The organism is Lysinibacillus sp. 54212 (genome assembly GCF_036662795.1).
Taxonomy (GTDB): Bacteria; Bacillota; Bacilli; order Bacillales_A; family Planococcaceae; genus Lysinibacillus_B.
On record NZ_JBAFWZ010000008.1, the window covers coordinates 1 to 57,671 of the forward strand.

General features: G+C 36.6%; 54 protein-coding genes (1 of these 54 running past the window's edge). 1 reads left to right on the top strand and 53 read right to left on the bottom strand.

The window, feature by feature from the left end:
* Positions 1-288 precede the first annotated feature (288 nt).
* The 7 genes from V4T18_RS07150 to cotE all read right to left on the bottom strand — a co-directional run bounded on the left by V4T18_RS07150 (position 289) and on the right by cotE (position 8,007).
* Positions 289-591 (bottom strand): rhodanese-like domain-containing protein, encoded by a 303-nt coding sequence (locus V4T18_RS07150; RefSeq protein WP_332648145.1) that lies wholly within the window; start codon positions 589-591, stop codon positions 289-291.
* Between the two features lie 98 nt (positions 592-689).
* The gene (hfq, locus tag V4T18_RS07155; RefSeq protein WP_332648148.1) at positions 690-923 is read right to left on the bottom strand and encodes an RNA chaperone Hfq; all 234 of its coding nucleotides are present in this window, start codon (positions 921-923) and stop codon (positions 690-692) included.
* Between the two features lie 84 nt (positions 924-1,007).
* The gene (miaA, locus tag V4T18_RS07160; RefSeq protein WP_332648150.1) at positions 1,008-1,907 is read right to left on the bottom strand and encodes a tRNA (adenosine(37)-N6)-dimethylallyltransferase MiaA; all 900 of its coding nucleotides are present in this window, start codon (positions 1,905-1,907) and stop codon (positions 1,008-1,010) included.
* Positions 1,891-2,817: an alpha/beta hydrolase gene (locus tag V4T18_RS07165; RefSeq protein ID WP_332648153.1), complete on the bottom strand. Its 927-nt coding sequence runs from the start codon at positions 2,815-2,817 to the stop codon at positions 1,891-1,893. The genes miaA and V4T18_RS07165 overlap by 17 nt, the downstream gene beginning before the upstream one ends.
* 20 nt (positions 2,818-2,837) lie before the next feature.
* Positions 2,838-4,706 (bottom strand): DNA mismatch repair endonuclease MutL, encoded by a 1,869-nt coding sequence (mutL, locus tag V4T18_RS07170; protein ID WP_332648155.1) that lies wholly within the window; start codon positions 4,704-4,706, stop codon positions 2,838-2,840.
* 15 nt (positions 4,707-4,721) lie between these two features.
* The gene (mutS, locus tag V4T18_RS07175) at positions 4,722-7,313 is read right to left on the bottom strand and encodes a DNA mismatch repair protein MutS (protein ID WP_332648157.1); all 2,592 of its coding nucleotides are present in this window, start codon (positions 7,311-7,313) and stop codon (positions 4,722-4,724) included.
* A gap of 127 nt (positions 7,314-7,440) precedes the next feature.
* Positions 7,441-8,007 carry an outer spore coat protein CotE gene (gene cotE / locus V4T18_RS07180; protein ID WP_332648159.1) on the bottom strand — a complete coding sequence of 189 codons (567 nt, stop codon included), beginning with the start codon at positions 8,005-8,007 and terminating at the stop codon, positions 7,441-7,443.
* A 443-nt stretch (positions 8,008-8,450) separates the two neighbouring features.
* On the opposite strand from cotE, the gene V4T18_RS07185 reads away from it, so the two are divergent.
* A complete protein-coding gene (locus V4T18_RS07185; RefSeq protein WP_332648162.1) occupies positions 8,451-9,080 on the top strand; it encodes a hypothetical protein in 630 nt (209 codons plus the stop codon).
* 203 nt (positions 9,081-9,283) lie between these two features.
* Here the strand turns inward: V4T18_RS07185 and V4T18_RS07190 are convergent, their stop codons facing one another.
* From V4T18_RS07190 to yfmH, 46 genes are all read right to left on the bottom strand, one after another.
* On the bottom strand, positions 9,284-9,451 hold the full coding sequence (locus V4T18_RS07190) for a hypothetical protein (protein WP_332648165.1): 168 nt from the start codon (positions 9,449-9,451) through the stop codon (positions 9,284-9,286).
* A 128-nt stretch (positions 9,452-9,579) separates the two neighbouring features.
* Positions 9,580-9,705, bottom strand: a complete 126-nt coding sequence (locus V4T18_RS07195) for a hypothetical protein (protein WP_332646081.1) — start codon at positions 9,703-9,705, stop codon at positions 9,580-9,582.
* A gap of 532 nt (positions 9,706-10,237) precedes the next feature.
* Complete coding sequence (locus tag V4T18_RS07200; RefSeq protein WP_332648166.1) at positions 10,238-10,672, bottom strand: RicAFT regulatory complex protein RicA family protein; 435 nt, start codon at positions 10,670-10,672, stop codon at positions 10,238-10,240.
* On the bottom strand, positions 10,672-12,207 hold the full coding sequence (miaB, locus tag V4T18_RS07205) for a tRNA (N6-isopentenyl adenosine(37)-C2)-methylthiotransferase MiaB (RefSeq protein ID WP_332648168.1): 1,536 nt from the start codon (positions 12,205-12,207) through the stop codon (positions 10,672-10,674). Before miaB ends, V4T18_RS07200 begins: the two co-directional genes overlap by 1 nt.
* Before the next feature lie 72 nt (positions 12,208-12,279).
* A complete protein-coding gene (locus V4T18_RS07210; RefSeq protein ID WP_332648171.1) occupies positions 12,280-12,624 on the bottom strand; it encodes a hypothetical protein in 345 nt (114 codons plus the stop codon).
* The gene (locus tag V4T18_RS07215) at positions 12,593-12,754 is read right to left on the bottom strand and encodes a hypothetical protein (RefSeq protein ID WP_332648173.1); all 162 of its coding nucleotides are present in this window, start codon (positions 12,752-12,754) and stop codon (positions 12,593-12,595) included. Before V4T18_RS07215 ends, V4T18_RS07210 begins: the two co-directional genes overlap by 32 nt.
* Entirely contained in the window at positions 12,735-13,682 is a 948-nt protein-coding gene (locus V4T18_RS07220; RefSeq protein ID WP_332648174.1) for a nuclease-related domain-containing protein, read from the bottom strand. Before V4T18_RS07220 ends, V4T18_RS07215 begins: the two co-directional genes overlap by 20 nt.
* Before the next feature lie 133 nt (positions 13,683-13,815).
* Positions 13,816-15,267, bottom strand: a complete 1,452-nt coding sequence (locus V4T18_RS07225; protein WP_332648176.1) for a methyl-accepting chemotaxis protein — start codon at positions 15,265-15,267, stop codon at positions 13,816-13,818.
* Between the two features lie 220 nt (positions 15,268-15,487).
* A complete protein-coding gene (locus V4T18_RS07230; RefSeq protein WP_332648178.1) occupies positions 15,488-16,354 on the bottom strand; it encodes a 2-oxoacid:ferredoxin oxidoreductase subunit beta in 867 nt (288 codons plus the stop codon).
* Positions 16,354-18,084 (bottom strand): 2-oxoacid:acceptor oxidoreductase subunit alpha, encoded by a 1,731-nt coding sequence (locus V4T18_RS07235; RefSeq protein WP_332648181.1) that lies wholly within the window; start codon positions 18,082-18,084, stop codon positions 16,354-16,356. The genes V4T18_RS07230 and V4T18_RS07235 overlap by 1 nt, the downstream gene beginning before the upstream one ends.
* Positions 18,085-18,279: 195 nt before the next feature.
* Positions 18,280-18,546 carry a stage V sporulation protein S gene (locus V4T18_RS07240; RefSeq protein WP_332648183.1) on the bottom strand — a complete coding sequence of 89 codons (267 nt, stop codon included), beginning with the start codon at positions 18,544-18,546 and terminating at the stop codon, positions 18,280-18,282.
* A gap of 181 nt (positions 18,547-18,727) precedes the next feature.
* Positions 18,728-19,525, bottom strand: coding sequence for a TIGR00282 family metallophosphoesterase (locus V4T18_RS07245; RefSeq protein WP_332648186.1), 798 nt, complete (start codon positions 19,523-19,525; stop codon positions 18,728-18,730).
* Positions 19,526-19,710: 185 nt separating this feature from the next.
* A complete protein-coding gene (gene galE, locus V4T18_RS07250; protein WP_332648188.1) occupies positions 19,711-20,715 on the bottom strand; it encodes a UDP-glucose 4-epimerase GalE in 1,005 nt (334 codons plus the stop codon).
* Between the two features lie 30 nt (positions 20,716-20,745).
* Positions 20,746-21,417, bottom strand: coding sequence for a CpsD/CapB family tyrosine-protein kinase (locus tag V4T18_RS07255; RefSeq protein WP_332648456.1), 672 nt, complete (start codon positions 21,415-21,417; stop codon positions 20,746-20,748).
* Between the two features lie 46 nt (positions 21,418-21,463).
* Positions 21,464-22,189, bottom strand: coding sequence for a YveK family protein (locus V4T18_RS07260; protein ID WP_332648190.1), 726 nt, complete (start codon positions 22,187-22,189; stop codon positions 21,464-21,466).
* Positions 22,190-22,773: 584 nt separating this feature from the next.
* Positions 22,774-24,027: an ATP-grasp domain-containing protein gene (locus V4T18_RS07265; protein WP_332648192.1), complete on the bottom strand. Its 1,254-nt coding sequence runs from the start codon at positions 24,025-24,027 to the stop codon at positions 22,774-22,776.
* 78 nt (positions 24,028-24,105) lie between these two features.
* Positions 24,106-25,065: a dTDP-glucose 4,6-dehydratase gene (gene rfbB / locus V4T18_RS07270; protein ID WP_332648194.1), complete on the bottom strand. Its 960-nt coding sequence runs from the start codon at positions 25,063-25,065 to the stop codon at positions 24,106-24,108.
* Positions 25,066-25,081: 16 nt separating this feature from the next.
* Positions 25,082-25,975, bottom strand: coding sequence for a glucose-1-phosphate thymidylyltransferase RfbA (gene rfbA, locus V4T18_RS07275; RefSeq protein WP_332648197.1), 894 nt, complete (start codon positions 25,973-25,975; stop codon positions 25,082-25,084).
* 24 nt (positions 25,976-25,999) lie between these two features.
* Complete coding sequence (locus tag V4T18_RS07280) at positions 26,000-26,707, bottom strand: WbqC family protein (RefSeq protein ID WP_332648199.1); 708 nt, start codon at positions 26,705-26,707, stop codon at positions 26,000-26,002.
* Positions 26,704-27,846 (bottom strand): DegT/DnrJ/EryC1/StrS family aminotransferase, encoded by a 1,143-nt coding sequence (locus V4T18_RS07285; RefSeq protein ID WP_332648201.1) that lies wholly within the window; start codon positions 27,844-27,846, stop codon positions 26,704-26,706. Before V4T18_RS07285 ends, V4T18_RS07280 begins: the two co-directional genes overlap by 4 nt.
* 31 nt (positions 27,847-27,877) lie before the next feature.
* Positions 27,878-29,095: an ATP-grasp domain-containing protein gene (locus V4T18_RS07290; protein WP_332648203.1), complete on the bottom strand. Its 1,218-nt coding sequence runs from the start codon at positions 29,093-29,095 to the stop codon at positions 27,878-27,880.
* Positions 29,096-29,142: 47 nt separating this feature from the next.
* Positions 29,143-30,351 (bottom strand): ATP-grasp domain-containing protein, encoded by a 1,209-nt coding sequence (locus V4T18_RS07295; RefSeq protein WP_332648204.1) that lies wholly within the window; start codon positions 30,349-30,351, stop codon positions 29,143-29,145.
* A gap of 59 nt (positions 30,352-30,410) precedes the next feature.
* Positions 30,411-31,889 (bottom strand): lipopolysaccharide biosynthesis protein, encoded by a 1,479-nt coding sequence (locus tag V4T18_RS07300; protein WP_332648206.1) that lies wholly within the window; start codon positions 31,887-31,889, stop codon positions 30,411-30,413.
* Entirely contained in the window at positions 31,874-32,848 is a 975-nt protein-coding gene (locus V4T18_RS07305) for a glycosyltransferase family 2 protein (RefSeq protein ID WP_332648208.1), read from the bottom strand. Before V4T18_RS07305 ends, V4T18_RS07300 begins: the two co-directional genes overlap by 16 nt.
* A 150-nt stretch (positions 32,849-32,998) precedes the next feature.
* A complete protein-coding gene (locus V4T18_RS07310) occupies positions 32,999-34,216 on the bottom strand; it encodes a glycosyltransferase (RefSeq protein WP_332648209.1) in 1,218 nt (405 codons plus the stop codon).
* The gene (locus V4T18_RS07315) at positions 34,179-35,345 is read right to left on the bottom strand and encodes an O-antigen ligase family protein (RefSeq protein ID WP_332648211.1); all 1,167 of its coding nucleotides are present in this window, start codon (positions 35,343-35,345) and stop codon (positions 34,179-34,181) included. Before V4T18_RS07315 ends, V4T18_RS07310 begins: the two co-directional genes overlap by 38 nt.
* Positions 35,346-35,550: 205 nt before the next feature.
* Positions 35,551-36,678 (bottom strand): glycosyltransferase family 4 protein, encoded by a 1,128-nt coding sequence (locus V4T18_RS07320; RefSeq protein ID WP_332648212.1) that lies wholly within the window; start codon positions 36,676-36,678, stop codon positions 35,551-35,553.
* Between the two features lie 3 nt (positions 36,679-36,681).
* The gene (gene wecB, locus V4T18_RS07325; protein WP_332648214.1) at positions 36,682-37,809 is read right to left on the bottom strand and encodes a non-hydrolyzing UDP-N-acetylglucosamine 2-epimerase; all 1,128 of its coding nucleotides are present in this window, start codon (positions 37,807-37,809) and stop codon (positions 36,682-36,684) included.
* Between the two features lie 3 nt (positions 37,810-37,812).
* Positions 37,813-38,922 (bottom strand): capsular polysaccharide biosynthesis protein CapF, encoded by a 1,110-nt coding sequence (locus V4T18_RS07330; RefSeq protein ID WP_332648216.1) that lies wholly within the window; start codon positions 38,920-38,922, stop codon positions 37,813-37,815.
* A gap of 15 nt (positions 38,923-38,937) precedes the next feature.
* Positions 38,938-39,975, bottom strand: coding sequence for a polysaccharide biosynthesis protein (locus V4T18_RS07335; RefSeq protein WP_332648217.1), 1,038 nt, complete (start codon positions 39,973-39,975; stop codon positions 38,938-38,940).
* An 18-nt stretch (positions 39,976-39,993) separates the two neighbouring features.
* Complete coding sequence (locus V4T18_RS07340; protein ID WP_332648219.1) at positions 39,994-41,196, bottom strand: glycosyltransferase family 4 protein; 1,203 nt, start codon at positions 41,194-41,196, stop codon at positions 39,994-39,996.
* A 9-nt stretch (positions 41,197-41,205) separates the two neighbouring features.
* Entirely contained in the window at positions 41,206-42,216 is a 1,011-nt protein-coding gene (locus V4T18_RS07345) for an ATP-grasp domain-containing protein (RefSeq protein ID WP_332648221.1), read from the bottom strand.
* A gap of 84 nt (positions 42,217-42,300) precedes the next feature.
* On the bottom strand, positions 42,301-42,894 hold the full coding sequence (locus V4T18_RS07350) for a sugar transferase (protein ID WP_332648223.1): 594 nt from the start codon (positions 42,892-42,894) through the stop codon (positions 42,301-42,303).
* Between the two features lie 3 nt (positions 42,895-42,897).
* Positions 42,898-43,977 (bottom strand): DegT/DnrJ/EryC1/StrS family aminotransferase, encoded by a 1,080-nt coding sequence (locus V4T18_RS07355; protein WP_332648457.1) that lies wholly within the window; start codon positions 43,975-43,977, stop codon positions 42,898-42,900.
* 102 nt (positions 43,978-44,079) lie between these two features.
* Entirely contained in the window at positions 44,080-45,918 is a 1,839-nt protein-coding gene (locus tag V4T18_RS07360) for a polysaccharide biosynthesis protein (RefSeq protein ID WP_332648225.1), read from the bottom strand.
* 509 nt (positions 45,919-46,427) lie between these two features.
* Complete coding sequence (locus V4T18_RS07365) at positions 46,428-47,333, bottom strand: LCP family glycopolymer transferase (protein WP_332648227.1); 906 nt, start codon at positions 47,331-47,333, stop codon at positions 46,428-46,430.
* 72 nt (positions 47,334-47,405) lie between these two features.
* On the bottom strand, positions 47,406-48,188 hold the full coding sequence (locus V4T18_RS07370; protein WP_332648229.1) for a tyrosine-protein phosphatase: 783 nt from the start codon (positions 48,186-48,188) through the stop codon (positions 47,406-47,408).
* A 288-nt stretch (positions 48,189-48,476) separates the two neighbouring features.
* On the bottom strand, positions 48,477-50,030 hold the full coding sequence (rny, locus tag V4T18_RS07375) for a ribonuclease Y (RefSeq protein WP_332648459.1): 1,554 nt from the start codon (positions 50,028-50,030) through the stop codon (positions 48,477-48,479).
* A gap of 333 nt (positions 50,031-50,363) precedes the next feature.
* Entirely contained in the window at positions 50,364-51,428 is a 1,065-nt protein-coding gene (recA, locus tag V4T18_RS07380) for a recombinase RecA (protein WP_332648230.1), read from the bottom strand.
* Positions 51,429-51,600: 172 nt separating this feature from the next.
* On the bottom strand, positions 51,601-52,857 hold the full coding sequence (locus V4T18_RS07385; protein ID WP_332648232.1) for a competence/damage-inducible protein A: 1,257 nt from the start codon (positions 52,855-52,857) through the stop codon (positions 51,601-51,603).
* Between the two features lie 13 nt (positions 52,858-52,870).
* The gene (pgsA, locus tag V4T18_RS07390; RefSeq protein ID WP_332648236.1) at positions 52,871-53,449 is read right to left on the bottom strand and encodes a CDP-diacylglycerol--glycerol-3-phosphate 3-phosphatidyltransferase; all 579 of its coding nucleotides are present in this window, start codon (positions 53,447-53,449) and stop codon (positions 52,871-52,873) included.
* A 46-nt stretch (positions 53,450-53,495) separates the two neighbouring features.
* A complete protein-coding gene (locus V4T18_RS07395) occupies positions 53,496-54,392 on the bottom strand; it encodes a helix-turn-helix domain-containing protein (RefSeq protein WP_332648238.1) in 897 nt (298 codons plus the stop codon).
* A gap of 69 nt (positions 54,393-54,461) precedes the next feature.
* Positions 54,462-55,250, bottom strand: coding sequence for a DUF3388 domain-containing protein (locus V4T18_RS07400; protein ID WP_332648241.1), 789 nt, complete (start codon positions 55,248-55,250; stop codon positions 54,462-54,464).
* 281 nt (positions 55,251-55,531) lie between these two features.
* Positions 55,532-55,789, bottom strand: a complete 258-nt coding sequence (locus V4T18_RS07405; protein ID WP_332648244.1) for a DUF3243 domain-containing protein — start codon at positions 55,787-55,789, stop codon at positions 55,532-55,534.
* Between the two features lie 43 nt (positions 55,790-55,832).
* The gene (gene ymfI, locus V4T18_RS07410; RefSeq protein WP_332648247.1) at positions 55,833-56,561 is read right to left on the bottom strand and encodes an elongation factor P 5-aminopentanone reductase; all 729 of its coding nucleotides are present in this window, start codon (positions 56,559-56,561) and stop codon (positions 55,833-55,835) included.
* A protein-coding gene (yfmH, locus tag V4T18_RS07415; RefSeq protein WP_332648250.1) for an EF-P 5-aminopentanol modification-associated protein YfmH crosses the window boundary here: on the bottom strand, positions 56,558-57,671 show its 3' portion. The gene runs 182 nt beyond the window's last position; the window shows 1,114 of its 1,296 coding nt (coding positions 183-1,296); its start codon lies off the right edge, out of view — the gene reads right to left on this strand; its stop codon occupies positions 56,558-56,560. Before yfmH ends, ymfI begins: the two co-directional genes overlap by 4 nt.

Sequence of the window (57,671 nt, forward strand, 5' to 3'; positions counted from 1 at the left end):
TTTCGACCGAGGGGACGGGGCGACCTCGAGGGGCTGGGCGCTGAAGCTAGACACACTCGAAAAGCGCAAGCGCCCCGTTTAGCCCCGACAAGCGCTGGAGCTAGACAATACTCACCAAAAAAATTTATACTTTCTTCTATAGAAAAGCGCATTCTCGCCCGTTTGCATGGGACCTCGAGCGGCATGAATGCCTACACGCTCTTTAAACATTAGAAAACTTCTAGATCTAAATAAAAAAAATGCAATTCGAATAGGAATCGAATTGCATTTTTTCTAACTTATATTGGTTTATTTAAATTCTAACTCACCATCGTACGCCATCATGCCGCCTTCAAGGTTCGTTACATCGAATCCTTGTGCTTCAAGGAATTCACATGCATTCGCACTACGTACGCCACCTTTACAAACAACGATATAGGCTTTCGATTTGTCAAGCTCATCTACGTTTTCTGGAATTGAACCAAGTGGAATATGAATTGCACCTGGAATCATGCCGTGCTCAACCTCGAAATCCTCACGTACATCAATGATATTTAAATCCTCATTGGCATCGAATAAATTTAATAATTCATCAGTCGTCATTGTTTTCACGATAATTAGCCTCCAATATTTCAACATTCTTAATTATTATAAGTGAAATATTTAGACGATGCTAGCTTTGAAAACAAGAGTGATAAATAAATGAAAAATTACGCTTCTTCTCCCTCAGAGCCAATTGATATTGCTTTTGCAGGAACAAATGTCGAGATTGCATGCTTATAGATAAGATGCTGCTTCCCGTCCGATTCTAATAACACTGTAAAATTATCGTATGATCTTACTAGGCCCTTGAGCTGGAAACCATTTAAAAGGAAAACCGTTACGAATACACTATTTTTTCGTAGATGATTTAAAAATGTATCTTGTAAATTGATCGATTTCATGACAGCGCCTCCTTCTCTATCTTATTTCTACAATTCCTAATATTCTCCATTAATATAAAAAGTTCCTGCTAATTTATTGAAACTCTAGAAAAATTCTTTTATTTTCTCAATATCATTACCGATCCATTGCACGTCCATTTTATTTCGGAAGTACGTAAGCTGGCGTTTTGCATAGCGACGAGAATTTTGTTTAATACGCTCAATCGCCTCTTCTAGCGATATTAAGCCGTCAAAATAGCTATAAAGCTCCTTATAGCCAATCGCTTTTATCGACTGAGCATCCTTTAGTCCTTCATCATATAGCGCCTTCACTTCATGCAGCAAGCCCTGTTCCATCATAAGGTCGACACGTAAATTAATTCGTTCATACAATTTCTCTCGGTCAGTATCGAGCCCAATAATTAAGTGGTTATACAGCGGAATATCCCCTCTTTGATGAGCCTCCTCCGATTTAGATGTGCCACTCCATTCAATTATTTCTAGCGCTCTTATAACACGTCTTGTATTGTTTGGATGAATCGTTTTTGCCGTTTCAGGGTCTAAATGAGCGAGCTTAGCATGCATTGCCTCCGGACCGATCCTCTCAAGCTCCTTGTAATAAGCGGTACGTGCCTCCTCATTGACATCCTCTTCTGTAAACCTGAAGTCATATAAGACCGATTGCACATAAAGGCCTGTACCTCCAACAATGATCGGCATTTTTCCGCGCGCTCGGATTTCTTCAATTTTTGCCCGAACGAGGAGCTGATATTCTGCAACCGAGAAGCTTTCGTGCGGCTCTTTAATATCTAGCAAATGATGGGGTACACCCTCCATCTCCTGCTCTGTAATTTTAGCTGTTCCAATATCAAGCCGCTTATACACTTGCATAGAATCGCCGTTTATTATTTCTCCGTTTAGCATTTTGGCCAGGCGAATACTTAGGGCTGTTTTCCCTGATGCTGTCGGACCAATTATTGCTACTACATCAATTTTCTGTTTCATCGTTTAACCACCGTAGGATTACTTCATATACATATTCTTTATTTTGTTCATTTAATATTTCATGTCGCATATCTTCGCAAATATGCACAACGACCTTTTCCATACCCGCTTCAACAAACTGCTCTCCCACAGTCATAACACCTTTTCCGAAATCACCAACCGGATCTCTACTACCGCTAATTAGAAGCACTGGTAGATCCGCTCTTATGCGAGAAATTTCGTCCTTCCGATTAATAAGTAATAAACCACCCGTTAAATCGACATAAAACTGATTTGTCGCCACAAAGCCACAATGTGGATCATCCATATACGTTTGAACTTGCTTTTCATCTCGACTTAACCAATCATACGCTGTTTTAGCATCGATTACCGATTTATTGAAGCTACCAAAGCTTAGTTCATTCAAAATCTCACTTGGCTTAGTTGTACCGCGTGACTTCGCTAATAATCTTGCAACACGATTCCCTACTACATGTAGCGGGGTAGCTGTGCCTGTTCCGCATAGTATAGCTGCCTTTATCGTGCTACTAAATAACTGCATATAGCGGCGGGCAATAAATGAGCCCATACTATGGCCAAATAGTATTACTTGAGGAAGTGCACGATCCCTTCGAATGAGCTCAGTTACTTCAAAAACATCACGAACGACTCTGTCAAAGCCATTTTCATCCTCAAAATAGCCTTGCCTACCGCCGTTTTCTGCTGTTTTACCATGTCCACGATGGTCGTGTGTCGAAACGAAATAACCTTGGTCTACTAATACGCTTGCAAAATCTGCGTATCTCCCTGAATGCTCTGCCATACCATGTAAAATATGAATATGTCCCTTTATTTCCTGTTGTGGTTCATAGGTTGTCATAAAAACTTCCTTGCCATCACTCATTTTGACAAATTGTTCTAGCTTATTCATCCTATCACCTCTTATTAGTATTACATTACACGTTTAAACATTTTTTCAACCTCATACGTAGAAAAGTGAACAAGCACAGGTCTACCATGCGGGCAAGTGAATGGATTTTCAGCGTTCCGTAAATCGTGCAGCAGCTGCTCCATTTGCACCTTCGTTAAAAAATAATTGGCTTTTATAGATTTTTTACAGCTCATCATGATAGCTGCTTCCTCACGCAGCTTTTTTATATCCGTTTTCTTAGTAGCAAGCACCTGTTCAATAAGCTCTTCGATTATTTCTTGCGGGGCCTCCTGAGGGAACCACGTAGGATATTCTCGTACGATAAACGAGCCATGACCAAATTCTTCTAAAAATACACCCACCTGCTGCAGAGCTCTCTCATGTTCCTTTAAAACTAGTGCCTCGTCAGCAGAATAATGGAAGGTTAGTGGCAATAGCAATGCCTGCCGTTCATTCCCATCGACATCTCCTACCTTATCACGGAAATATTCATATTTAATTCGCTCCTGGGCAGCGTGCTGATCAATTAAATAAAAGCCGTCCTCCATTTGTGCCACAATATACGTTCCGTGAATTTGCCCAACAATTTCAAGCTGGGGAAAAGGCTCTTTTTTCTCTTCCACTTCCTGCAGGGGTTGCTGAGGAGGCTCATGACTTATCGGATTTTGCCCAAACGACTCGAGACTCTGCTGTTCCTGCATAGGTGCCTGTTCCTCGAAAGTTGGCTCCGTTCTCTCCGCTTCAAAATAAGTGCTTTCTTTTACTACAGCCTTTTCTTCATTTAATCGAGAAACGAGTTCCGACATTTTATTTGTATCAAGTGTTGGCGGCTGCTTCCACATATTCATTTGCTCGGAAGGTAGCTTTTCTGGCTTTTCTCGTTTTTCAATTTGAGGCGCACGAATAACTCCGCGAATTGTCTCTCGAATCGTCTCTCCAACGAGTGTAAGTAACTCTGGCTCCTTGCTTAGTCGAACCTGATGCTTCGCTGGATGTACATTGACATCTGTTAATTGTGGATCGGCTTCAATATAAAGTACCACGATAGGAAAACGTTCAATCGGTAAATACGTATGGTACGCATCGACAATTGCCTTTTGAACAAGATAGTGCTTCACCCAACGACCGTTCACAAATAACGACATATAATTTTTCGACGCACGAGTCACCTCAGGCAGCGTTGCAAAGCCATGAACCCTATAATCATTCGACTGCCCTTCAAAAGGAATCATTTTTTTTGCATTGTGTACGCCGTAAATGGCCGCTAGCACCTGCTGGACGTTGCCTCGCCCATTTGTATGCAGCAGGGTTTGTCCATTATGCACAAGCTTAAATGATATAGCAGGATACCCTAGAGCTAGTCGATTAATAAGATCAATACTATGCCCAAGCTCTGTTTGAATCGTTTTTAAATATTTTAATCGTGCAGGGGTATTAAAAAACAGCTGTGCCACCGTAATATCTGTTCCTTTACGAAAGGCAGTCGGCTTTTGTTCCTTTATATGTCCACCATCTAAAAATAACTCGACTCCACTTTGGGAGCCATCTGACGTACGAAGAGTTACTTTAGAAACAGAAGCAATAGATGCTAGTGCCTCACCTCGGAAGCCTAGCGATCGAATACGAAACAAGTCCTGCTCCTTTTCAATTTTAGAGGTAGCATGGCGAGCAAATGATTTTAAGGCATCCTCCTCATCCATTCCACTGCCGTTATCGACAACTTGAATACAGGTTAGCCCTGCCTCCTCAAGAAAAACTTCTATCGTTGTACTGCCGGCATCAATAGCATTTTCAACAAGCTCCTTTACAACCGAGGATGGGCGTTCCACTACTTCACCAGCTGCTATTTTATTCGAAAGCCACTCATCCATAATATGAATTTTGCCCATATACCAAGCACCTCCTTACTTACCATTGACTAATTTTTGCTGTAACTCATACAGCATGTTCATTGCCTGCATCGGCGTTGTTCCCATTACATTACATTTTGATAGGGCATCTAGTACTTCCTTTTGTGAGGGTGACAGCTCCTCCACTGGCGAGAACAATGAAAGCTGTTCATCGACTGCTGGGACCTGAGCAACCTCAACTGTTATTTCCTGATGAGCCGTGTTACTTGATTTGTCGTTCCCTTCAAACTGCCGGAGTAAAACACGAGCACGTTCGATAATCGCCTGAGGCATATCGGCAAGCTCCGCCACATGAACCCCGTAGCTTTTATCAGCTGCTCCTTTTTTTACTTTGTGCAGGAATACCACTTTGCCGTCCCGTTCCGTTGCACTGACATGCACATTTTGTAGACGTGCTAGCTGCTCTTCTAGCTCCGTTAGCTCATGATAATGGGTCGAGAATAACGTGTTCGCCCCAATTTCGGTATGGATATATTCCATCATCGCCTGCGCTAAGCTCATGCCATCATATGTGGATGTACCACGACCAATTTCATCAAACAGCAGAAGGCTATTTTGAGTTGCATGTGTGATTGCGTGCTGAGATTCTAACATTTCGACCATAAATGTAGATTGACCTGCCGCTAAATCATCTGCCGCGCCAATTCTCGTGAAAATTTGATCCGTAATAGGTAGCTCTGCAACTTCGGCTGGTACGTAACAGCCCATTTGCGCAAGCACAACAATAAGTGCTACTTGACGCATATACGTACTTTTACCGGACATATTTGGACCGGTAATGAGCATCATATTTTTATCTTCAGTGAGCCAGCAATCGTTTGGCACATACGCCTGCTTATTTAACATTTTTTCCACAACTGGATGACGTCCCTCGATGATTTTCATCTCATGTGAATCGTGGAAGGTTGGCTTTGTAAATCGATATTTTTCTGTCACAAGAGCAAAACTAATAAACACATCCAGCTCACTAATTTGTGCCGCTAACGCCTGTACTTTCGGGATATACATCTTCAGCTCTTCCCGAAGTGCGACAAATAAATCGTATTCAAGGGCCAGGCTTTGCTCCTCTGCATTTAAAATAAGGGCCTCTTTTTCCTTTAATTCCTCTGTTATATAACGCTCGGCATTGGCTAAAGTTTGCTTTCGCTCATAACGTGTCAAATCCGCGCTTGCAATATTCGATTTTGTTAATTCTATATAATACCCAAACACTCGGTTATAGCCGATCTTCAGATTTTTAATTCCTGTAAGCTCACGTTCCTTTTGCTCTAGCTTAAGGATCCAGTCTTTTCCATTTCGTGAAGCATCACGGTATTCGTCTAGCTTTTCATGATAACCATCACGGATTACATCGCCTTCCTTAATCGAAATTGGCGGGTGATCGGTAATCGCTTTTGATAATAGTGCTTCAATCTCACTACATTCGTCTAAAGCTTGTCCAAGGCTAGTGAGTGTTGCTTTCCCACTTTCAAGAAGGAGCTTTTTAATTTGTGGCACTTGACGCAACGATTCACGAAGCTGCGCTAAATCTCGTCCACCAACATTTCCAAAAGCCACTCGACCTGCTAAACGTTCTAAATCATACACTTGTTTCAACAGCTCCTGTAACTCACCTCGGATGAAAAATTCCTCCAGTAAATCCGTAACAATGGCAAGTCTCGTCTCAATTGCCGAACGAGTGGCTAGCGGCTGATGTAACCATTGCTTTAGCTTTCGTCCGCCCATCGCTGTTACCGTTTCATCTAATAGCCATAGGAGCGTGCCTTTTTGGTCACCTCCACGGATCGATTGAATAAGCTCTAAGTTTCGCTTTGAATTCGTGTCAATTCGTAAATAATGGTTCGTTTCTGTGAAGGTAAACGGCTGTAAGTGAGATAGCGATCTCATCTGCGTTCGCTCAATATACTGCAGGAGACGCTTGGCAGCAGGCTGTAGTCTAGCTGGTATGTTTTCGACATAATAAGCTGCTTGATCTTGTGCCATTTCCTCCCTCTCAAGCGATAAAACGATGCCCGCATTTTCCGCCATCTCCGTCAATTCTATTTGTAATTGCTCGGTCACGATTACTTCACGAATGTTATACGCCAACAGTTGCTGAATACACTCCTTCGCGCCACCTTCCACAATTTGCGCGTTCGCCTCCCCTGTTGAGACATCAGAATAGACAAAAGCAAGTTCATTTGGTGACAACGTTTCTGCACAGGCAAGAAAATGATTTGTTTTTCCATCAATCGATTTGCCCTCCATAATGGTACCCGGTGTAATTAGTTGAACAACTTCACGCTTCACAACACCCTTAGCTGCCTTTGGATCCTCTGTTTGCTCACATATGGCCACCTTATAGCCTTTTGCAACGAGTGTTTCAATATAGTTTTTTGCTGAATGATGCGGAACCCCACACATCGGAATTCGTTCTTTACTTCCTGCATCACGACTTGTTAACGTAATCTCAAGTAATTGCGACGCTTGTACAGCATCGTCCAAAAATAATTCATAAAAATCGCCTAATCGGAAAAACAAAAACGCATCCTTATAATCCTCTTTAATTAGTAGATACTGCCTCATCATCGGTGTATATGTAGTCATGCTCTAACCTCTTTATTTTGATTTGTACTCTCTATTATAACAAATTCTCTCGTTACATCTCGACCAAAGTCCTTTCTATTTACAAAAAAAAGCGCGCTTGAATATGATCTATTCAAGCGCAAATTTACTAGTTAAAAGATGAGGATTCATCAATTTTTTTGTCATATCCACTAGAGCTACTAGAGCTGCTTGAAGATGAAGAGCTTGAAGAGCTTTCATCATCAAAGCGCCATTCCTCTTCAAAATCAAGTGGATGAATGCTAATGCAAACTTTTGTTTCCCCTACAACTTCAACTAAAAATTCTCGTTCGATTGTTACTTTGATTTGCTCGTTGTTCGGTGCAATCACTGCTTCGATGCAGTTTGGTTGCTGAAGTACACGAACATGAACATCGTTTGAGTCACTTACTTCCTCGTCTCTATAATGTAGCTTGATACGATCTCTGTACGAAATTGTTTCAGTGTATACCGCCGTTTTCGAATGGTTATTAAATGCATACCATACGTTAACGTCAAATTTCCCTGAAACTTCTACAAATTTACCTACCTTTTTTGCATGGTAATGATGGTTAATTACCCAGCACCCTAAAATATTGGACGGTGTATTTGGTGGCTTTAATAATTCCGTACACTCTACTCGCTTTTTACCTTTTGCAATAACTGCTTTCGTTACAATCTGGCGCAATCGCTTCACCGACGCTTCCCCCTTCCTGTATGGCTCGCAATATACTATGCGACGGGTGCCTAAAAGGTGAAATGTAGACCGATAAAAAATGGCTAGCTCGAAAATGCAATGCGAGGTAATCACTTTTTTAGAGTCAGTTGAAGGAAGAGCGATCATCAATTCCCACAGTTGAAATACTTTACCCTCCTTGTATTTCTATAGAAGCTTTAAACGAATTTAGCCTTTAATATTGTCTGTATTGGTTGATGCGCCATTTCCTTATCTTGTTTGTTTAACAAGGCTCCATACCATCGTGGCGAGAGCGGAAATCACCCCCGAGTTATGGTGACGAACCCAAAACTTATAAATTATATACATTTTATTCAAACAACTATATTACTACCGATACAATATAAAGAATGTAGTATAAAAAGACTGATGAAACCATTAAATAGTAAGGAGTGGTGAACGAAATGAAAGTCGGAATTTCAATCCTTCAACCAATGTTTCCTATAGTGGTAAAGAAAGAAAAAGGAGAAGATGAGGCTAGTTTGAGCCAACAGCCGAGGAATGCTAAGCAAGTATTAAAAGAAATAGCCCAGCGCCAAATTACTGCTATCGAGGAAGCACGAACTGATATGGGAGAGGATGATCCAAAGGCACAACGATTAATCGAAAAGTTTAAAAATGGCAAAAGGCTAACACCGGAGGAAATGAGCTATATCCGTAAAAACGCACCCGGCATGGTGGACTATATTGACCGTATCCAACGTGAACGCGAAGTGATTGAGCTCGGGATGAAAATGGCACCGACGAAGACAGACGTCCAAATGGTTGCTTTTCGCGCCTCTAAACAAATTGAAAAGCACCACAACCCCGAGGAAAGAGAAATTCGTGCCAAGCATTTAGCCGATGCTAAGAAAGAATACGAAAAAACAGATGAATATAAGGATAAGCCAAACAGTCCGTTAGATCCCTATAATAAGAAGCCGATTCGTGTAAAACAGAAGAAAAATCCAAAGCAGCATGCGCAAATTGCCATCCAAGCTTATGAAAATACTAAAAACCAAAAGGTAGAGACTACTACTATCCATGAATGTTAAAAAGAAAGTTTAGCCGTATATCACCCTAAAATCATGATACACGGCTTTTTCAAGCATGCAAATTATCTAGATCTATCCCGTACGTCTAGGATGCTAAAAATAAATTTAAAGCTAATTGATTGAAATGGCTTACCTGCCTCTCCAGGAAAGCGCACTCACGCAACTGGAATCAAACCTAAAATATAAGAAAACCTTAGAAATAACTACTTCTCGTGACGTGAATTTTTTTCCTTGTTTTTTTCTTTATGAGAGTTTTTCAGTTGTTCCTTTGATAATTCATTCTCTTCACGAATATCTAAATCATCTGGACTTAAATCTAACCCAAATTCTTCCTGATTCCATTTGTTCTTGTTTTGTTTTTCTATATCCAAATTTAACACCTCCAATTTATAAATTCTCCCTCTTGGCAAATTTTATACTTGGCATCCATTGCAAATGAATAATTACAGGCAATACGCTGAAGAAACTTCGGATATCAGATGTGTTGATTATACAAATACTAGTAGATCATAAACGTGCTTTTTAGTGAAATGATTAATAAAAAGGCGCTTGCTCGTTGATTGGAGCGAAGGCGACTCGACTCCAGCAGGAACAGCACGAGCTGAAAATCCATTTCTTTCGGCATTAGCCGAAAGAAATTAGTTGAAGCCGTGCCTGCGGAAAGCGAGTCAGCCGTAGCGGAAATCAACGTATTCCAATTTTCTCTTTAACAATAAGAGGTAAATCAACACGCGTGTTCGGATATATCAAAAATCCAAATTGCCAGACTTACATGTATCGGGGCTTCTATCGCAACAATAGGCGATGCCCTCTCTGCAATTACAGCAGGTCTAGCACTAAATGCCTTAGAAAAATCGAGTAACAGCAATCCTCAAATCAAAAATAGTGATCACTCTAATGAAGCAGATAATCTGCAAATGCAAATAGATTATTTAATTAGCTTACTCAAATCCTATTTCAAGAAATCCATCACACTTCGGCACCTTGAATCTATGGAGGGAAGCACAACTAATGTGTATTTTTATATTTTAACCAATTCTTCAAATAGTATGAAAAGGGTGTCTTTTCGGCACTATGCAAAGAAGTTTATCTTATTGCATAAATAAAAATCCCTACAAACCAAAAGGCTGTAGGGAAGATAAACTACCAGTATTGCATTATGAGCAGCTTCCAGGCGTGCTATTTTTTACTTTTGAGCCTGTTTCGCCACGTAATTGGTCGCCACCAGTTGATTCAATAATTTCATTTGTCACTGTGTTGGCAATGGCATTTGAAACTAATTGTAGTAAATCGTTGACATCCATTTGTGATTGCTTAAATTCTTGTACAACCGGTACTGCATCGATTTCTTCTTCAATCGCAGTAATTTTACCTTCGATCATCTTCAACGCTTTTTCCTTCCCTAGATGCTGGAAGTTTACAGCTTGCTTTTGAAGCGTTTTTAATGAAGCAATTTTTTCGCGGATTTTTTGATTTTCGTTAATTTGCTCTTCTGCTTTTTTAAAGAATTCAACTTCTTCTGTATTGGCAATCATATGTGCAATTTCTTTTGCTTTTTCAATAATTTCATCTTTTGTATACATTTTTGTCATTACACCTGCACCCCTGTTCGTTTTATCACTTCCACGAATTCACCACGTAATGAGTAGGACTTCGCTTCAAGTATTTTCACTTTTACTCTTTGACCTACTAAGTCTTTATCACCTGCAAAGTTTACTAGTTTATTTTTTCGCGTGTAGCCTGCTAAAACGTCATCACGCTTTTTACTACTACCTTCTACTAGTACTTCAACTACTTGCCCTTCGTATGCTTTTAATGCCTTTGAAGAGAATTCTTCCACGACAGCAATTAATCGTTGCAAGCGTTCTTTTTTCACCTCTAGTGGAACATTGTCTACCATTTTCGCAGCCGGTGTTCCTTCACGTGGAGAATAAATATATGTGAAGGCCATTTCAAAGCCAACTTCACGGTAAAGATCGAGTGTTTCTTGGAATTGCTCTTCCGTTTCATTCGGGTAACCAACGATAATATCCGTTGTTAACGCTACGTCAGGTATCGCTACTTTTATTTTTCGAACTAATTCTAGGAAGTGCTCACGAGAATATTTACGGGCCATAATTTTTAAGATTTCATTCGAACCAGATTGAACTGGTAAGTGAATATGCTCAACTAAATTCCCTTTTTTCGCTAGCACTTCAATTAAGTGATCATCAAAATCACGTGGATGGCTTGTTGTAAAGCGAATACGCGGGATATCAATTTTACGCAGCTCGTCCATCAGATCTCCAAGGCGGTATTCGATATCTGTAAAATCCTTACCATAAGCATTTACGTTTTGACCGAGCAGCATAATTTCCTGATAGCCTTGCGCTGCTAGTTCACGTACTTCTTGAATAATCTCTTCCGGACGACGCGAGCGTTCTTTTCCGCGCGTATACGGTACGATACAGTACGTACAGAATTTATCGCAGCCGTACATAATGTTAACCCATGCTTTAATCGAGCCTAAGCGTTTTTTCGGTAGGTTTTCAATAACATCGCCCTCTTTAGACCACACCTCAATCACCATTTCTTTTGAAAGATAGGCCTCTTTTAAAATGTGTGGCAGACGATGAATATTGTGCGTACCGAACACCATATCCACATGAGGGTACGTTTTTAAAATCTTATTAACAACCGATTCCTCCTGTGACATACAGCCACAAACACCGATTAGCATTTCTGGATTTTGACGCTTGTATTTTACGAGGAAGCCGAGCTCACCAAATACTTTATTTTCTGCATTTTCACGAATAGCACATGTGTTTAGAAGTACTACATCTGCCTCTTCGATTACCTCAGTCGCCTGGTAGCCAAGACTCATAAAAATACCAGCCATAACCTCTGTATCATGCTCGTTCATTTGGCAGCCGTATGTACGGATGTAAAATTTGCGTCCCTCACCCATCCCAAGGAATTCTTCATCGATGGAGAAATCTTTATGGTACTTTACTTCCTCTTTCCCACGTTTTTTCGCATCTTTAAGTGATGGCGCTGTAAATACGCGCTCAAAATATTGACTATAATCTTTATCTTCTTTTTTTGGTTGTTTCACTTGCTGACTAGCTAGTCGTTGTTCTTCATTCATCGACTGTGATAGCTCCCTTCATTCAAATACCCATTTTAACATTATAGCGAATGATTGCGTACCCATACAAGCTTAGACCATGAATTCTTTATAGCTTTCCGGGTCATTTTCCTTCAAAATTGAAAGAAATGTGACACACAAGCGAACAACCTGCCCCCAGTTCATATTATACCGTGCTTCAAACTGAAACTTTGGCAAATGAATCACATCTCGAAAAAGCCTTTTTGGTTCAATTCCTTGTTCCTCTAAATAAGCTAGAAACGCAAGAAACAGCTTATGATCCTCTACTTGCAACCTCTTATGTTGAAGGAGTGCATCTAACTTGTCGTTGAAGGAATTCGCTTTCTGAAAGAGCTTTTGAAAGGTTTGCTCATCCTTTTCATTTTTAAATTGAAGGAATCTCACTACATTTGTCATCATTGAATGCCTCTTTAAATTTTAATAGGTGTGTTCCGCCAAAAAATTGAAAACTTCCGCCGATTTTTTTAATTGTTCCGCCAATTTTCGCGAAACTTCCGCCATATTTTTTAAAACTTCCGCCAAACATCATCAGGAATTAAATATCGCCGTGCACTCGTACTACCCTCATAATAAAAATCAGCTCTTTTTAGTATTTTATTAGCCACGTCCGCACTATCAATATAAAAAAATTGACGTAATTCTCGGTTCGTAATCCATTCACTTAAGAGTAAACGATAATCGTGCAGCCCTTGCCTTAATGCTTCATACGATTGATTCCCACAAGAGCAAATAAATTTCCCTTGCTTATATTTCATTACCTTGTCACATAAACAAATAGCTCCTCTTCGAATCATAATTTGCCCAAAAGGGTGCTTCCATTTATTCGGCTTATGTAGGATCAAGAATTCTCGTTGTAATAAATCTAACATACTTTCATCTATTTGAATCGGATAAGCCTTAAACCAGTCACGTAATTTTAACCGTAAACCCGGTAATTTAAATATATGAAACTGCTGTGGCATCCCATCCAAAATAGAGGACGCACTTGTAAAGACGACCGCATGAATGATTGGTAGCTCTACCCCTAACTTCCACAGCACTCCTTCAATAAATGCAGCATGACGTTCTAGCTGCGCGAATGGATCTGTCAAAGCTTGCCGTTGATTATTCCATGTTCGAATAAGTTGATTTGTTTCGATGTCATAAGTAATCGTACCACTTATATTTTTTATTTCTAGGAGTAAAATAAAGCGATTCGTCACAAGTACAGTATCTATTTGATGTGGGAAGCCACGAGCATTCTTCGTTTCAAATCCTTGTAACAAAAAATGTGGTTCACTAAGCTGTAAATCGACCAGGAATGTGTCTGCTCTTCGCTCTCCTTCAAATCCTCTTTCTGCTTTCCAATGCAATTCATCTAATACCTTTCGTTGATCGGCGTCGATCACTCCACGCCTTAATAATGCTTCAATCACTAGCATTTTGGTCGGTAGTTTTCTTGAGATAGCTAGCAAACGAATTTCTCCCCTTTTAGCCTATTGTAAAAACATTCCACCCGAAAGGCTATAGTAAGGGCTAAAATTTAATTTTGGGTACTTTCCTTACAGTGGGATCCACATAAAAAAAATCCCGCCAATGGACGAGATTTTATACAGTAAACCTGCTAATGCTATGTTGCAGGACTGTTGTATTTTTCGTAATATTTTGGACGCCTAAATGCATGGATTCTGTCACCTTAGACTGATCCTCTACACGGGTGGCAATATCAGCAATACGCTCAGCATTGCTTTCAATTTTTCTCATTAGTGTAGTAGAGGTTTCTGCTACATCATGAGCATAAACCGTTAACCTGTCGATTGCCTCAACACCATGCTCTAACGGTGGCATGACCGACTCTACCTGCTTCGAGATTATTAAAAATTGCTGTTCCATTTTTTCTGCTGCCCTTAAGCCCGTTTCGACACATGCACTTGCTTGCCCCACCGCACCAGATATTTGACCCGATCGATGCTGAATTTGCTTGACTAAATCCGTTATGACCTTTGTAGCATCCACTGATTGCGCAGCGAGCTTTTTCACCTCATTGGCAACAACGGCAAAGCCTTTTCCTTGTTCACCAGCTCTTGCAGCCTCTATAGAAGCATTTAGCGCTAGCAGGTTCGTTTGATTCGCGATTGACTCGATAATATCAATAGCTTGATAAATATCCTTCGTTTGATCACTAAAATCTCGTAACACACCGTTTACTTGCTCCATAACCGTTTCAATTTCATGAATCGATTGTACATTTTGCTTGACCAGTTTTTCCCCAGAAAGGGCTTGCTGATATGTAGAACTCATATTGGTATGAACACCATTAACTTGGTCCTTCACGTCCGTTAAATCTCTAGCCACTTCCTTGACATGCTCACCATTTACTAAAATTTGAGCACTAGCCTCCTGCATCTTTTGCGCAATGTGACTTGTTTCTAGTCTAATTTGTAAGGCTGATTTTGTCGTTTGCTCAGAGGCTATTTGTAAAGAGTTGTTTGATTCATTAACCGAGTTGGCCCCTTGCCGAACCGTTTTAATTAATGCTTGTAAATCAGCCATCATTTCATTATAATAGCGAACTACTTCGCCTAATTCGTCTCTCCCATCATAGGTTGCAAAATGAGTTAAATCCCCCTGCTGCGTTAACTTCAATAAACGCTTTAATTCCTTTGTTGGTACTTGTATGGAGCGGGTAGCTAATACTGCTAAAGCAATAACTGTAGCAATCATTAGCACACTAATAGAAGCTAATAACAAATAGCCGTTTTTAATATTTCTCTTATAACTTCTTAACTGTGCTTCTGCTCTTTCGAGAATATACGCCTCTACTTCGGCAGGCGATACAGAATTGTTATTGTAGTATTCCATTTTCGAGTCAAACTCAATTAGTTTTTCTCCATCATATAGAGCTTTCAATGCTAGTAACTTTTCATCATACATAGCTGCCGTATTATTTTCCATCTTCCTTAAATAATCCATACTAAATAAGGCTAATAACATATTAGAAAGAATACAAACAATCATTAGTAAAATTAATCGATCCTTTACTTTTATATATTTTCGCACAGCATAAGCCCCCTTCATAGGAAGCTTACCCTATCAATATAAAGACATTATCTTGCATATGTAAATTTTACGTAAAAAAGGGACAGTCTGAAAATACATTTCAAGACGGAACCATAGACAAGGATGGTGGCTTATGAAGCGACCACCGCAGGAGCAACTTTTCTTAAATTATTAAGGGGGTGTTCAGAAAGTTTTTACTTTCTAAACACCCCCTCTCGTATTATAAAAATTCCTTCACTAACGAATCAAATTGCTCTTCGCTTAGTGAAATATCCATATCAGTTAGTGGAAGCTCAGAATAGCCCTCCACCTTTTCTTGGTAAGACTTTGTTTCCTGATCGTGATAAATAATACCCGTTACTAAACCTTCATGCTGCATCACCGTTTGCATTGCTTGCTCACGGTTCGTATGATCATAGCCTTCAATGTCAGCAAGCTTTGTTAAATTCTCTTTAAACCAGTCGTACGTATTCACCTTATTGTACGTTACACATGGTGAGAACACGTTAATGAATGAAAAGCCTTTATGATTTAATCCCGCTTCGATTAAAGCTGTTAACTCTTTAATTTCCGTTGAGAAACCTTGCGCTACAAATGTGGCACCTGCAGTTAATGCTACCTCTAATGGCTTTAACGATGGCTCAATTGCCCCACCTGGCGTTGACTTTGTTACAAAGCCAGCTGCTGAACGCGGAGATGTTTGCCCTTTTGTTAAGCCGTAAATTTGGTTATCCATCACCACATACGTTATGTCAATATTACGACGGATCGCATGAATTGTATGCCCCATCCCAATTGCAAAGCCGTCACCGTCACCACCTGAAGCAATTACCTTCAAATCACGATTAGCCATTTTTAAGCCTTGAGCAATCGGTAGAGCACGACCATGAATACCGTGGAAGCCATATGAGTTAATATAGCCTGATATTCGACCAGAACAGCCAATCCCAGAAATAACCGCTAATTCATTCGGCTCGTATCCAACATTTGCTGCTGCACGCTGAATTGCGGCCTGTACGGAGAAATCTCCACAGCCTGGGCACCAGTTTGGTTTTACACTATTACGAAAATCTTTAAATGTAGCCATTAGATTTCCTCCTTTACAAGATTCGTTAATTCACGTGGTAGGAATGGTGTACCATCATATTTTAAGACGTTACGGATTTTACCGTGACCGCCAATTGACATTTTCATAATGTTTGCCAGCTGAGCTGTTGCGTTGTTTTCTACAACAATCACTTTTTTCGCTGAATGGACTAGCTTTTGCATTTCCTCTGCTGGGAACGGGAAGATTAAGCGAACATGTGCATGGTTCGTTTTAATGCCCTCTGCGTTTAATGCATCCTGTACTTCCTCTAATGCGCCGCGCGTTGAGTTAAAGCCTACTAATAATACGTCGGGTTCCTCATGTGGTGCATTCACATGAACTGGCTTATCGAATTGTAAACTCTCTAGCTTACGGAAACGTTTGTCCATTTGCGTACGACGGTTCCCCGTTGCCTCAGATGGCTTCCCAGTTTCATCATGCTCAACACCTGTCACATGGTGAATACCGCCCAGCATACCAGGTAGTACACGTGGTGAAATGCCGTCTTCCGTATTTTCAAATCGTTTATAATAATCCTTCGCCTCTGGATCCTCTGGTGCCGTAATTTTTCCACGGCGAATATCTATTTTGCTATAGTCAAATGGATCTACCGATTGCTTCCCAAGCGATAATTGTAAGTCAGTCATTAGAATAACCGGTAGCTGTAATTCCTCTGCAATATTGAACGCTTGGATTGTATCGTAGAACGCTTCCTCCATTGTTGAAGGGGCAATTACGACTTTCGGAATTTCACCATGTGTTCCATATACCATCGCCATTAAATCCGATTGCTCCTGCTTCGTTGGAAGTCCTGTAGACGGACCACCACGCTGCGTATCGATAATAACAAGCGGCTGCTCTGTCATACCAGATAAACCGATTGCCTCCATCATTAACGAAAGTCCAGGACCAGCTGAAGCCGTAAACGAACGTACACCGCCATAGTTGGCACCAATCGCCATTGTTGCAGCCGCAATTTCATCCTCTGTTTGAATGACTGCCCCACCAACTAGCGGAAGCTTTTTAATCATAAACTCCATTATTTCTGATGCCGGTGTAATTGGATAGGCTGCCATAAAGCGAGCACCTGCTGCGAGCGCACCAAATGCAACTGCATCATTCCCAATCATAAACATACGGCGCTTTCCGTCAGCTGGCGCTAATTCCCATGCCCCTACACGGTCACCGATTTGTTCAGCAATCGCTGCACGACCACGTTCGATTGCTTCCATATTTTTTTGTACTACCTCTTCGCCTTTACGACCGAAAATATCAGTCACGACGTTTTGGAATACTTCTTCGTTTAAGTTTAATAGCGCAGCTGTTGCCCCAATTGCCACCATATTTTTCATTAATGATGTACCAAGCTCAGCAGCAATCTCCGTGAACGGTACTGCAAAAAGCGGTGCCTTTGAATCTTCTGGATTCGTCGGGTCGAACTTCGCATCTGCTAAAATAATACTGGATTCCGTTAATTCTTTATAATTGACGTCAATCGTTTCCTGATCGAACGCCACTAAAATATCTAAATCGTCCGCAATGAAGCGTACTTCCTCAGGACGAACTGTAATTTTATTATTCGTATGGCCACCTTTAATACGAGAAGAGAAATGACGATAGCCGTATAAGTGATATCCTAAACGGTTCATAGCCGTTGCGAAGATTTCACCTGTACTTTCAATCCCTTCACCTTGTTGCCCACCGACTTTCCATGAAAGCTGATGTAACATTTCAACATCTCCTTAAAATACATTTTATATATGAATTTCCTTCATAAGTTTAACATGAAGATGTTGTGTGTACTATTGAAAATATTATATTCCGTATAAAAATCAGTCCTAAGGCGGAGCTTTTTTTGTCATTTTGATTATGGCTTTTTAAAAATTGAAAAAAGAGCCGCCATTTTAATTGGCAGCTCTCCTTAATTATCGATTTCGTTTTTCTACAACTAACTTTAAAGCCGTACGATCCTCACCAGCAATCGTAATATCAGCAAATGCTGGAGCACAGATTAGATCTGTTCCACTTGGAGCTACGAAACCTCTTGCAATTGCTACCGCTTTTATTGCCTGGTTCAATGCACCTGCACCGACCGCCTGCATTTCTACATATCCTTGCTCCCTGATGACCGCAACAAGTGCACCTGCAACTGAATTTGGATTTGATCGAGATGATACTTTTAATGAATCCACAACTATTCCTCCCCATTGAGCTTAAAAGTTTAGTATACGGTTAACAATTTGTTGTCCGTAGCTCATTGTATGCGGCAGAAAACAGAAATATACTACTCTATAGTTGCAAAAATTGGCATCATTGAGTAAAAGATTTGTCGAATTTTATTTATAGCAGAAAAACACCTAAAAACGACCTTTTTTACGATTGGAACGGATAGTCCTCATTGATATAAATACGTTCTTGGCGAAGTGCTTTGCCCGTTTTATCATCGATTTCTACAAAGAAGCCACTTAGCACTTCACGACCCTTTTTCGGCACTTCAAAACGAGATGGCATATTTGTTTGGAAACGATAAATAACACTTTCCTTAGTCATTCCTAAAATTTCATCATAAGGTCCTGTCATCCCAACATCTGTAATGTACGCTGTGCCGCCTGGGTAAATGCGAGAGTCTGCTGTTTGTACATGTGTATGTGTCCCCACAACTGCTGACACACGGCCATCTAAATGCCAGCCTAGCGCAATTTTCTCTGACGTCGCCTCCGCATGAAAATCAACGAATACAAGCGGTGAAGTTTTACGTGCCTGGGCTACAAGCTCATCCCCCAAAGCAAAAGGATCCTCATGTGGAGGAAGGAATACACGACCATGTAAATTAATAACAGATAGCGTAACCCCGTTTTTAGAAATCTGCACCATTCCTTTACCCGGTGCATCCTTCGAAAAGTTTGCCGGACGAATTAAATAGTCCGCATCATCAATAAAATCAAAAATGTCTTTATTATCCCACGTATGGTTACCCATTGTAATGACATCGACACCCATTTGTAAAAGATCATTATAAATATTCCGTGTAATACCGCGCCCAGCAGCAGCATTTTCTCCGTTTGCAATAACAACATCTACCCCATATTTTTTCTTTAATCGAGGTAAGTATTTTTCAACCGCATCTCGACCAATCGAGCCTACGATATCACCAATAAATAGAACCTTCATTTTTTACGACCACACTTTCTTTCTAATACGCCCTATTGTAGCATTTTCATCGGAATGAGTGCAATGAAGGAGAAGACGGTTAACAGCCTTTTAATCATGGAATTCCCGCGAAGTGAATCCTAATAAAAAATAATGCAAAAAACCTGAATACTTTAGAGCATACAGGCAAGAACATTTACTTATTATTAAATTAACACATAATTTTTCTCAAAATTCCAAGCATCTCTACACATGCACTCAATCGTTCGCTTTGCCTGCCATTGTAACTCTCTTTCTGCTTTACTCACATCTGCAAATACGGACGCTAAATCACCATTTCGCCTACCAACAATTTCGTACGGAATCCGGACTCCATTTACCCTTTGGAAAGTATCGACAAGCTGTAAAACACTTGTCCCTTTACCAGTGCCTAAATTATAAATATGAGTGCCAGGCTTCAGATGGGCTAGTGCCGCAGCATGCCCTTCCGCGAGATCCATCACATGAATATAATCTCGGACTCCGGTACCGTCTATCGTCGGATAGTCCCCTCCAAAAACATTTAAAGCCCTCAATTCTCCCTTTGCCACCTTCGTAATATAAGGCATCAAATTATTCGGCATACCATTGGCTGCCTCACCAATCATGCCACTTTCATGGGCGCCAACCGGGTTAAAATACCGCAGGATCGAAACGCTAAATTCTGGGTTTATTGCTGCTACATCCATTAATATCCGCTCACACATCGCCTTTGTCTCTCCATAAGGATTACTAGTCGGCAATAATTCAAGTGATTCTACTATCGGACTAACTCGATCACCATACACTGTAGCAGACGAGCTAAAAACAAACTTTTTCACATCATATTTAAGACAAAGCTTCACCAAATTCAATGTACCTATTAGATTATTGTTATAGTATTTTAAAGGATTATCGACTGATTCTCCAACCGCTTTAAAGCCAGCAAAATGGATGATCGCATCAAAATTGTGCTTGCTAAACAAATCTTCTAAAATCTCTTCATGACAAATATCTATATTATGAAATAAGATCTCCTCTTGCACAATCTTTTTAAGATTATCTAGTGCCTTGACCGTACTATTTGATAGATTGTCTGCAATAACTAATTGCGCATGAGGAAACTGCTCCCGTAACGAAACATACGTATGTGAGCCGATATAACCATTACCACCCGTGATTAAGATATTCAACGTCTCGCTCCTTTTACTTGTTAAATACTATTATTTCTCACCATAATACTGATAATGATATTTTTTACTTTTTGACATTTTGTAGTTATTTAACACCACGCCAAGAATATTTGCTTTGGAAGAAGTTAGAATTGCTTTTGCCCTTAGAACCTCTTCCTTTTCAACTTCTCCAGAGCATACAATTAATAACGTACCATCAGTTTTATTGGATAAAATTTGTGCATCTGCTACTGATAATAGAGGTGGTGCATCAATAATAATAATGTCAAAACTTCTACGCATTTCTAATAGAAGGATGTCCATCGTTTTTGATGAAAGTAATTCTGCTGGATTTGGGGGTATTGGACCACTAGGCAAAACATATAGTCCTACAATCGGCGTTTCCTGTATCGCCTGTTGAATTTCCACCTGTCTCGCTAGTGCTGAAGATAAACCAATTGTATTAAATACGGAGAAGGTGTAATGTAAAGTCGGTTTTCGCATATCCCCATCAATAATTAATACTTTTTTTCCTTCTTGAGCAAAAACAACTCCTAAATTAGCAGCATTCGTTGACTTTCCCTCACCAGGAGTCGACGATGTAACTAATATCGTCTTTAATTCTTGATCAGGTACAGAGAAGGATATATTTGTACGTATTGTACGGAACTGTTCAGCAATAATTGATTTAGAATCTGAAAATGCTACAAGTCTCCGGGCCATTGTTGATAACTTATACTTTTTTTTATTTCTAGTTAATCCGAACACCCTAAACCCTCCTACCTCTTTGTGATTTATCATTAGCTCTACTTACTTTCTCTAAGGGGATCGACCCGACTAGTCCCATAATTGGCAGCTCTAGAATTTTCTCTATATCACTTTCACTTTTAATCGTTGTATCTAACATTTCTCGCAAAAATGCTAGTGCAATCCCAAGCATTAAACCAATAACAGCTGCAATAGCTAAATTCAACATTTTATTTGGTTTTATTGGGCTAGGATTCTCACTTAATTTTGCTTGAGCTAAAATAGTAATATTATCAACACTCATTAAAGAGGGTATTTCTTTTTTAAATACTTCAGCCACTGTGTTCGCAATCGCAACAGCCTGTTCTGGATTTTGATCTTCTACTCTTATATTGACAACCTTCGAATCACTTTCATTCGAAACGATAATTTTATTTATTAGTTGATCTGAAGAGGAATCTAATTCTAGCTCTTCAACTACTTTATTCAAAATCACCGGGCTTTTGATGATGACATTATACGTATTAATTAATTGCAAATCTGTTTCCATCTGGGACCAAGAATACGCTTCCTCACTAGTAGGCTTTTGATTTACTAGAATCTGTGTCTGTGCTTGGTAAATTGGCGTTATATAGTAGGAATTAAGTACATACGCTGTACTAACAGCAAGTATCGCCAAACATATAATAAGTAATAATCTTTTTTTAATAATCTTAAAGATTTCCTGTAAACTAATCGATTCTTCCAATAGCTTTTCCTCCGTTTCAAACTGTTAATAGTAGTAGATACATTAAATTAACGTTTAATATACTTCTGTAAAAAGAGTTTTCTATTTACTTAATATATGTAAAAAACCCTCTTATTATCCCTATTAAATGACAATCTTATAAGGTTCACAAATAATCACCACAGAATAGAACTTTGGAGTACGTAGCTTTTTACGGCAGTCGTGAGTATCATAGTAATTCTCATAACAAAAAACCATAATGCGCAATTAATTAATACATTATGGACTATTTAAACTATTTAGATTCTACAAATAAATGTATTTTTCTGTAAAAGAAGTCCTGAATCTTAAAGTTAGAATAGAAGATTCAATCTTATATTCTAAGATTTTAAAGGAATGGTTAAGTTATAGAGGCTCTACCTTCACTAACACCTTTGAGCCGTCTTGCAAATTCCGAATAGGCTATTAACATGTTCTTACTAAAAAATATATATTATCTAATATTTAAATATTAAAAGATGCTTTGGCTAAACTTACTAGTATGTGAGTTCCCAATGCAAACATGGTGATTTACGTGTAAACATAACACATATTATTTCTCAATATTAATTAAAAAGAAGTTTGGTATCATTAGTTTTTCTATTACTTCCTTCCATGGAATCTTCTAAAATTACCTTTATGAAACAATGGATATTATCCATCTTCTGTACCATCTCTTCTCTTGAAGAAAATTTTAATATTATAATGCCCATTTTCTCATGAGGTCCTGAAAGCTCAAAAACCATATCACCTGGCTGTACTAATAAATCATATTCAACTAGATTATTTTTTTTAAACTCTTCTTGGATTTCAATATGTTTGAGTTTACCCGTTTTATGACTGTTCAAAATATAACTTACCCAAAAACCACTAGGTTCGACCATTATTAAATCGCTACAGTCCTCACCTAATGCCCCTTTAATCGTATACTCTATTAAATCAATACCCGTAGCATATTTAATTGCTTGAGGGTTCCAATCGCCCCCATTACGTGGCGCAACTTCAATTAAATATACATTCTCATTTTTATCAATTCGTATATCAAAATTGTAAGCGCACGTATTCATATTTAACAAAGTAATCAGTTTTTGAAGCTCATTATAAACTTTTTCTTGAAGATATTTCGGTAAAATAGAAGGCCACGTCGCTACAATGGAGATAAATGGATTTAAACGTTCAGTAGAGAAATACTCATTTGACAGGCTACAAAAAGCAAGTTGACCATTGATTGAAAACCCATCTCCCCCTACATGTGGATAGTAGTTCTCAATATATTCTTCTATTATAAAACGCTTCGTTTTGGAATGACGAAGTGCGTTTTCAGCCTTTTCCTTCAGCTGTTCTACAGCATCGATTTTCGCTACGCCTTTACTACCAGCCGCATCAACAGGCTTAATCATTACCGGCAAGTTAAAGTGTGGAATACCTTCCATTGCCTCTTCAAATGAACTATACCCTACAGCTTTTGGAACATTAAATCCATGTTCTTTTTGAAAATCTCGAAATTTTTCCTTATTTATTAGTATTTCAACAGAATCATAAGGATTTGAGGGTAAGCCTAATTGTTTAGCAACATAAGCTACTGTAGGTGCTCCTGAATCTGCAACGTAACAAACGATTCCATCAATATTTAATGATTTTGCTAGGTGTAGTACAGCCTCTTTATCTGTTGTACTAACATTATAAAATTCATGTGCATATTGTTTCCCAGGACAATCTTCCACAGTATCACAAAGTATAATATAGTGCCCCATGTCTTTCGCTTTCTTAATAGCGGGAATTTGAGCATTAGCACCGCCTAGCATTAATAGCTTTTTCAAAACTAATACACCTCTTTTAATAAATTTTTGTATAAGCCCTCTAGCATATATATGTGTCAATTTCTGAGAATAACATTTTTATTGCAACCAGTTATTTTTCATATACCACTCAATTGTTTGTATAATTCCCGTATCAAATGAATATGTCGGCTTCCAACCTAATCCTTCTAACTTTGTCGGATCGATTGCATAACGTTTATCATGCCCTAACCGATCAGGGACAAATTTAATTAATTTCTCGGACTTCTGTAAAAAAGAAAGTATTTTCCTAACTACTTCTAGATTTGTTAGCTCATTATGTCCACCAATATTATATATTTCGCCGGAAATACCTTTATGCATGATTAGATCAATCGCAAGACAATGATCATAAACATGTAACCAATCCCGAATATTTTGGCCATCCCCATAAATCGGTACCTTTTCATCTTTTAATGCACGTGAAATGATTAAAGGTATTAGCTTCTCAGGATATTGGTACGGCCCGTAATTATTGGAGCATCTCGTAATATTCACTGGTAATTTATATGTCTCGTAATAAGCTCGGACTAATAAATCTGACCCCGCTTTACTAGCACTATATGGACTGTTTGGTTGTAACGGCGTATCCTCTGTAAAGAATGTCGTAGGTTCAAAATCTAACTCTCCATAAACTTCATCAGTTGAAACATGAATAAATTTTGTGATACCTACTTGTCTAGCAGCCTCTAGTAAATTTTGTGTACCCACAACATTCGTTTTCACAAAAATTCCCGGGTCTTGTATAGAACGATCAACATGACTTTCTGCTGCAAAATGAATTACATAATCAAATTGAAATTGTTGAAATAGAGAAAGAATCGTTTCATAATCAATAATATTGGCCTGTATGAAGGAATAATGTGGATTGTCCTCGATGTGAAGATGCTTTGTTAGATCTCCCGCATAAGTTAATGCATCTAAATTATAAATTTTATAGTGGGGGTAGTATTTTAATAGATAGTGAATAAAATTACCACCAATAAACCCTGCTCCACCAGTTACTAATATCTTTTTCATTTAATATTGCCACCTTTTAAGATACTGTTTCAATCGATAAATCTACAAAGTTTGTAATATCCATTAAATATTTCCCATAATCTGTTTTCATAAGCGATTCAGCAAGGGTTACGAGTTGCTGCTTTGAAATATAGCCCTTTCTGTAAGCAATCTCCTCAATACAAGCAATGTACAAACCTTGACGTTTTTGAATTGCTTCAACAAAATTAGAAGCTTCTAATAAAGATTCGTGAGTGCCGGTATCTAGCCAGGCTAATCCGCGTCCCGTCAGCTCTACTGTTAATTCACCTTGCTCCATATATTCTTCTAAAACCGAGGTGATTTCCAACTCTCCTCGCGCAGAAGGCTGTACATTTTTAGCCACATCTATAACTTTATTATCAAAAAAATATAACCCTGGAATTGCATATGATGATTTAGGATTTTCAGGCTTCTCTTCTATTGAAATTGCATTATGTTGTTCATCCACTTCTACCACTCCATAGGCACGAGGATCATTTACATAACACCCTAAAATGATACTGCCCTTCGTCAAAGAAGCTGCTTCTGTTAATGTATTCGATAAGTTCGAACCATAAAAAATATTATCTCCTAAAACTAACGCAACAGGAGAGTTACCGATAAAACTCTCTCCAATAATAAACGCTTCAGCTAGTCCATTCGGATGGTCTTGAACAGCATATTCAAAATGCATACCTAGCTTATTACCATCCCCTAACAACTCCTTAAATCCCTCAATATCCCGTGGCGTAGAGATAATCAATATCTCACGTATACCTGCTAGCATTAATACCGATAGTGGATAATAGATCATTGGCTTATCGTAAATTGGTAGCATTTGCTTTGAAATCGATTTTGTTAGCGGGTACAGTCGGGTTCCTGAACCACCTGCTAAAAGAATTCCTTTCATCTATACATCTCCTCATATCTCTTGCTATATAATCAACTCATGAATCTCTAACATTTCTTTTATTTCCTGCGTATGATTAAACATCATCACATCAATAATCGATAAACCAGGTATAAAAATTTGATTAAATTGTTTATATGGTTTTAGAACAGGCTTAATAAATTGTATTTCGATATTATTTTCTAGATATTTTTGTTGATTATAAAATTCGATTCCACCAATTGCATTTATATAGGTAGTAGCATTTAAAGCTTTGCATACCTCAACTCCCCATTCATCTGCAGCATTAGCCACGCTAATCATCGGAAGTTTTTCAGATAAAATAGTGATTTTCGTATCAATTTCTAGTAAGTTACATACTTTTTTTAAGAGAATCGCGTTAAATTGGCTTAAACTACTGGTATTTTTATACAAGCATTCATCCAGAAAGTCCGATACGAAAGCATAATTAGGTGCTTTTCGGTAATAATTTATTTGTTGAAATAGATTAGCCTTCCAATCCAATTCATTATTAATTACAATATCCTTAATTTTTGTTTCTCTAGGAGCTTTTTGAACGGGGACATTTATATATATGCTTTCCTTATGTCCATTTAATATTCGATTTCGATTCATCCAACCTCTTCGAATATATTGTGCATTATCAAAAATAATAAATTCATTAACTGCATGTATAAGCTGGAAATAGCCTATATAGGGAAAGAAATAGGGTTGCATTAATGCTACTTTCATAGATAAACATCTCCTATTGAAACCGTTGAGTTTAAACTATTCAATTGGTTTTTTATTATGTTACAAATCCTTTCAACAGTTTCTAGCTGTATGCCTGCATAAATTGGGAGAGTAAGAATTCTTTCTGAGATTTGTTGTGCGACTGGGGTATGATTAGGAGAAAATTTTGACTTGTAACAATTAATGTTATTAGTTAGTGGGTAAAAATATTTGCGTGAATAAATATTGTGTTTTTTTAGTTCATCATGAATCTGATCTCTAGAAACTTTATTACTATCAAACAAAACAGGAAAATAAGCATAATTACTAACGATACCTTTTTTAACGAATGGCAGTCTGATTCCTTCAAGTTCACTAAGATTTTCAATATATCTTTCATGAACCTCTTTTCTCTTTTCAATTTCTTGATCTATATGGCGAAGATTACATAGCCCCATCGCTGCTTGGAATTCATTCATTTTCGCATTACCACCAGCGTACTCTATACTTTCAGGTCCAGTAATACCAAAATTTTTAGCCATATTTATTCTATTTTCTATACTTCTATCCTTATAAGTTAAGGCACCACCTTCTATTGTATGAAACACTTTAGTTGCATGAAAACTGAACATAGATGCGTCACCAAAATTGGCAACTCCCCTACCGTCTACTGTAACGCCAAATGCATGGGCAGCATCATAAATCACTTTTAAATTATACTTTTTGGCTATTCTTTCAATTTCATTAACATTACATACATTGCCATATACATGAACAGGTATAATAGCTGATGTTTTATCTGTAATTAGACGTTCAAGATTGTCTGTTTGAATTGTATAGTCTTCAAGATTAATATCTGCAAAAATAGGTGTTAACCCTTTTCTTACAATTGCATGCGTAGTAGAAGCAAAAGTAAAAGGAGTTGTAATAACTTCTCCAGTTAGCTGAAAAGCCTCAATTGCACACTCTAAAGCAAGATGACCGTTGGAGAATAGAGAAACGTTAGGTGTTTTTAAATATTGTTGTAGTTTTTCTTCTAATCGATTATGCTTAACACCTGCATTTGTTAGCCATCCACTATCCCATATGTCTTTAATTTCATTTAAATACTCATCAAATACAGGCATCGAGGGGCGTGTCACTTGAATCGTTTTATTCATTTTTCCTCCTAATGTATTAATGGAATAAACACTATTTTTTTACTAACGTATCTTCAACAATAACTTGAACCCAATCCCCCATGCTGTCCATCTTCTCTAACATTTCTTTCATTGAAGAATATTTCAGCAACAACGTTCCAACCTTCCTATTTGCTCCAGTAAAAGCAAAAACAGCATCACCATCATTTTTTGTTATTTCATGCTCAACCAAATTATTCTCTTTCATACCTTGGTGGATTTCTACCCCTTTAAATATTCCACCATTTAAACTATTTATCGCATAACTAGACCAAAATCCTCTTGGATGAATTAATGTTAAATCACTACAATCATTACCCATTGCCCCTTTAATCGTATATTCAATTAAATCAATACCTGTCGCATATTTTATAACTTGAGGAAGCCAGTCTCCACCATTTCGAGCAGCGATTTCTAGAAGATATACATTCTCTTTGTTATCTACTAAAATATCGAAATTGTAAGCGCCAGTTTGCATTTTTAACAGATCTAACACTCTTTGAATTTCATTATGAATTTTATCTTGAATATGATCAGACAAATTGCATGGAAAACTTGATCCAGATGGAACGAATGAATTTACAGCTGGAGTTGGAAAATGCTCATTAGAGAAACATCTAAATACGAGTTTTCCATTAACAGAAAATCCATCTCCACCAACCTGATATCCATCTTTTTCGATATACTCTTCTATAATAAAGCGTTTCTTTCTCGAAAAACTTAATGCCCTCTCCACTTTTTCTTGTAGAAAGTCAATTGAATCAATTTTTGAAACTCCTCTACTACCAGAAGAATCAACAGGCTTAATTAGTACTGGCATTTTAAAATTGTCGAAGTCTGCTATAGCCTCTTCTAGTGAATGATATCCCTTCGCTCTAGGTACATTAAAATTATTTTCCCTCAAAAACTCTTTAAACAGATCCTTATATGTTAATATCTCCACCGATTTATAAGGGTTTGATGGAAGACCTAATTTTTCTGCAACATAGGCTGCAGTTGGTGCTGCTGCTTCTGATTCATAACAAACAATACCATCTACTTCTAATGTTTTTGCTAACGCTAAAACTCCTTCTTTGTCTATAGTGCTGACATTATAAGACTCATGCGCAAAATATTTACCAGGATTATCCTCTAAATAGTCAGTAATAATAACATAAAGCCCCATATCTTTCGCTGCTTTTATTGCTGGTACTTGCGACTGAGAACCACCTAGCATTAATAATTTTTTCATTTTTACACCTCAATTGTTGTTTTTAAGTGATTAAAATTAAAAATTCGTTAATTGTTAACTATATGCTCTTCTTCAATATTCACACTTACAAAACTCCCTATCCTATCCATCTTCTCTAACATTTCTTCCATTGAAGAAAATTTCAAAAGTAAAGTTCCAAGACTCGAATTTTTTTGTAATTTATAAGGTGAAGGCAAATTGGCTATGTTAGATTTCACCAGATTATTTCTTCTTAGTTCGTTTTCAATTTTTATTCCTTTAAATATCCCTGACCTCTCATTAATAATTGTATAAACTCCCCAGTATCCACTTTGATCAACCTCAGCTAAACCACTACAATCTTCGTCTAACGCTGCTTTTATTGTATATTCAATTAAATCGACACCATCTACATCGTTAATAACTTGTGTTAATTCACCGTTATTTCTAACTCCAATATCGATAAAATAAATATTCCCTCTAGTATCAATTTGAGCTTCAAAAAATAGAGGACCTGTTTTCATCTTTAACAATTGCATTAATCTTTGTAGTTCACTATTGATTTCATTTTGAACATGCAGCGGTAGATTACACGGCCAACTTTCCCCTGTAGGAAGAAATGAGATAGTAGAATTAGAAATAAAGTGATTATTAACTAGTCTAGAAAAGGCAAGCTTCCCATCAACAAAGAAACAATCTCCGCCAATTTGATACCCTTGCTTATCGATATATTCTTCAATAATGAAACGTTTTGCTCTTGAGAAATGTAATGCATCTTTTACTTTACTCTCCAACATTTCAAGTGAATCAATTAGAGATACTCCCCTACTGCCAGAAGAGTCAACAGGTTTTACCATTACTGGCATATTAAAATTATGAAAATCGGCTTTTGCCTCTTCAAGAATTGAATACCCTTTAGCTAGAGGTAGATTAAATTTATTTTCCTTCAAAAAAGCTCTGAACCTATCCTTATTAGATAATATTTCTACCGATTCATACGGAAAAGAAGGTAATCCTAACTTTTCTGCTACATAGGCAACTGTCGGGGCACCCGAATCAGCTGCATAACATAGTAATCCATCGATATTTAAATATTTTGCTAATGCTAATACAGCTTCTTTATCAATGGTGCTAACATTGTGGTATTCATCTGAAAATTGATGCCCAGGATTATCTTCTAAATAATCACAAGTGATGACATAATACCCCATCTCCTTTGCCGTCTTGATTGCTACAACCTGGGCTGGTGAGCCACCTAGCATCAATAATTTTTTCATCTCTTTACACCCCTCAAATTATCGTATCTCATGTCGTTGATTTAAAATACAACTAAGAATTATTCATAGATTTCTTTTACTGCTAATTTTTTATTTCTTCTAAAGAGCTCTTTCATAGTTAAAAATAGATAATTATAGATTTCCAATCGAAAAAGTTTTGCAAATCCGATATATAAAACTACACCGATAATTACTTGCATGAAAATTGTCACAATATCTGACAAACCAAACCATTGAATTGTGTAAACGACTGTACCCATTAATAATGATATTAGCAATGATGGGCATATGTCACTAAACTGTTCCTTAATACTATAATTTAATAAAACAATATTAGGATAAGCATTTAAAAATGATGAAACAATGCCACCTACAATCCCGCCAAGTGCCATTGCATGAACTCCGTACGGTATACTAATGATCAAAATTAATATTCCAAGCAGTTTTTTTATTATTTCTAATTTCAAAAAGATATCACTGCGGCCTAACGCATTTATAGCTTGTAAATTAGTAGTGTGAATAGGCCATAAAGCATATATCGCACAAAAGATTTGGAGAAACGGAACAGCTGGGAGCCATTTTTCTGTTAACAAAACCTTTACGAGTGGTTCTGCAATAACAGCTAGCCCTACCATCATAGGGAAGACAATAAAAGAACTTGTAACAATGGATCTTCTCATCATTTCTTTCATTCTTATTACATTCTCTTGTTGCGAAGATAGAGCTGGAAACATTACCGATAGTATTGATCCATTTATATTATTTATTAGAACGCTCGGAAACTGCTCTCCTCGATTGTAAAATCCTAAAACACTTGGACTAAATAGCTTCCCAATTATTAAGCTTTTTAAATTCGAATAAATAGTATCTAATAGAGCCGATAGAAGTAACTTCCAACCAAATGAAAATAATCTTCCTAGCCTTTCTATAGAAAAAAATAGTTGAGGTCTCCATTTCACCGTGTACCATAGTGTAATAGTAACTATTAATTGAAATAGTAATTGCTGCATTACTAAAGACCAAATTCCAAAATTAGAATATGCCATTGCTATTCCAATGAAGCCAGATACTACAACTCCACTTAAACTAGTAACAAAAAGTTTTTTAAACTGCATATTACGAGAAATAATTGTATTCTGTATAGAATTAAAAGCACTGAAAAATAATGATATTGAGAGAATTCTTAAAATGATTACTAATTGAGGTTGATCAAAAAAAGAGGCTATATAAGGTGATACAAAAAATAGTGTGATGTATAGTATAGTTGATATTAATAAATTTAAATAAAAAACAGATGAAAGATCTATCTCATCTATTTTTTTCGCTTGTATCAGTGCTGTATTAAAGCCAGATTGGGTGATAACAGCCGCGATTGAGATAAAAATTGTCACTACAACGATTAATCCAAAGTCTTCTGGTAAGAGGAATCTAGCTAGGATAATCATAACAATAAATTGAATTCCCTGAGTACCTATTCTTTCAATTAATTTCCATAACAAAGAAGTGATGATTTTTGATTTTATTATCTCATTGCCCATTTACTCCAACTCCTCTTTGCAATCCTTGCAAAATTTAAAAAAATCGGGCAATACTGATCAATAGTAATTATGATTCTTCTTTTATAACTTAAAGCTAAGTAGAATTCTTTATTTTTTCCTGACCTAGCCTCTTTATATTTTCTTTGCTCTATAAAAAGAAGTAATTGATCCTGATATTTACGTCGTTCTAATGCATTTTCAAATTTACCTAACGTATAATCATTAATCTCATCTAACATAGTGGCAATTTTACTGTAATGTTCAACTTTCTTACTAATCGAAGAGGCATTTCTATCGGTCCATGAATTACTAACACCCGTTCTATATTCCGACATAGGTTCATCAATGTAATACACTGTACCTAATAAAGATAAATTTATAGCTAAAGGATAATCACCAACAGGGGCATTTTTGAAAAAATCCGGTCTATTATTTGCATATTTTAAAGGATAAAACATAGAATTAGTAATAAAAAGACCACCGCCTCCCTCTATTACTTCTTCTGTATTAAAAACCTTATTACCTTTATTAGCTCTTATTTTTGCTATAAAATGCTTATCTGAAGCATTCACTACATACCCCCCATGTACACATAAGCTGCATTCAGGATGCTCTTCCATATAAACTGCTTGTTTTTGTAATTTATATGGATCAGTCCAATAATCGTCACCCTCACAAATTGCAATATATTTCCCTTGGGCTCTCTGCAAATTTAATTTACTAATTGAAATTCCTTTAGAATATTGGTTCTCCGTCTGATAAATTGGTTTTATTATATCTGGGTGTTGCTTCTCATATTCTCTAATAATTTCGGCTGTTTTATCGGTTGATGCATCATCATGAATTAAAACCTCAAACTTAAAATTGGTTTTTTGCATTAAAAATCCTTCAATTGCATCTGCAATATATTTTTCATGATTATATGCAGCACAATGAATACTTACTAAAATATCCGTCATTTACATTTCTCTCCTGAAATTAGAAAGTTATCTTTAAGAGATGCACCATTTCTAATTTATTCTTTTTGTTACGTTATTTTTGCATTTTTTCAAAATCAATTTAACACCGGATGGCACTTAACATATTTAATACTATTATTTTATTTACAGTTAGTTCCCATCAAATTTCCCAAGAGCATTTAACCAAATTGGAATAATTTTTTTTATATCAAAATCTAAACTTCTTTCAGTCGACCTCAAAGAATATTTTCTTCTTAACTCTTCATCTTCTATTAATAATTGCAATGCTTCCTTTAACATTACTTCCTGCTCATCTAGAGGATCACTTATCTTTTTCTTGATTCCGCTATTAATTGGAACTAAGATACCATTCTCGGCTTGTTCAATTATTGAAGTCTTTCTTTTGTAATCTGTCTTTGGAGCTATTATTTCCCTAGGACCGGATGAACAATCTGTAGCTATGACCGGTAAACCACATGCCATCGCTTCAATTAAGGCGTTAGGTAATCCTTCTCTAATAGAAGTTAAAACATAAATATCACAATTTTTTAAGTATTTAAAAGGGTTCGTGACATATCCAATAAAATTCACTTTACTATTCAAATGGTATGCATTTGTCATATCTTTCAAATACTTTTCATTTTCACCCCTCCCAATTATTAATAATTCAACATTCTTAAATTTATTTTCAATTTCTTTAAATGCTCTAAGCAAATTCCATTGTGCTTTAAGATCTATTAAGGATCCCATAGTCACAATACTTATGGTATTTTCTTTATTCTTAATTCCTGGTTTCTCAGATAATTCATTTATCATTTTTAGTTCATAAGGGTTATAAGAAACTATTATTTTTTCTTTTTTAATTTCAAAATTATCTATCAAATCCTGGCCCGATTCTTGACTAATTGTTAAAATTCCATCCAGCTTATTAAAATATTTTTTTATTAACATTTTAAAAAAAAACACATAAATATTGTTTTTAAAACTGTTTGAGTATTCGAATTGTCCAGATAAATAACTACTTACTGCATGAATTGTCGTTTCTTTCTTTTTTGTAGCTGCATTTACAATTCCCATATTCTCCATAAAGCTTATAACTATATCAAAATCCATTTCTCTTTTAACTTTATGAATAATTTTAAAATAATTAATATATTTAAGCGGTTTTATACTATTTAATTCTTTTGGATATCTCTCTTTTAAATTAATAATTTCACATACAAATTTATAATCATTTGAATCATTTTCAAAAGTAATAATCGTTAACTTATACTTTTTATTTAAATCTTTGGATTGTGATAATGTTGATATTATTCTCTCAGCACCACCATTAGCTAGTGTGGGTGTAATTATCGCTAGTTTTTTCATTACTATTAACCCCTATCCTAAATAATATTATTAACGGTACCAAAATATAAAAAGCATCATTACTGGACAGAGATAACCCGAAAGATGTAAATAAAAGTATTATTATTAACATAAAGTATGGCGATTTTATTGTATTTTTTACATACTTAAATAATTCTCTAAAGAGTAATAGCAGTAATAATAGACCAAACACTCCACACCCCACTAGTAACTCTAAAAAAATATTGTGAGGAGCCATATATATCCCCAGTTCTTGGCTTAAAATGTTCGCATCATTAGAAAACCCTACGCCAATTAATAAAATCTCAGGTTTTATAAATAGTAATTCTACATAATCCGCCCAAATGTCTCCACGGCCTGTCAAAATATCATCAGTTTCTGTTCGCATCTGAAATACGGGTATTACTAATTTTTTCACAATAAATATTAAAGATATTATTCCTACGTTTATAAAAACCAAAGACAACAATATTCTCTTAAACTTACTATTAAAGGAATTAAAATTTATTGAATTTCTAAAATAGTATAATGAAGTAGCCAATATCACAATTATTGACAATGCATAGCTTTTTGAAATACTTCTAAACCCGTTTATTATTAAGAACAAGCATACAAACATTAAGATTAAACTACTTTTTTTCATCTTCAATAATAACGATGCAATAATTAAGCAGACTGCCACCAATACTAATTGACTATAGTAATTAGGATCTGCATTAAGACCTGAAAATCTATTAATGCTCATTAATAAAGCTTGCTTATCTCTTGATACAATATATGGAATCCCAGGGAAAACATCTGCAATTATAATAGACATGCCCATTGCTGAACTGAATATATAAGTACAGTTATATAAAATCTTAGTTTTATTATTATATTTAGAAAAGCTCAAAATACAAACTTTCATAAAGAGAACATTTAGAATAAATGATAGAAAATTAGCATAGCTACCTTGATAGAAAGTAGTACTTATAAATTGAAATAGAGTAAATAAAATTAAATATAAAATATCTATTTTTTTTATCTGTATGTTCTTTTGAAATAAGATATGAATTATATAAATTGTAAATAAAATAATAAGAGACGATGGTAAACTGCCACTAATTTTAAAAATACTTGCAAATGGCAATGTATATAAAATTACATAATACTTTTTCTCTGCATTCAAAAACAAAAAAATTAGGATATATATGAACGAAAAAACGATTCCAAACTTATAGTTAAAGGAATTGAAAATAAAACTATATAGGAACCAACTTAACGAAAGAACAGCTATTAGAATCATAAGATTTTTACTGTTATTATCGAAATTTTTTTTCATATACTTACTCCATTCATACCCCATCATTGTTTGTATATAGCGTAATTGATTGTTCTTCGAAATATTCTGCCACAGGATTATTTATTAAATTGAAGTACTCTTGAAAAATTTTCTCCATTACTACATTCGTTGTATAATTATCTCTGACTTTTTCTCGATTCCATAAGGACATACACAATCTTTTTTCTTTATCTTGAAGTGTATTTATTGCTTTAATATTTCCATTAATATCTGCCACATCAACTAAAATTCCCCCTTTAGCTTCGATCATTTCTGGAATTGCTCCTACAGGAGTAGAAATAATCGGTAGTCCGCAAGCCATAGCTTCTAGTACTACATTGGGGAATCCCTCTGTAAAGGTTGGAAACAGCAGTAAATCAGATGATGTTAATTGATTTAATACTTCCTCTTTTGAAACCTCTCCATAATGCTGTAAATTTCGGGGTTTGTTAATAAAAGTAAATTCCCCGCTTGCTTTTCCTATTACTTTAAAATTGATATTGGGCAACTTTTCTGCTATAGATATAATTTCAAAACATCCTTTATTTTTAGTAACGTGACCGACAAATATTATATTTTTAATTTTGTTAGAAATATTTAGGTGATTATTATATATATTTTCTAAATCAATAAAGTTAGGAATCTTTATACTATTTTTATTCGATATATTTTTAATATATTCTTCAGAAGCTTGGTTTAGACAAAATAATTGATCAGCGCTTTTACAAATTCCCCTAAATATAAGCTTCGATAGTTTACCTTTTACCATAAAACTTGTGTCACAATGAAAATGGACAACAACTTTTGCCTTTGTTTTTTTAGCTTTTTTTATGCAAATATAGTCTCTAATCATTCCTAAAGTTGAACATGCAGAATTAAAATGGACTATATCATAGTTATTTTTAAGTTCACTTTTCATAGATTTATAAATTGAAGTAACTCGTTTAATTTCTTCGAGTAGATTTTTTTTTTCTAGATTGTTTACTCTTTCACCTTGAATTGCACTATTTACAATATCTACTTTATTTTCTTTGGCTAGTTCAGAATTAATAAATAGTTTAGTCCAAGTTGCAATTCCACCAGCAGGAGGTGGTAATGGAGAAATTAATAATACTTTTAGTTTTTCGTCATTTTTAAACATGGATTAACTATGCCCCCAAACAACCCGATTCACATAATGTGTATACGACAAAATAATCCTGAGTACTTTATCCGATACATTCGGCATACGGTAATCTTCCACAAGTCTTAACGTACCCGCCTCTTGTGTTTCTAATATTTCTAGCCCTAGTAACACCCGGTCCTTCTTCAACCCCACCATCATAACCGAGGCTTCTTCCATTGCTTCTGGTCGTTCATGAGCTTGTCGGATATTAAGGGCTTTAAATCCAAGGATGGATGATTCCTCGCTAATCGTTCCGCTATCACTAAGCACTGCCTTTGCCTTCGTTTGCAGCTTGACATAATCATTAAACCCTAAAGGTTTCAGGGTTTTGACAAGTGGATTAAATTCAATACCCATCTCTTCGATCATTTTTCCTGTTCTAGGATGTGTACTCACAATAACAGGGAGCTCGTATTTTTCTGCTACGGCATTTAAGCTTTCTACTAAATTTAGAAAGTTAACCTGTGCATTAATATTTTCTTCCCGATGAGCTGAAACGACAAAGTATTCGCCTTCTTGGAGATTTAATCTTTGTAAGACATCTGACTTCTCAATATCCCCTTTTTTCGAATGGAGCACCTCATACATCGGACTACCTGTTTTAATAATACGATCCGCTGGAAATCCCTCTCGAAGTAGATACTCCCTAGCAATATCACTATAGGTTAAGTTGATATCCGCAGTATGATCGACGATTTTTCGATTTGTTTCTTCAGGAACCCGTTGATCAAAGCATCGATTTCCCGCTTCCATATGAAAAATAGGGATATGCCTTCTTTTTGCTGCAATCGCGCATAAGCAGCTATTAGTATCGCCTAATACTAAAAATGCATCCGGCTTAACCTCCGCTAACACGGGATCAATTCTATTTAAAATATTTCCAATCGTTTCAGTTGCTGTACCCGTCGCTGCATTTAAGAAATAATCTGGTTTTCTTAAGTTAAAATCATTAAAAAATACTTCATTTAGCTCGTAATCATAGTTTTGTCCTGTATGAACAAGCGTATGTTCAATGGCATTCGATTGCTCTAATGTATTGATTACCGCAGACAAACGAATAATTTCAGGTCTAGTGCCTACTACAGTCATCACTTTAAGCTTCTCCAAGATTTATACCTCCAAATAATACGTATCCGGTTTTATAGGATCAAAGCATTCATTTACCCACATAATTGTGACAAGATCTGTTGCTCCTACATTAACAATAGAGTGCGTGTAGCCAGTCGGAATATCTACTACCTGAAGCTTTTCACCATTTACACGGTATTCAATAATATCTTCAGAATCTAGTGCTCTAAATCGTATTAAGCCTTCACCACTGACGACTAAAAATTTTTCGTTTTTTGTATGGTGCCAATGATTTCCTTTTGTAATCCCAGGCTTGGAAACATTAACAGAAACTTGCCCTCTATCCTGCGTTCGAATAAATTCGGTAAACGAACCGCGCGCATCCTTATTCATCTTTAAGTCATAAGAAAATCCATCAAGTGGTAAAAAACTTAAATACGTACTATAAAGTTTTTTTGTTAGCGGATCATCCATATTTGCGATATTTAGATTTTTCCTATTATCCTTAAAGCCTTTTAATACACGTGCTAATTGACCTAGTGTAATTCTATGAGTAATAGGCACCGTACAATAGTTTCCACATACCGTTGGAGACCCATTAAGCGCCCTTATAAACTCTGCTAACACATCATCGATATAACAAAGAGTAAGTTCGACATCGCTATTATGAATTTCAATATCCTTATCCCTTGCTATATTGTGGCAATACGTCGCCACTACACTGTTGTAATTTGGCTTACTCCACTTTCCAAATACGTTGGGAAGGCGGTACACATAAACTTTTGCTTGAGATTCCTCTTGATACTGAAACAACCGATCTTCCATTGTTTTTTTACTTTTCCCGTAAGGATTCTCTAATTCTGCTTGAATAGAAGAGGTTGCTAAAATCGGTGCAGCATTATCATGTTTTTTTAATAGCTCTACAAGATGTTCTGTGAAGCTGGCATTCCCTTCCATATAATCTTGCTCATTTTGCGTTCGGTTTATACCAGCACAATGGAAAATAAAATCACAACCTTTTACATAGATTTCGAGAAGTTCCGGATCACTATCTCTTGTAAACTCAAATATATTGTTAAACCCTCGATTTTTTAGTTCTGCAATTAAATTTTTTCCTATGAATCCACTTGCTCCTGTCACAAGGATGTTCATCCACACATTCCACCTTTAGTTCATGATATGAATTTTATTATTCCAATCCTTTAATTCCTCTTGGATATAATCTAATTGCAGGAGTGTTGCTTTAATTTCTTCTACAGTTAACAGCTTTGTATTATTCGAATTGTATTCTTCTATATTTGTAAGCTTCGGATTTCCTTCTGCAAAATATTTATTATAATTGAGGTCTCTTCTGTCAGCTGGCACTTTGAAAAAGCCACCCAAATCCTCTGCCACGACGAATTCTTCTCTTGTCAGTAGCGTTTCGTATTGTTTTTCACCATGTCGAGTACCTATGATTCTAATTTCGTTATTTGAATTAAAAAGTTCTTTTAAAGCTTGAGCTAAATCAGCAATCGTACTGGCAGGTGATTTTTGCACCATAATATCGCCTGCCTCCCCATGCTCGAAGGCAAATAAAACTAGCTCAACAGCCTCCTCTAAGCTCATTAAAAACCTTGTCATTTTGGGATCTGTTATCGTTAACGGTTGGCCACTCTTAATTTGTTCAATAAATAACGGGATAACGGATCCCCTAGATGCCATCACATTGCCATACCTCGTGCCACAAATTAGCGTTTTTTCTGGAGAAACTGTCTTTGATTTTGCAACAAAAACCTTCTCCATCATCGCCTTTGAAATCCCCATTGCATTGATTGGGTAAGCCGCTTTATCAGTTGACAGGCAAATCACTTTTTTCACCCCATACTCAATGGCAGCACTTAAAACATTTTCTGTGCCTAAAATATTCGTTTTTACGGCTTCTATAGGGAAAAATTCACAGGAAGGGACTTGCTTTAGGGCAGCTGCATGAAAAATATAATCAACACCGTGCATGGCATTTTTTAAACTTTCCGTATTTCGTACATCGCCGAGGTAAAATTTCAATTTGTCGTTGTTATATTTTTTTCTCATATCATCCTGCTTTTTTTCATCTCGAGAAAAAATGCGTATTTCTTTAATATTTGTGCTTAGGAATCTTTCCATTACGGCATTCCCGAAAGAACCGGTGCCACCTGTGATTAATAACGTTTTGTCTCTAAACATCCAACAACCTCTTTTCAGTTATTCAAAATGGCTCATTATAATTTCATAGGAGTGTTTTGCGGTGTAGTTTTGTTCCAAATATGCCCTAGCGTTTTTTCCCATAGCTTCTCTAACTTCCTGCTCATGTAATTGCTCGAGTTTTTGGTTGAATTGCGAAACATTATTACTTTCACACCACAAGCCAAAGTGACCATTTTCTATCACCTTGCCTATATCCGTATTAGCATCAGTTGCAGCTAAAACAGGCATAGTAGCTTCCATATATGCTAGTAATCTGGATGGGAAGTTCGGGATTGTAAATCGGTAGTCAAGAAAGATTAATCCGACATCACATGCATTCACTAATCGTTCATATTCTTCTAACGGAAGCTCTTCGTACAATTGAGCATTCATCGGCTGTTCCTTATCAAAATAAGCTTTAAGTTTAGCAAACTCAGTGCCGGAGCCAGCTATTATGAAAAATGCCTGTTTATTATTTTTATTTGCTTGTAAACATTGTATTAAGAAGTCGATTCCTTGAGGTTTTCCTAAATTACCGCCGTATATAAATACAGTTTTATCTGTGGGTATATTGTATTGGTTTCGTGTGAGGTTAATTTTGTTTTCATCTTTTATTATGGCTATGGGGTCAATACTATTAGGACAAATTTCTAGTGAGCTTGCAGAAATTTTTGTGTTGTGTTCTAGTAAAAAATCTATATTTGCCTGTGACATACACCCAATATAATCAGATACTTTATATAATCTTTTTTCTTTCCATCTGAAATACTTGTAAATTACACTTGACCTACTAAACATATTTAAATCGACAGCATTTTGTGGAAATATATCTTTTAGTAGCAGGTATGATTTAGCATCATCCCTTTTTTTTATATAATTAATCACTTTTTCAAAAGTTATTGGGGGTGTTGAATAAATAACTAAATCAAACTTAACCTCCCCCAAGTATTGTTTGATAGCTCTTAAAAATTGCCCTTCGATTCTTATTGTTGAAATGCCTTTTTCAAATTTATTATTTTTAGTGATATTACCAATTCTAACCTTTAAAATATGAATTCCATTTTCCTTTTTATATTCTGTGGGCATTTCGGTACGTTTTTCTCTTGAACTTACAACGTATACACAATGACTATTTTCTCTGAACTGTCTTAATAAATCTGTATAGATTCCTTTATCCTCAATGTGATTAATACTACCAATTGATAAAAATAAAACGTTCATCTCTTTTCCTCACAATTGAATTCTAATACTATTATTTTGAACTGTATTTTTCGAAAATACTTTTACATCGTTATACTTCATCATACAAATGCCTTCTTCATAATTCCCTATCTCATCCATATTGATATTTCCAGTTAGATTTTTAATCATCATTCGAGGAAAATTAACTCCACTCTCATATGCATGTGGATAGCCTCCCCCAAAACGAGGATTCACTTCAGAAATATAATATTCACCATTAACTTTAAAAATATCAATATCAATGACGCCATTAAACCCTGTAATTTTTACAAATCGATTAATTAAGTTAAACATATTATGGTCTTTGACTGATATTGCTTTATCTGTTTCTCCAGCCCGCATACCAATCTTTTCTTTTGTAAAAATAGCAACCGGGTCATTCGAAAGCATATCAATATAAACATCAGCCCCATATTCAACTCCATTAATTAACTCTTGTATCATTAAATTATCAAACCTATTAAATAATAATTCTATTTCTTCTTTCGATCGGACTATATTTATGTTGTTACTTGCACTTCCCTTAATTGGTTTTATAAACACTGGATAGTTTATTTTTCTAGCTTCAACATCACGATAAAATTCATCTTTATCAATGTAACTTTTCATTGTTTTGAAATTATTTTTAACAAGATATTTATACATTTGATATTTATTGAAGCACATTTCAACTATTTCTAAATCAGAGACAACAGGTATAGTTCCAATATCAAGAAAAGCTTGTTTATTTTTTGCAAGTAAACTAATTTCAGGATCAATCAATGAAAAAATAGCTTTTACACTATAATCTTTACAAATAGAAAGAATGGTTTCTAAATATCCCTCATCTGTCATTTTTGGCACAATAAAATATTGGTCTCCTTCATATAAAGCTGGTGCTAATTCACTACAATCTGTAACGTACACGTTTCCCATATCACTTAATTCTTTTTTAAAGTATTGAACTATTTTATTTCTAGTTCCGCAGCTTAAAATTAATATGTTTAGATCTTCATTCATGCATCAGTTCCTCCAACATTTAATTTTTAAATAGCTTTATGTGAAATCAATACTAGTTCTATTTATAAGAATACGTTAAATATACTAACCATAAATATTCTCTCGCTTAATAATTACTTTTATCGTTTTAAGTAACATTCTTAAATCGAGCCAAAAATTAAAACTATCTACATATTCAATGTCTAGCACTATTTTTTCATCCCATGTTACAGAATTTCTTACCGTTACTTGAGATAAACCAGTTATTCCTGGCTTCATGTCAAAGCGCCTTCTTTGAAAATCATTATATTCTTCATATTTATAAGGGTGATATGGTATTGGTGGTCTAGGGCCAACTATACTCATCTCTCCACTTAGAACATTCCAAAGTTGCGGAAGTTCATCTAGGCTAGTTGCTCTTAAAATTTTCCCTACTTTAGTAATTCTATTATCATTTTCAGTATGGATAGATAATCCACTTCCGATCCTTTCAGCATTAACAACCATAGTTCTAAATTTCAATATCTTAAATACTTTTCCGTTTTTACCTAACCTATCTTGAGTGAAAAAGACTGGTCCGTTTGAATTGAATTTAATTGCAAGAGCAATGATTAGAAGGAGTGGGGATAACAAAATTATGCCCAAAAGACTTCCACAAATATCGACTATCCTTTTTATAAATAAATTTAACCTTCTCAACTTTTATCTCCACACTTCCTTAATAACATCGACAACCCTCTCTAAATCCCCATCTGTCATCTTCGTATCAGATGGTAAACAAACACCTTGATCAAACAAGCTTTCTGCCGTATTTCCGCCTATATAATCAAACTCTGAAAAAAACGGTTGCATATGCAATGGTTTCCATACCGGTCTTGATTCAATATTCTCTCGTTCCAAAGTCTCCATTATTTCTAATGGTGAAACTTTTCCATTTAGTGTCATAGCACTTAGCCAGTAGTTCGGCTCATTCCATTCATTAACTGGCATAAATTCAATACCAGATAATTTACTTAGTTCATTTTTGTAGTACTCAAAGATATTTCTCTTTTTCGCTACTCGTTGATCAAGCACTTTCAGCTGCCCTCTTCCAATTCCTGCAAGTATATTACTCATCCGATAATTGAATCCTAGTTCACTATGCTGATAATGCCTAGCTGTGTCCCTCGATTGTGTAGACCAAAATCTAACCTTTGATAATTTCTCTACATTATTTGAGACAAGCATTCCACCGCCAGAGGTAGTAATGATTTTATTACCGTTAAATGAATAAATTCCGTAATCGCCTATAGTGCCTGTTTGCTGTCCTTTGTATAGTGTGCCTAAGCTCTCGGCAGCATCTTCAATAACAGGTACGTTATATTTCTGGCAAATTCTCATGATAGTTCCCATGTCCGCCGATAATCCATATAAATGGACAACTAGTACCGCTTTAACATTAGGATATTTATGAAAAGCTACCTCTAAAGCTTTTGGATCTATATTCCACGTCTCTTTATTACTATCAATAAAAACCGGAACCCCACCTTCATAAATAATTGGGTTTGCTGTTGCGGCAAAAGTTAAGGTAGGGCAAAAAACAATATCTCCTTTGCCAATCCCAGCCGCTTTTAATGCCATATGAATAGCTGCTGTTCCAGATGAAAGAGCTACAGCTGATGAGCATCCTACTTTTAATGATAGTTCTTTTTCGAACTGCTCGATATTTTCTCCTACTGGCGCGATCCAATTGGAGTCAAACGCTTCTTGAATATACTGTTTTTCATATCCTTCATCACTCATATGTGGAGAAGAAAGCAAAATTTTCTCTTGTTCTTGGACACTTGAGTATACGGGCTTAATCACCTGAATTCTCCTTTTACTATTTTTATGAGTCATGCTGCTTTATGCAATCGTTCTTGGTAATATTTCTCGTCTATCCACCCAGTTCCCATTAGCCATATCAAGAACTCTTGTTTTCATTTCTATTGCATCAAGGAATTCTAAATCTGCCAAGAAAGTAAAGAGTAAATTTTCAGCTGGACAGTTCGCCTTACCCACATGGATTTTAGGGTAAATATGCTCTTCTTGAATTTCTTCTGCATTTAATAGCTCTTCATACATTTTTTCTCCTGGTCGGATACCCGAAAATTCAATCGCTATATCTCCTTCTGTAAATCCTGATAAGTGAATTAGATTTTTCGCTAAATCCACAATTTTCATCGGTTCACCCATATCAAGTACAAATACCTCTCCGCCCTGGGCTAGAGTACCTGCTTGTAAAACGAGCCTTGATGCTTCAGGAATGGTCATAAAATAACGGGTCATTTCTGGGTGAGTGACTGTAACAGGTCCCCCTGCTGCTATTTGGGCTTGGAATCTCGGTACAACACTTCCCCGCGACCCGAGAACATTGCCAAAACGTACTGCAGCAAAATTGGTCTCACTTTTTGTCGCTAAATTTTGGATAATCATCTCGGCAACTCTTTTTGTTGCCCCCATAATGTTCGGTGGATTTACCGCCTTATCGGTAGAAATCATGACAAAATTAGATACACCGAAAGTATGAGCAGCATCCGCTATATTTTTTGTTCCAAAAATATTGTTTTTTACCGCCTCATGTGGATTACACTCCATTAGTGGAACATGCTTATGAGCTGCTGCATGATAAATTACATCGGGATCATATTGCTGTACCACGTCAAAAATCCTGTTACGGTCCTGAATGTCTGCAATAATAGGTATAAATTCAATGCCTTTATTTTCTTCTCTCTCTGATAACTCTGTATAAATTGTATAAATCGAATTTTCTCCATGGCCGAGCAATATGACTTGAGCTGGCCGGAATTGTACTACTTGCCGACAGATTTCTGAACCGATTGATCCACCTGCCCCGGTTATCATAATTCTCTTGCTCGTTAATTTATTGATAATGGCATCCATATTAAGTTTGACTTCTTCCCTGCCAAGTAAATCTTCAATTTTAACTTCCTGCATATCATTTACCGATATTTTTCCGGTCATTACATCCTCAATTTTTGGCATAATTTTAATCGACGCCTTCGTACTTAAACACTGCTCATATATTTCCCTTATACCTAACTTCCCGAGTGAAGGAATCGCAATGAAAATTTCATCAATCCTTCTTTCTTCCACTATGCGGGGAATATCCTTCGTTTTTCCGCATACTTTCACTTCCATTAGCTTTAAATTTTGTTTATGTCGGTCATCATCAATAATGGCGACAACTTTATATTCTGTGTGTGGATCTCGCTTAATGCTACGTAAAAGCATAGTCCCTGCTTCTCCTGCACCAATGACTAACACTCGTTTTAAATTTCCTTGAGGCTTAAACAAGGTTGGATCTTTTATAATGCGAAGCAAAAAACGTGAACCGCCGATTAATACAATATGCAATAGCCATGTAATCGCCATCACTCGGAAATAAATATCACCTTTCACTACTAATTGAAGTCCACTAGCAATCAGAATTGAAATCGTTACAGCATAGCCGATTGACAGTAATTCTCGGACAGATGCTACGCTCCATATACGGTTATATAATTGGAAGAAATACGCCATTACATGATGACTAATAAGAAGCATAATGGAACTAAGGATAATTAATGAATTCGAATAAATGCTATAGGAAGGATGTAAAAACCAATAACTAAGAAAAATAGCAGATAAAACAATCATTGAATCTACTATAATAAAAATCGAGTACCTCAACGTATGGTTCACTATTCACACCTCTTTGTTCACCAACAGAATAGTAGCGAGATGTTACATATCCTCTCTTCTATTCAAGTTATTTTAAAAATCTAATAATTCTCGATAAAATAGAGTCATTTTATAATGGGTAGTTAAGTTATGAAGTTTTTTTAGTGGGATTATTTTTGTTTATGTTTTATAGGTATAGAGGTTTTCTTCCAGTTTGAAAATTCAAGAAAAGGAAGTTTAGAGGAGCATGTATCTCTTATTTGTAGTAAAGTTTATTCGCGATAGGATAAATTTAGTTTGTAACATTTCATATTACTATAATTTTTATAGTAGCTTAGTTACTTAAATCACTCCTAATTCTATTTATTTTTATTTTTCTAGTAGAGACTTCATCCAGCTCATTTAAGAGTTTATGCATTTTTGCCCCTGAATATTACTTTTAAATAACAATCGTTACATTGGATACAAATTCATTAGCACTAATAGGAAAAAAATAGTTTTAATTTTATTCTTACCAATAATCTTTCTACCTAAATTCCTAAATGCTCTCGTAGCTCATCTTGAATACCCTGTAATTCCTGTTCATTCGGAATATAGTAGTAAATACCATTCATAATGGAGCTTGAGCCATTGTTTAAATAGATTTGTTCGATAGTTTTAAAACTACTTCCATAATTTTTGCTTATGTTTAAAAGTTCATCAAAAACAACATTTATTTGGACATTATCCTCTAGCGTTTCAAAAATGGATTTATAATTAAGGACAGCTCCTACCGATGTAGCTTCCCTTAGTACTCCCTGAATCACTTGTTTTTGCCGATTTTGTCGACCAAAATCACCATTAGGGTCCTCATAGCGCATTCTCACAAATTTTAAGGCCGTCTCTCCATCTAATTCTATTTCACCTATCGGAAAACGCTCCCCATCATAATCAAATGCCAACGCATTGTTAACTGAAATACCACCGACGATATCGATAATATCCGTAAAGCTTTCCATATTTACTCTTGCTACATAATCAATTGGGATATCGAGTAAGTTTTCTACCGTTTTCATGGACATCTCAATACCACCAAATGCATAGGCATGATTAATTTTGTCCTTAAGTCCTTCGCCTATAATTTCTGTATACGTATCTCTTGGAATACTTAGCAATTTTGTTGTTTTGAGTGTTGGATTAACCGTCAGAACAATCATTGTATCTGAGCGTCCACTATCCCCGTCTCGCTCATCCACCCCTAAAATAAGTGCAGAAAATGGTTCAGCAGAGGCGACATTTACGGGAGCCTCCCTCATATCTGATCTTTCATATTTCGTTGGTGTATATAATTGATCTGCGGTATTCTTCATATCGCTATATACTTTATAGGTTACAGCAAAGCCAATAACACTTAGTACGAGTGTGCTGATAATTCCCCATTTTAATAGTTTCTTCATATATACCTCCATCTATACTTTCTCCATTGTATATTTATATACTAAAGTAGGATGATTTTAACAAAGTAGCCTCTATTCCGCTTTTGAATAACGCAATATTTGCCACCATTTGGCCCGTTCAATCTTTTCAGGCTCTTGCAAAATCATTGGTTTATTTCGAATAATCCTTGAATTGTTTTCGAGAAGCATATCGACAGCATCTAACTGTTTTCTTTTCTCTAAATAAAGTAGTCCTTTGTCAAAATAAAAGGGGCGTGACGATAAATTGTGCACATCGGAGCCATACGTATGAACTAAATTGGCTTTGACTAAATCGAGCGACAGCCTTTGTATAGCGCGACCAAAATGACCGGCTAAACTTCCCGCAGTAACTTGCGCTAAGGCCCCCTCCCGAATGAGAGCTTCTAACAGCTCCGGTCGTTCAGCAATTGCTTTATTTCGTTCGGGATGAGCAATGATCGGCGTAACTCCTTCACTCAAAAGCTCGCGAATAATCATTTTCGTATAGTGCGGTACTGTGTAAGAAGGTAATTCTAATAATAAATAATTTGAATTTGCTAGTGTGTGAAGCCTATTTGACCTGTATTGTGGAATGATGCTATCTGATAAACGAACTTCATGTCCGCTATGAAGAGTAAGGGGAATATTCTGTTGTATTAGGTCGTATTGTAAGATGTGAAGTTTATTTTGCACGTGCTTATAATTTGCATGATACTGCGGATGATTACTATGTGAAGTAGAAATGATTTCGGTAATCCCTTCCAATACAGCCTGCTCTAAAATTTGTAGTGTCTCTTCCTTTGTTTTGGGACCATCGTCGACATTCCATAAAATGTGACTGTGTATATCAATCAAAAACATTCACCTCTCTTGCTAATATTTAACTACATATTATTAGTCAACATGCTTTATTTATGCTTATCACTACAATATTATTACTATTTATTGATTTTTTATACTTTGTTTACTTAATTTAGTACTATTACCGCTACTTAAGATTAATTTCCATTGCGCTAGCGTACTTTCCCGGATTAATGTTACAACTTATTATTCCAGGAACTTGTGTATACTTTTAGACCTCATAAAAAGGCAGCCTCTTGTTCATTGTGAACAAGAAACTGCCTTTCATTTATTTTCATTCTTTTATTTTGCGTATTCTACAGCACGTGTTTCTCGAATGACTGTTACTTTTATATGACCTGGATAATCTAATTCTTCTTCAATTCGCTTACGAATATCTCGAGCTAAGCGATGTGAAGCAAGGTCATCGATTTTGTCAGGTTGTACGATAATACGCACTTCACGTCCTGCTTGGATGGCAAATGATTTCTCAACACCTTCGTAGCTTTCAGATATTTCTTCAAGCTTTTCAAGACGACGAATGTAATTTTCTAATGTTTCACTTCGAGCTCCTGGACGTGCAGCTGATAATGCATCGGCTGCAGCAACAAGCACAGCTATAACAGATGTTGCCTCTGTGTCACCATGATGGGATGCAATACTATTAATAACAACTGGATGCTCATGGTATTTTGTTGCAAGCTCCACGCCAATTTCCACGTGACTACCTTCTACTTCATGATCAATTGCCTTACCGATATCATGGAGTAGACCAGCACGTTTTGCTAAAGTGACATCTTCCCCTAACTCCGCAGCAAGTAGACCAGCTAAGTGCGCTACTTCGATGGAGTGTTTTAATACATTTTGACCGTAGCTTGTACGGTACTTCATGCGACCTAAAATCTTCATTAAATCTGGATGTAAATTGTGGATACCAACCTCGAAAGTTGTTTGCTCACCTGTTTCACGAATTTGCTCGTCCACTTCACGGCGTGATTTCTCAACCATTTCCTCGATACGAGCTGGATGAATACGACCATCCTGTACTAGTTTTTCTAGGGCTAATCGGGCTGTTTCACGACGGATTGGATCAAACCCAGATAAAATAACCGCTTCAGGTGTATCATCGATAATTAAATCAATACCCGTAAGAGTTTCCAGCGTACGAATATTGCGCCCTTCTCTACCGATAATTCTACCCTTCATTTCATCATTCGGTAAAGTTACAACCGATACTGTTGTTTCTGCAACATGGTCTGCTGCAAAACGTTGTAGCGCTAGAGATAAAATTTCGCGTGCCTTTTTATCAGATTCCTCTTTTGCACGTGTCTCTGATTCCTTCGTCATAACAGCGATGTCTGTTGAAAGTTCATTTTCAACTTGCTTTAAAATGATTCCTTTCGCTTCTTCGCGTGTTAAGGCTGCAATCCGTTCTAGTTCTGACTTTTGAGCCAGAACAAGCTCTTCCACTTTGCTTTCCATCTGTTCAATATGCTGTTGTCTTTCGGCTAGAGCTTCTTCCTTGCGCTCTAAGCCAGATTCTCTTTTGTTCAGAGCATCATCCTTGCGATCAAGATTCTCTTCTCTTTGCAATAAACGGTTCTCTTGTTTCTGAAGTTCTCCACGACGTTCACGAATGTCATTTTCAGCTTCAGTTCGAAATTTGTGAGTTTCATCTTTTGCTTCAAGTAGTGCTTCCTTTTTCAATGCATCTGCCTCGCGTTTTGCTTCTTCAACAATCGCCTGAGCTTGATACTTGGCACCAGTCACCTTTGATTCATTCACTTGTTTCATGTAGAAATAGATAACAGCGACACCGACAGCGAATCCAAGCAAAGCAGGGAATATCATGTCCATCATATAACCCCTCCTACTTGCTTTTATGTCTGATGTTCTAGTCGGCCGATATATTGATTTAACAACATACTGCCTATTTCATTTCAAAATTTAGAAATTATACATGTTAATTGTATATTTCCATACTAGCTCTGTCAAGGATTCCCCTAGTTCTATAAGGTTTTAGCAAATCTTTTATAAGATTAGGCTAAAATTTTATAGTATTAATAAATAACTTAAAAAGTCAGCACGGTTTTTCATAGGAATCCAATTTCTCTCAATACTTGCTATGTATTAACATAAAAGAGCGATTACAGACTCTAAATCAGCCTGTAATCACTCTTTGATTATTACTTATTTATCATCTAAAAGTAATGCTAATTCTTCATCCATTTCTTCGTCGTCATCATGGCCACCAATCGTGTAGTTACTTGAGCTAATACCATATGAATCGCGAATTTTATTGGCAATTTCATCTCGTAAAGAAGGATTTTCTTTTAAGAATTGTTTTGCATTTTCACGTCCTTGCCCTAAACGCTCATCTCCGTATGCATACCAAGATCCGCTCTTTTGAATAATATCTAAGTCAGCACCTAAATCAACAATTTCGCCTTCTTTTGAAATACCTTCACCATACATTATATCTACTTCTGCTGTACGGAATGGCGGTGCTACTTTATTTTTCACGATTTTAATTTTCGTTTTATTACCGACCATTTCAGTGCCTTGTTTGATCGTTTCTGCACGACGCACTTCTAAGCGCACTGACGAGTAGAATTTAAGAGCACGACCACCTGGTGTCGTTTCTGGGTTACCGAACATAACGCCAATTTTTTCACGAATTTGGTTAATAAAGATTGCTAAAGTTTTAGACTTATTAATCGATCCTGATAGCTTACGAAGGGCTTGTGACATTAAACGGGCCTGTAAACCTACGTGAGAATCACCCATCTCCCCTTCAATCTCTGCCTTCGGGACTAGTGCGGCTACAGAGTCAATTACTAAAATATCAATGGCACCACTTCGTACTAATGCTTCTGCGATTTCTAAAGCTTGCTCTCCTGTATCAGGCTGTGACAATAAAAGCTCATCAATGTTTACGCCAAGTTTTTGCGCGTATACTGGGTCCAGCGCATGCTCAGCATCAATAAAAGCTGCTTGTCCGCCATTAGCTTGAATTTCTGCAATGGCATGTAAGGCTACAGTCGTTTTACCAGAAGATTCTGGGCCGTAAATTTCGATAATACGCCCGCGTGGGTAGCCACCTACCCCCAATGCTGCATCAAGCGCTAATGAACCACTTGACGATGTTTCTACCATACGGTCAGTCGTCTCTCCTAATTTCATGATAGACCCTTTACCGAATTGCTTTTCAATTTGCTTTAACGCCATATCTAAGGCTGCTTTACGATCACTCACAAATAGTTCCTCCTTTAAATTCGATACTCTGTTTTCGTTATGTTTCTATTATACTTGGTAATGAGACAATACTCAAGAAAAAAGCGAACATATTTTCGATTTTTGCCTAAAATAAAAATTTGGACCATTATTTAAGCCCAAATTTTTATTTTCAGCTATAGCTTTCTTTCGTTTAACGCTTCTTATAACCTTTTTCAACGAATTTTCTCATTAAGAAACTAAATGTAAATTTTACAGCACGCAATCGGTTCGTGTTACGAGATCCAGACAGTTGCAGGCGATATGTAACTGGTGGTTCCTGACCTAGGCTAATACCGATCCATATTGTCCCAGCTGGCTCATTGCCATGTGAATCAGGACCGGCAGCACCTGTTAAGCCAACTCCAATGCTCGTTCCAAATTTTTCACGAACATTTTTCGCCATCCAACCCGCACATTCACTGCTGACGACGCCATGATTTTTTAACAGCTGGGCTGAAATACCAAGCTGGTCCATTTTTGCCTGTTCTGTATAGGTTACCACACCACCTACTAGTGCTTGACTCACTCCCGGAATTTCCGCAAGCTCGGATTGGAATAGTCCTGCCGTTAAAGACTCGGCCGCTGCAATTGTTAAACCGTTGTCTAGGAGCATTTCTACCATTTTAGATGCTAATGATTCATCATCGACACCATATTGGTATTCTCCTACTAACGCTAGTATTTCCGACTTTTTTGCTTCAATCAATAGCCAAGCTTCCTGTTCAGTACTCGCTTTAGCTGTTATGCGTAACGTTACTTCACCATCTGCCGCAAGCGGTGCAACAGTTGGATTTGATTGAGCTTCAAGAATATCTTGCACACGTGTTTCAAGCTCTGCCTCACCAATACCATAAAATCTCAGCACATGTGAAACAATTGTAGCACCATCTGTTAAACGTGCAGCTAGGAGCGGTTTCGCTTCAAATTGAAACATAGGCTGAAGCTCCTTTGGTGGTCCTGGAAGCAGCAAATAGAAGCGACCATCATTTTCGTAAAGCATGCCAGGTGCCATTCCGTGATGATTAGCTAGGACATCGCAACCTTCAAGCACAAGTGCCTGCTTACGATTATTTTCGGTCATAACTCGGCCCTGTCTCACAAAATATGACTCAATAGATTCAAGCGCTACAGGATCAAATGTAAGCGTAGTTCCTAAGTGCTTTGCAATCGTTTCCTTCGTTAAATCGTCCTTTGTTGGACCTAAGCCACCAGAGAAAATAATTAAATCCGCGCGCGATTCGGCAATACGAATTGTCTCCTGTAATCGACTACTATTATCGCCTACAACGGTATGATAGAACACATTAATACCTAACTCGGATAGCTGACTTGAAATAAACTTTGCATTTGTATTCGTTATTTGACCGAGTAAAAGCTCTGAGCCAACTGCAATAATTTCAGCATTCATAAGAAAACCTCGCTTATTTTGAATCTAATAAAACACGTCGATTTAAATAGAAGTAATCCCAACCAGACCAAATCGTAAAGAATAAGGCTACATAAAGGGCAATATCGTCAAATGGAATACCTACTAAAGTGAAAATTGTATTGTGTAGCAATAAAGCCGAAATGGCAACAATTTGCGCCCATGTTTTAATTTTCCCTAGCTGATTTGCTGCTACAACCTCACCTTGACCGGCTAGGATCAGGCGCAGACCCGTTACAGCAAACTCACGTGAAATAATAAGGATCACAATCCAAGCTGGGGCTAGCCCTAGGTCTACTAATAAAATAAAGGCAGCCGATACTAATAGTTTATCTGCAAGTGGGTCTAAAAATTTCCCCATGTTCGTTACTAAATTGTATTTTCGTGCATAATAGCCATCTACCCAATCAGTTACAGAAGCAATAATAAAAATAAGCGCTCCTACAAAATGAGTAACGGGCATTTCTGCACCAAATAGTTCCATATTTCCCCAACCAAAGTCAAACAGTATTACAATCATAAATACGGGGATTAATAAAATACGAGAGACTGTAATCTTATTTGGAATGTTCATTTGTTAACACCTTTCATCGAAAGAAAATAGTCATCATACTCGATGACTATTGTTCTTGAACTAATTTTAAAATAATATTTTGTGAAACGCGGTCTTGAGCAAACGGTAATTCGATATCATTCACAAATACTTTAGTTACTGTTGTGTTTCCTAAACGAATACGTGCATAGCCAGCCTCTGTAGAATCATGCTCTACTACCATGCCTGCCGTGTACACCTTATCATCGATTTGCTCTGCTCCTTGTTCATTACGAATGCCTACCCACGAATCTCCAGACACTTCTACACGAATGTTTAATTTATCAACACCCGACACTTCATAAATTGTCGATTCACCGTCTATAACACCTGTAGAAATCACTTGCTGAGGTGTGGCTGGCTTTTCTTCTTCATCATCTTTTTGAGCGTCCTGATCCTCTTGCCCAGCTGTTTGCCCTTCATCGTCTTGCTTATCATTTGGTTTTGGCTTTTCTATATTCGGTTTATCATATTCAAACGGAGGAGTCGAATTATCCACTGCATCTGGAGTTTTATTCCCTTTTGCTAAATATAATGACCAAATGACAACAATAATAACAACTATAAATAGCCCAACAATTATTTTAGGCATGGCTTCCATCATTTTACTAGATGATCTAGAAGACAATTTTCTACGACTCGGGCTTTGAGCATACGATTGCGCAACTTCCTCTGTCTGTGTTCCTGGAACGTCCGTTTTAAATTGTTCAAGTAATTCGTCTGGATTTAAACCTACTGCTTCAGCGTATTGTTTAATAAAAGCACGAACATAAAACGTCCCAGGCATTATCGAATAGTTACCTTCTTCGATTCCAACTAAATAACGCTTTTGAATTTTCGTTATTTCTTGTAAATCATCCAAGCTATATCCTTTAGATAATCTCGCTTCCTTAAGGCGAGCCCCAAGTTCTGTCAACAATAACACCTACTTTTTAATCAAATTCTATACATTTCCATAGTCGGATACGATGGTAAATCGGTTTATTAAAGGAAACTAAAAATTAAAGCCTCCGAAATCATTTCCACTAGACATCATATTATTTTTTTCAATAATTTCATACGTAATTTCTTCATCCGGATCATTACGAAGCTCAATTATATAATCAAAATCCTCCAGTTTATACTCAGAATGCTGAACAAAAAGATCTGGATGCTCAATAACCTTCACCGTATCCATTCGCATCATTTCACGTACTAACTGCTGATGTCGTTCATCATTAGAGTTTCTCGTTACAGCACCATCTAATATAAATATATTATTGCCGTTAAACTCATCTCCTATTAATGAATTTCGAACCGTTTGCTTAATCATTGTGGAAGAAAGAAAAATCCAACGCTTATTCGCACAAACACTTGCTGCTACGATCGATTCTGTTTTACCAACCCGCGGCATTCCTCGAATACCTATTAGTTTATTTCCCTCTTTTTTAAATAACTCTGCCATAAAATCAACTAGGATCCCTAGCTCACTACGGACAAAGCGAAATGTATTTTTTTCATCAGCATCTTTAGGAATATAATGACCATGGCGGACAGCTAAACGATCTCGTAGCTTTGGCTCTCGAAATTTTGTCACGTTTATATTTTCCATAGTCGAAACAATAGAAATAAAACGTTCGATTGATTCATCTTTTTCAGCCTTTAATAACATCCCTCTACGCACTTCATCGACACCGTTAATCGTTACAATATTAACTCTTAGCATCCCTAGTAACGAAGCAATGTCTCCAAGCAAACCAGGACGATTGACCTGAATTTCATATTCGAAATACCATTCACCCATGAACGAATCCGTCCCCTCTATATTAGAAACGTAAAAATTCCTTATAAGTTCCATCATAGCCCATTTTATATGTATTGAAAAGTTCGAAACAACTGTTTTTTGATCATTCTTTTAAAATTTATACATAAAAAATTTACCAACCTTTCAAAAGTCATACTATATCAGAATAAAAATTATAATTAGCTGACGAAAGTAGTTAATTTTTTTATGCAAAGGCTAAACGGAAAAGGGAAACCAAATTGGCTCCCTTTCTGAAAATGCTATTCAATTTTTAATTTTAACTATTGTACATGTTTATTTTGTACGAGCTTAATTACACAGCTAGCAATAGATTGTTTTTCATCTGAAGAAGCTACAGCCCATAAATCGGAAAGAACACGCTCTTGTTCGTTTTGAGGATCTACATTTTTCGCTAAGTATTCCCCAATTTGAACGGCTGCCTTTTCAATTACTTTTTTTGGCATGCCAATATCTTTCGCGTCTTCAACTTGTTTCCCTAAAAATGATGTCCATTGCTGCCAGTTATCAAGTACACCCATGTTATCGCCTCCTTTACACCGTTAGTATGTGCAAGGAAGGCAATTATATGTACCATCCACCATTTACATGAATGATTTGTCCTGTAACATAATCTGCCTGTCCACTCAAATAAAAGGCAATCATATTCGCTATATCTTCCGTCTGACCCAGTGCCTGGAGAGGAATTTCCTCGGCAATACTATTTTTTTCTTGTAAAGTTAAATGATGATTCATCGTTGTATCAATAATGCCTGGCGCTATTGCATTTACACGAATACCATTATACGCCACTTCTTGCGCATACGCCTTTACAAAGCTGTGCTGAGCACCTTTAACAGCAGAATACACCGTTTCCCCTGCTGCACCTACCGCTCCCCAAATAGAGCCAATAAATAGCACATAGCTCTTGTTATTTGACCTTAATTTTTTCGAGACGGCAGCTAATAAACTCATCGGATTTTGCATATGTACACGCCATAGCTTCTCCATTTCATTTATCGGTGTATCCTCTAGTAAGCTATAATACCCATGACCATTTGCAAATACAATTGCCTGCAAAGAAAAAATTTGTGCAGCTAGCAGATCACCACCGTCAGCTGCACTAAAGTCCGCGCATACAGGAATAAATTCTTGCTCCTTATATTTCTTAGTAAAGCGCTCAGCTAAATGATTGATAGCCTCACTATTACGAAAATAATGCAAATAGAGCGACCAACCTTCAGAGGCTAGCTTTTCACATATATTCTGCCCTATTTCTCCTGAAGCACCACATACTAAAGCAAATCTTTTCATTCAGTTCTCTCACTTACTGGAAGGATTTTGAATACTGTTTGTTGTTCCACTCCTTGCAGGGATGTAAATGCCTCCTGAATATCCGTTACAGTAAGCTTTTCAATAACAGGTACAGCATCAAACAGGTTCATATCGTTAAATTTATAACGAGTAAACTGATTCGCGATGTATTCAATTGAGTTTAATGCGCGTAAGAAGAAGCCAATTTTTTTACGTTTAATTCGTTCCACGTCCTGCTCAATAAACATTCCATCAGCATTCTCTAAATGATCCTTTATCGCCGCTACTAAAGCATCAGGTTCATTAGAATCGGAACCAATTAATGCAAAGCCAAAGCCTTTTTCAAGTGAAAAATCATACGCATAAGATTCGTCAATCAAGCCTTTTTCATATACATCTGTATAGAAGCTTGAAGCGCGACCAAATAAGCATTCTAGCGCGATGTGTATCGCTAGCTCATGCTTTAGCATATCCATCCCTGATAGTGATGTTTCCTTTGCTTTTAAGCCAACATATACTTTTGGCTTTTGAACATCCATATATAACTCACGCTGTGCAATGGCTACATTTGTTGGCTCATCATCAAATAGGCGTGTTAAAGGTGTTGGTTCTGGGAATTCCTTTTTATTTTGATTCGCTTCAATAAAAGCCATCATCTCATTTGGGTCAACAGCACCAATAGCGAACAATAACATATTTGACGGGTGATAGAACGTGTTATAGCAAGTATACAAATGCTCCGCTGTAATTCCATCAATCGACTCAATTGTACCTGCAATGTCGATTTTCACTGGATGGTTATGGAACATATTTTCTATCGCACCAAAATATAAACGCCAGTCAGCCTGATCATCATACATCGTAATTTCTTGACCGATTATTCCCTTTTCTTTATTGACTGTTTCCTCTGTGAAATATGGCTCCTGTACAAAATCTAATAACGTTTCAGTGCTTTTATAAATATGATCGGTTGCAGAGAAAAGGTATGCTGTACGTGTGAAGGATGTAAACGCGTTCGCCTGTGCACCAACTTCACTAAACTTTTGGAATACATCCCCATCTTCCTTTTCAAACATTTTATGCTCTAGAAAATGAGCAATCCCATCTGGA

Bases quoted from the DNA above. Each gene is read 5' to 3' on its own strand.
- pgsA (WP_332648236.1), bottom strand. From the start codon at position 53,449: ATGAACATTCCAAATAAGATTACAGTCTCTCGTATTTTATTAATCCCC.
- V4T18_RS07230 (WP_332648178.1), bottom strand. From the start codon at position 16,354: ATGGCTACATTTAAAGATTTTCGTAATAGTGTAAAACCAAACTGGTGC.
- V4T18_RS07255 (WP_332648456.1), bottom strand. From the start codon at position 21,417: ATGGCCCGGAGACTTGTAGCATTTTCAGATTCTAAATCAATTATTGCT.
- V4T18_RS07405 (WP_332648244.1), bottom strand. From the start codon at position 55,789: ATGGGTGTACTTGATAACTGGCAGCAATGGACATCATTTTTAGGGAAA.
- rfbB (WP_332648194.1), bottom strand. From the start codon at position 25,065: ATGAAAAAGATATTAGTAACTGGTGGAGCAGGGTTTATTGGTGGTAAT.
- V4T18_RS07215 (WP_332648173.1), bottom strand. From the start codon at position 12,754: ATGTTTGGCGGAAGTTTTAAAAAATATGGCGGAAGTTTCGCGAAAATT.
- ymfI (WP_332648247.1), bottom strand. From the start codon at position 56,561: ATGAAAAGATTTGCTTTAGTATGTGGTGCTTCAGGAGAAATAGGGCAG.
- V4T18_RS07400 (WP_332648241.1), bottom strand. From the start codon at position 55,250: ATGGGTGAATGGTATTTCGAATATGAAATTCAGGTCAATCGTCCTGGT.
- V4T18_RS07365 (WP_332648227.1), bottom strand. From the start codon at position 47,333: ATGAAGAAACTATTAAAATGGGGAATTATCAGCACACTCGTACTAAGT.
- V4T18_RS07165 (WP_332648153.1), bottom strand. From the start codon at position 2,817: ATGAATAAGCTAGAACAATTTGTCAAAATGAGTGATGGCAAGGAAGTT.
- V4T18_RS07245 (WP_332648186.1), bottom strand. From the start codon at position 19,525: ATGAAGGTTCTATTTATTGGTGATATCGTAGGCTCGATTGGTCGAGAT.
- rny (WP_332648459.1), bottom strand. From the start codon at position 50,030: ATGGACATGATATTCCCTGCTTTGCTTGGATTCGCTGTCGGTGTCGCT.
- V4T18_RS07310 (WP_332648209.1), bottom strand. From the start codon at position 34,216: ATGAAAAAACTAGCGATAATTACACCCACACTAGCTAATGGTGGTGCT.
- hfq (WP_332648148.1), bottom strand. From the start codon at position 923: ATGAAATCGATCAATTTACAAGATACATTTTTAAATCATCTACGAAAA.
- mutS (WP_332648157.1), bottom strand. From the start codon at position 7,313: ATGACTACATATACACCGATGATGAGGCAGTATCTACTAATTAAAGAG.
- rfbA (WP_332648197.1), bottom strand. From the start codon at position 25,975: ATGAAAGGAATTCTTTTAGCAGGTGGTTCAGGAACCCGACTGTACCCG.
- V4T18_RS07305 (WP_332648208.1), bottom strand. From the start codon at position 32,848: ATGACGGATATTTTAGTAAGTATTCATTGTGCTGCATATAATCATGAA.
- V4T18_RS07300 (WP_332648206.1), bottom strand. From the start codon at position 31,889: ATGGGCAATGAGATAATAAAATCAAAAATCATCACTTCTTTGTTATGG.
- V4T18_RS07385 (WP_332648232.1), bottom strand. From the start codon at position 52,857: ATGAATGCTGAAATTATTGCAGTTGGCTCAGAGCTTTTACTCGGTCAA.
- V4T18_RS07320 (WP_332648212.1), bottom strand. From the start codon at position 36,678: ATGTTTAAAAATGACGAAAAACTAAAAGTATTATTAATTTCTCCATTA.
- V4T18_RS07340 (WP_332648219.1), bottom strand. From the start codon at position 41,196: ATGAACGTTTTATTTTTATCAATTGGTAGTATTAATCACATTGAGGAT.
- V4T18_RS07330 (WP_332648216.1), bottom strand. From the start codon at position 38,922: ATGAACATCCTTGTGACAGGAGCAAGTGGATTCATAGGAAAAAATTTA.
- miaB (WP_332648168.1), bottom strand. From the start codon at position 12,207: ATGAATGAAGAACAACGACTAGCTAGTCAGCAAGTGAAACAACCAAAA.
- V4T18_RS07280 (WP_332648199.1), bottom strand. From the start codon at position 26,707: ATGAAAGTAGCATTAATGCAACCCTATTTCTTTCCCTATATAGGCTAT.
- miaA (WP_332648150.1), bottom strand. From the start codon at position 1,907: ATGAAACAGAAAATTGATGTAGTAGCAATAATTGGTCCGACAGCATCA.
- V4T18_RS07295 (WP_332648204.1), bottom strand. From the start codon at position 30,351: ATGAAAAAATTATTGATGCTAGGTGGCTCACCAGCCCAGGTTGTAGCA.
- V4T18_RS07185 (WP_332648162.1), top strand. From the start codon at position 8,451: ATGAAAGTCGGAATTTCAATCCTTCAACCAATGTTTCCTATAGTGGTA.
- V4T18_RS07345 (WP_332648221.1), bottom strand. From the start codon at position 42,216: ATGAATGAAGATCTAAACATATTAATTTTAAGCTGCGGAACTAGAAAT.
- V4T18_RS07285 (WP_332648201.1), bottom strand. From the start codon at position 27,846: ATGAATAAAACGATTCAAGTGACACGCCCCTCGATGCCTGTATTTGAT.
- mutL (WP_332648155.1), bottom strand. From the start codon at position 4,706: ATGGGCAAAATTCATATTATGGATGAGTGGCTTTCGAATAAAATAGCA.
- V4T18_RS07235 (WP_332648181.1), bottom strand. From the start codon at position 18,084: ATGTTACATCAGCTTTCATGGAAAGTCGGTGGGCAACAAGGTGAAGGG.
- V4T18_RS07355 (WP_332648457.1), bottom strand. From the start codon at position 43,977: ATGAGTGATGAAGGATATGAAAAACAGTATATTCAAGAAGCGTTTGAC.
- V4T18_RS07200 (WP_332648166.1), bottom strand. From the start codon at position 10,672: ATGACAAAAATGTATACAAAAGATGAAATTATTGAAAAAGCAAAAGAA.
- V4T18_RS07290 (WP_332648203.1), bottom strand. From the start codon at position 29,095: ATGAAAAAATTATTAATGCTAGGTGGTTCTCAGTCGCAAGTACCAGCA.
- V4T18_RS07335 (WP_332648217.1), bottom strand. From the start codon at position 39,975: ATGTTTAGAGACAAAACGTTATTAATCACAGGTGGCACCGGTTCTTTC.
- V4T18_RS07210 (WP_332648171.1), bottom strand. From the start codon at position 12,624: ATGACAAATGTAGTGAGATTCCTTCAATTTAAAAATGAAAAGGATGAG.
- V4T18_RS07195 (WP_332646081.1), bottom strand. From the start codon at position 9,705: ATGCCGAAAGAAATGGATTTTCAGCTCGTGCTGTTCCTGCTGGAGTCG.